The organism is Pantoea sp. ARC270 (assembly GCF_003236725.1).
Taxonomy (GTDB): domain Bacteria; phylum Pseudomonadota; class Gammaproteobacteria; order Enterobacterales; family Enterobacteriaceae; genus Pantoea; species Pantoea anthophila.
Window position 1 is genome coordinate 1 of the sequence record NZ_PUGA01000013.1, and the last position, 55,465, is coordinate 55,465.

Sequence of the window (55,465 nt, forward strand, 5' to 3'; positions counted from 1 at the left end):
TTATGACACAGTACACAAAAAATGATTTCGCTATTTCTCGTTTATGTTCGTTAACGATAAATTCACACCAACCCTACAATAAAGCTGGGCGACTCATGGAATGAGAACAAAAACTGATAAAATTTAACCTCGCTTCAGGAACCACTATTATGAGTCAGACAACTAACACGCTCAAAGGTCAGTGTATTGCCGAATTTCTGGGGACAGGCTTGATTATTTTCTTCGGCGCGGGCTGTGTGGCCGCACTGAAACTCGCCGGTGCCGCATTCGGTCAGTGGGAAATCTGCATCATCTGGGGGCTGGGCGTTTCCATGGCCGCCTACCTCACCGCAGGCATTTCGGGTGCGCACCTGAACCCGGCCATTACCGTGGCGCTCTGCCTGTTTGCTAATTTTGAAGGACGTAAAGTTCTGCCTTACATCATCTCACAGGTTGCCGGCGCCTTTTGTGCCGCAGCGCTGGTCTATGGCCTCTACTACAGCCTCTTTATTGACTATGAGCAGAGCCATCAGATGGTGCGCGGCACGGTTGAGAGTCTCGACCTGGCGGGCATCTTCTCAACCTATCCTAACCCGCACATCGGTGTCGGTCAGGCATTCCTGGTTGAGATGGTCATCACGGCGGTACTGATGGCGGTCATCATGGGTCTGACGGATGACGGTAACGGCATCCCACGCGGCCCACTGGCACCCCTGCTGATCGGCCTGCTGGTCGCGGTAATTGGTGGCGCAATGGGTCCGCTGACCGGCTTTGCCCTGAACCCGGCACGTGATTTCGGACCGAAGATTTTCGCATGGCTGGCAGGCTGGGGTAACGTTGCCTTCACCGGCGGTCGTGACATCCCTTACTTCCTCGTACCGATTTTTGGTCCGCTGGTCGGTGCCTGCCTGGGTGCCGTAGGTTATCGCGCACTGATTGGCCGCTATCTGCCAGGCACCGCGAAGGAACCTGCCAGTGTTCCTGCAGACAAACCGGTTGCACGCGCTCAGCAGCGTAAAGCGTAAGTTTCACCTTTTATCATCAGGACTGAATTTATGACTACCACAGATAAAAAATACATTGTCGCGCTCGATCAGGGCACAACCAGTTCACGCGCCGTGATCCTCGATCACGACGCCAACATCGTCGCCGTCTCGCAGCGTGAATTTACCCAGATCTACCCGAAAGCGGGCTGGGTTGAGCATGATCCGATGGATATCTGGGCCTCTCAAAGCTCCACGCTGGTTGAAGTGCTGGCACACGCCGATATTCGCTCCGATGAAATTGCCGCTATCGGTATCACCAATCAGCGTGAAACCGCTATCGTCTGGGACAAAGAGACCGGTAAGCCGGTCTATAACGCCATCGTCTGGCAGGATCCCCGCACCGCCGACTACTGTAACAAACTGAAGAAAGAGGGACTGGAAGAGTATATCCAGCACACCACCGGTCTGGTGATTAACCCCTACTTCTCCGGCACCAAAGTGAAGTGGATCCTCGATAACGTTGAAGGCGCGCGTGAGCGTGCGAAACGTGGCGAGCTGCTGTTCGGCACCGTTGATACCTGGCTGGTCTGGAAAATGACCCAGGGCCGCGTGCATATCACCGATTACACCAACGCCTCCCGTACCATGATGTTCAACATTCACAAGCTGGAGTGGGATCAGCGCCTGCTGGATATCCTGGATATCCCGCGTGAAATGCTGCCGGAAGTGAAATCGTCGTCTGAAGTCTATGGTCAGACCAACATCGGCGGTAAAGGCGGCACGCGTATTCCTATCGCCGGTATTGCCGGTGACCAGCAGGCGGCGCTCTATGGCCAGCTCTGCGTCCAGCCTGGCATGGCGAAAAATACCTACGGCACCGGCTGCTTTATGCTGATGAACACCGGTACTGAAGCGGTAACCTCAACGCATGGCCTGCTGACCACCATCGCCTGTGGCCCGCGTGGTGAAGTGAACTATGCGCTGGAAGGGGCGGTGTTCATCGGGGGTGCCTCGATTCAGTGGCTGCGCGATGAGATGAAGCTGATCAGCGATGCGGCTGACTCTGAATACTTTGCGATGAAAGTGAAAGATACCAACGGCGTCTACATGGTGCCGGCATTCACCGGTCTGGGCGCACCTTACTGGGACCCGTATGCCCGTGGCGCGATCTTCGGTCTGACGCGCGGTGCGAACGCTAACCACATCATCCGCGCCACGCTGGAGTCAATCGCTTATCAGACCCGCGACGTTCTGGAAGCGATGCAGAACGATGCGAACACCCGTCTGCAGGCGCTGCGTGTGGATGGGGGCGCGGTGGCCAACAACTTCCTGATGCAGTTCCAGTCTGACATCCTCGGCACCCGTGTTGAGCGTCCGGAAGTGCGTGAAGTCACGGCGCTGGGTTCAGCGTATCTGGCGGGTCTGGCCGTCGGCTTCTGGCAGGATCTGGATGAAGTCCGTGCAAAATCGGTGATTGAGCGTGAGTTCCGCCCAAGCCTGGAAACCACCGAACGTAACTTCCGCTATGCCGGCTGGAAAAAAGCCGTCGCCCGCGCGCAGGCGTGGGAAGAAGAAGAGTAATACCGGGGCCCGCGACCGTCTGTGTCGCGGGCCTTTTCCCCGCCCCACTCTCCCGCTGTGCTACACTGCCTGTCTGTTTTTTGTCAGGCAGAGACCATGAAACGAGAACTTGCCATTGAATTTTCCCGCGTAACCGAAGCTGCCGCTCTGGCGGGCTATCACTGGTTAGGGCGCGGCGACAAAAATGCGGCCGATGGCGCGGCTGTTCATGCCATGCGTCACGTCCTCAACTCCATTGAGATCGACGGCCAGATTGTGATTGGCGAAGGCGAAATCGACGAAGCCCCGATGCTCTATATCGGTGAAAAAGTCGGCACCGGTCGCGGCGACGCGGTCGATATTGCGGTCGATCCGATTGAAGGCACCCGCATGACGTCGCTGGGTCAGGCTAACGCGCTGGCCGTCATGGCCGTGGGCGACAAGGGCAGTTTTCTCCACGCACCCGATATGTACATGGAGAAGCTGATTGTGGGACCGGCCGCCCACGGGGCAATCGATCTCGACCTGCCGCTGGAAACCAACCTGCGTAATATCGCTATCGCGATGAACAAGCCGCTGTCGCAGTTAACCGTGTCGATACTGGCAAAACCCCGGCATGACGCGGTGATTGGTCAGCTGCAGCAGCTGGGTGTGCGGGTCTTCACCTTCCCGGATGGCGACGTGGCCGCCTCCATTCTGACCTGCATGCCGGACAGCGAAGTGGATGTGATGTATGGCATCGGTGGTGCGCCGGAAGGCGTAGTTTCTGCGGCCGTCATCCGGGCGCTGGACGGCGATATGCAGGGCCGGCTGCTGGCGCGTCATCACGTTAAGGGCGACAGCGCGGAAAACCGTCTGCTCGGCGAGCAGGAGCTGCAGCGCTGTGCAGAGATGGGGATTGAGGCGGGGAAAAAGCTGACGCTGAGTGAGATGGCGCGCAACGACAACGTGGTCTTTGCCGCCACCGGCATTACCAGTGGCGAGCTGCTGAAAGGCATTACGCGTCAGGGCAATATCGCCACCAGCGAAACCCTGCTGATTCGCGGTAAATCACGCACCATCCGCCGTATCCAGTCGATTCACTATCTTGACCGCAAGGATCCGGCGCTTCATCCATTTATCCTGTAACCGCCTGGTTGCCGCGCTCCGGCTGACGTGAGAGCGGCAACCAGCAGAGCAGCATCACCAGCGCCGTGAAGAACATCAGCATCCCCAGACTGAACTGGTCGCGCTGCGGCATCATCGCTGACAGCCACGCGACCAGACCCGAGCCCAGGTTCATCAGCCCGCCAATCAGCGCGCCCGCGCTACCCGCCAGCCAGGCATAAGGTTCCATAGCGCCAGAGGTTGCCAGCGGAAAGAGCATACCGGCACCAAAAAAGAAGAGCGCGGCCGGCACCAGCAGGGTCCAGATATTCATCACGCCGAACCACGCCGGGATCCACATCAGAATGCCCGCCAGCAGGCAGCTGTTCACGCCCCACCACATCAGGCTATGCCAGGAGCCCTGCTCGCGTCCGGCAAACCAGGCGCCAAAGAAGGCCGCCGGAATCGGCAGAATAAACAGGATACTGACTGTCAGGCTGTGCAGGCCCAGCACGCCGCCCAGTAATACACCGCAGCTCGACTCAAATACCGCAATTCCGGCGAGCGCGCCAATCAGCAGCACGATGTAGCGGACGAAATTTGCGTCGCTGAGCAGACGGGCGTAGCGTTTAAAGAAGGGCGTCACTTCTGCACTCTGCGGCCGGGTTTCCGGCAGCCAGCGCGCCATCGCGCCGGTGACCGTCAGGCAGAGCAGCAGCAGGAAGGCAAAGCAGGCATGCCAGCCAAAGAGCTGGGTCAGCAGCGCGCCAATCACCGGTGCCAGCAGCGGGCTGACCAGAATGCCCATATTCAGCAGGCTGTTAGCACGGCGCAGCGCGTGGCCCTCATAGAGATCGCGCGGCATGGTGCGGGCCATCACGCCAGCCACGCCGGTTCCCAGCCCCTGTACGGCACTGCCAAGCACCAGCATATCCAGCGAGGTCGCCATCAGCGCGGTCACTGCCCCGATCATAAAGATCAGCATGCCTGCCAGGATCACCGGGCGCCGCCCTACGCTGTCCGACAGCGGGCCGTAGATCAGTTGCGATCCGCCATAGGTCATCAGATAGGCCGCCATCACGCGCTGCAGCGCGCCATCCCGCACGTTCAGCGCATCGGCCATTACCGCCATGGCCGGAACATAAATGGTCTGCGCCATCTGACCCACGGCCACCAGCACAATGAGCATCACCAGCAGCGGGCGATTTTCCAGTTTCGTCATCATGGTTATACAAAATATCTTTCTGTGAAAGGAGGTTAAAACAGCGGTTCACCCGCCGAACGTCTTATTATGGCGGGCAAAATATCAGGATTAGGTGACAAAGCGAGAGGCAGACGAAAAGGTCCTGGCTTGCGCCTGTCAAGTTTATGCACCAGCCTGTAAAGGGAATGCAACAGTTTGTCGATTCGAGCCTTTGCGAGGGCGCAGGCTGGCAATAACGCCGGGCAGCCGCGAAAATAGTGACCTGCCTGAATCATCAACAACCAGGGAGTGAGTATGGCTGAGTGGGTCAATGCTGAAGTTAAGGAAGTCAAAAACTGGACGGATGCGCTGTTCAGTCTGCGGGTGACGGCACCGGTCGATCCCTTTATCGCCGGGCAATTTGCCAAACTGGCGCTGGAAATTGAGGGGGAACGCGTGCAGCGCGCTTACTCCTACGTCAACGCGCCGAAAGATGATCTGCTGGAGTTCTATCTGGTCACGGTGCCAGAGGGCAAGCTCAGCCCACATCTGCAGGCCCTTCAGTCAGGCGATCAGGTGATGGTCACCAAAGAAGCCGCGGGCTTCTTTGTGCTGGATGAGGTTCCGCCCTGCAGGACGCTGTGGATGCTGGCGACCGGCACCGCTATTGGTCCTTACCTGTCGATGCTGCAGCAGGGCGAAGGGCTGGAACGCTTTGAAAATATCGTGCTGGTGCATGCCGCGCGTTATGCGGCCGACCTGAGTTTTTTACCGCTGATGCAGCAGCTGCAGCAGCGTTATCAGGGTCAGCTACAGATTCAGACGGTGGTAAGTCGCGAAGAGATTGCCGGTTCGCTGACTGGCCGGGTGCCTGCGCTGATTGAGAATGGCGAGCTGGAGCGGGCCACCGGTCTGACACTGGATGCAGAGAGCAGCCATGTGATGCTGTGCGGTAACCCGCAGATGGTGCGTGATACTCAGCAACTCCTGAAAGAGACACGTGAGATGCGCAAACACCTTAAGCGTAAACCGGGACATATCACCAGCGAACATTACTGGTGAGCCGTTGAGCGGTATCGCACCGGCTGGGTCGCCGGGCCAAACCGGTTAGCGCCGGGGGAGCCGCGAAAAACGCCGAGGTCGAGCAGCAGACCCGCCAGTAAGACAAAGGGAATGGCGCGTCCCAGCAGCCAGGGCAGGATGCCCGCCAGCATGCTCCAGTTCCCCACCACCAGCAGCCAGGCCACGATCACCAGCAACCCCCAGTAGCCGGGACGATCGCGATCGTGCAGCCGTTTGACGATCACCGCGCTGGCAGGCCACAGCAGGCAGACCACGCCAAAGGCCGCCATCTGGGTATCGAGCCAGTCGTTAGCCGCCAGCACGAAGAGCAGTGTCGTTGTCAGCAGCCAGACCACCTGCCAGATCCAGAAATCACGTCGTCCCAGCCGGCCGCGCCAGGAAAAACACCATTGTTGTAACGTCATGCTTTATCATCCGGAAAAGAGAGCTGCCGCGCTTTTGACCTCGCGGATAAAAACCGTTTTAATTTGCGCCTGAGTTTACGGGACAGGATCGACAAAATGAAGAATTTGCCTGGCGCACTGCTGTTATCGTTTGCGCTGACGGTTCCGGTCTTTGCCGCCGATCCGCCACCGCAGGAGCGGACCGATGCGTTGCCTCCCGCCCCCTATCTGCTGGCGGGTGCGCCCACCTTTGATATGACTATCGGCCAGTTTCGCGAAAAGTATAATCTGGCCAATGCCGCGCTCATCCTGCCGGAGTATCGCGCTATTGATAATCGCGGTGACAAAAGCAACCTGACGCGGGCTGCCAGCAAAATCAATGAGACGCTCTACGCCTCTACGGCGCTGGAACCCGGCACCGGCAAAATCAAAACGTTGCAGATTACCTGGCTGCCGTTACCTGGCCCGGATCAGAGCGCCTCGCAGCAAAAGGCGCTGGCCTACATGACCGCCCTGCTGCGCTTCTTTGTGCCGGGATTAAGTGCCGAAGAGGGGCGTAAAAAGCTGGAGGCGTTGCTGAATGCTGGCAAGGATTCACCCTACTATGCGCAGGTCGACGGCGCGCTGCGATTTGTCGTCTCTGACAGCGGTGACAAGGGGCTGACCTTTGCGATTGAGCCGGTCAAACTGGCGCTCGCCAGCCCCTGACGATGTGGCCGAAAATGACGAAAAGCAAAGCCATCGCAACATTTGATCTCTATACTGTCTGGCAGACAACGCTGCCGGCTGGCAGCGATTTTTCATGTATCGCGTTATGCGGAGGATAGAATGCGACATCCACTGGTTATGGGTAACTGGAAGTTGAATGGCAGCAAGCAGATCACAGCTGAACTGATCGCCGGTCTGCGCAAGGAACTGTCTGGCGTTGACGGTTGTGGCGTTGCCATTGCACCGCCGGCACTCTATCTCGAGCAGGCAAAACACGCCCTCTCCGGTAGTCACATTGCACTGGGTGCACAGAACGCAGACGTTAACCTGTCTGGTGCCTTCACCGGTGAAGTTTCCGCAGAGATGCTGAAAGATATCGGCGCGAAATATATCATTATCGGCCACTCAGAACGTCGTACTTACCACAAAGAGAGCGACGAGTTTATCGCGAAGAAATTCGCGGTGCTGAAGTCAGTGGGTCTGGTTCCCGTGCTCTGCATCGGTGAAACCGAAGCAGAAAACGAAGCGGGTAAAACCGAAGAAGTCTGCGCTCGTCAGCTGGATGCCGTGCTGGAAACCCAGGGCGCTGAAGCGTTCAACGGTGCGGTCATCGCCTATGAGCCCGTCTGGGCTATCGGTACCGGTAAATCGGCGACCCCTGCGCAGGCTCAGGCCGTGCACAAATTCATCCGTGACCACATCGCGAAGAAAGATGCGGCAGTCGCGGAGCAGGTCATCATTCAGTACGGCGGCTCCGTTAACGACAAAAATGCGGCAGAGCTGTTCACCCAGCCTGACATCGATGGTGCGCTGGTTGGCGGTGCGTCACTGAAAGCTGATGCGTTTGCGGTCATCGTGAAAGCGGCGGCGGCGGCAAAAAGCGCCTAAGCGTTGATGCACAGATTAAAGGCGGCTTAAGCCGCCTTTTTTATGGGCGCAATCAGCTGGCAGCTATGATCCTGCACCTCCTCCGCCGACCCGCTATTCAGCAGCAGCCAGTTTCGCTCTACCGCCATCAGCACCAGTCGCCCGTCGCTTAACTGCGCCAGCGCCAGTCCATATTTCCCCATCTCTGTGCGCGCCTGTGGCCGCTCACTGGCCAGACGGATAAAGGGACTCTGCTGCGCCAGTTCGGCTGGCGTCAGGGCACGCAGCCAGTAGTGATGCTGACGCAGCGTGCTGCGCTGCCACTGGTCGTTAAGCTGCGGCGTCAGCGTATCGAGTTGCCGACGCACATCGGGGCGCAGGCAGGAGAGATGAATATGAAACTGGTTCTGGGTGCGGCCATACTCTGAATTAATCGCCAGCGACAGAACCCGGTCGTCAATCGGCGAGCCATGCCGCTGCGCGAGCAGATAGCGTTCATGCCAGGCAAAGGCAAAATAGTTGGGTGTGGCGGGCTGAAGTAAGCGCGGGCTTTCTATGCCCGTGATCCTGTCGAGCGGAATCAGCAGAAACTGCAATGGCCCATGGATATCTTTCAGCATGGCATAACGATGTGGCCGATCGACACGCTGACAGGGCGCAGGGTTGCCACTGCTCTGCTGGTGGGGCACACATTTCTCGCTGACGATCTGCCACAGCGCATCACTGTTCTTTTTAAAATGCAGTGCGGCCGCCAGCATCCCCGCAATGACCAGCACCAGCAGGATCGCCATCCCGCGGGCTGCATTACGGTGTATCGGCATAACAACGCTTCCTGAATGGCTTCGCAGCCTGCATCCTCGCCTGGCGGGAAAAGAATGTCACGGGGAATTCTGGCTGATAGCGCAGCAGGGGTGGAGAAGAGAGAGGTGTCGCGTAAGCGGTCAGCGCAGAGATGCGCTGACCGCCATGCCTTACGGTTTCATGACCTGGTCATAGCTGCCGCCATCGGCGAAGTGGGCTTTCTGAGCCTGTGTCCAGCCACCAAACTTGTCCTGAATAGTGAACAGTTTCACAGGCGCAAAGGTGCTGGAAAATTTCTTCGCAATCTCAGCATCACGCGGACGGTAGTAGTTCTGCGCGGCAATCGTCTGGCCTTCCGGCGAGTAAAGGTATTTCAGATAGGCGTCCGCAACCTTACGCGTACCCTTTTCGTCCACCACCTTATCGACTACCGACACGGTTGGTTCAGCCAGAATGGATTCGCTTGGGGTAACAATCTCGAACTTATCTTTGCCCAGCTTGTTCACCGCCAGATAGGCTTCGTTTTCCCAGGCGATAAGGACGTCACCAATGCCGCGCTCAACGAAGGTGTTGGTCGCGCCACGCGCACCGGAGTCCTGCACCTCAACGTTTTTAAACAGCGCTCTGACGTAAGCCAGCGCTTTAGCCTGATCGCCATTGTTGTGATCCAGCGCCCAGCCCCAGGCCGCCAGATAGTTCCAGCGTGCCCCGCCGGAGGTTTTCGGGTTAGGGGTGATGACAGAGACACCTGGTTTGATCAGGTCGCTCCAGTCATGAATGCCTTTGGGATTGCCTTTGCGTACCAGGAAGACAATGGTCGAGGTGTAAGGAGCGGAGTTATCCGGCAGACGCTGAAGCCAGTTTTTATCAATACGCCCGCGTTCTGCAATGGCATCGACATCGGATTGCAGCGCCAGCGTCACCACATCTGCCCGGATGCCGTTAATTACGGAGGTTGCCTGCTTGCCGGAGCCGCCATGGGACTGACGCACCACGACGTTATCGCCGGTTTCCTGTTTGTAGTGCGCACTGAACGCTTTGTTGTACTGTTCGTACAGCTCACGCGTTGGATCGTAGGACACGTTAAGCAGCTGAATGTCTTTTGCCAGAACGCTGGTTGAGGCCAGCAACAGGGTAACGCCGATACTCCACTTGTTCATTACGCACTCTCCCAATGTCGTTATGGGCGTAGCGTGACATAAACCAATACAGAGCTTAAAGAATTAAAAATAAGTGGTTATAACTGTGGGGAATATAGACTGGCGATGCAGGGGCGTGCGGTAACGTACACCCCTGCAGAGGGATCAGTAGAGTTTTTTCGCGGTGTCGAGCCAGTCGCGCTTAAATGGACGCTTCATGTTTTCAATCGCGTCGATGATGTCGTGATGCACCATCTTCTCATTCTGAATACCAACACAACGACCGCCGTAGCCCTGCATCAGCAGCTCAATGGAGTAAGCGCCCATGCGTGACGCCAGAATACGGTCATAGGCACAGGGCGCGCCACCACGCTGAATATGGCCCAGCACGGTGGAACGGGTTTCGCGTTTGGTTTCTGTTTCGATAAAGCGCGCCAGATCGTCGATATCGCAGATATGTTCGGTAATCGCCACGATAGCGTGCTTTTTCCCTTTGGCGATGCCCGCTTTGATTTCCGCGACCAGCTCTTCACGGGTATAAGGGAATTCCGGCAGCACGATGAACTCACAGCCACCCGCAATGGCCGCCGCCAGCGTCAGGTCGCCGCAGTAGCGGCCCATCACTTCAACGATGGAGATACGCTGATGCGACGAAGAGGTATCACGCAGGCGGTCAATGGCCTCCACCACGGTTTCCAGCGCCGTAAAGTAACCGATGGTGTAATCCGTTCCGGCAACGTCGTTGTCGATGGTGCCCGGTAAGCCGATGCAGGGGAAGCCCATTTCGGTCAGACGTTTCGCCCCCATGTAGGAGCCATCGCCGCCGATCACCACCAGCGCGTCAATGCCGCGCTTTTTCATGTTCTCAATGGCCACCTGGCGAATATCTTCATTACGGAATTCAGGAAAGCGCGCAGAGCCCAGGAAGGTGCCGCCGCGGTTGATCATGTCGGAGACGCTGTAGCGATCGAGATTGATCATGCGGTCTTCGTACAATCCCAGATAGCCATCATAGATCCCAAAAACTTCCAGTCCTTCACTCAGCGCGGAACGCACGACTCCACGAATAGCTGCGTTCATGCCTGGGGCGTCACCGCCGCTGGTTAATACACCAATTTTTTTGATCATGACAACCTCTGGATTTTTAAAACGAAGGGTTAATCCTGCCTGTCGATCGCTGCTGAACATCATTAAAGGCCAGCGCGACATGTGATGGCAGATAGTATATCAAAGGCTTGCTGCTGAATTGATTCAGGTCAGACAACTTTTCACTATTTTTTGCAGCAATGTTAGCGTTACGTCGTCCCTTACGTATCAAATTGATTCGTTTAGGTTAAAAACCTGGAGAATCCTCCTTCTCGAACGGTACCACAGAACAGGGGTCCTGATGGATAATTACGTCTGACCCGGGAAATGCGTCGCGTAACGCCCTCTCAACCTGATCGGCCACACGGTGCGCCTGCACCAGGGGCAGTTGGTCTTCCAGCTCCAGATGCAGCTGAATAAATTTTGTCGGGCCGGACTGGCGGGTACGCAGATCGTGTACCCCCTGCACCTGGGGCCAGTTCGTTGCCAGCGTCAGAATCTGCTGACGCTCCTCTTCCGGCAAGGCGCGATCCAGCAGGGACTGCACTGCGTCGTAGCCCATACGCAACGCGCTGTAGAGAATAAAAATGCCGATTCCCAGCGCGAACAGGGCATCTGCTCTTGCAAAACCATAGCTGCTCAGCACCAGCGCGATCAGAATCGCGCCATTCATAATGACATCGGACTGATAGTGCAGCATGTCAGCCCGAATGGCCTGACTGCGGGTTTTCCGCACCACCCAGCGCTGAAAGGCCACCAGTAACAGGGTTGAACTCAGCGCGACAACCGTCACCACAATCCCGACACCGGGAGCCCGCAGAACATCCGGCGACGCCAGATGTTGCAGGCCGGTCAGGAACAGAAACAGCGCCGAGCCTGAAATAAACATGCTCTGAGCCAGTGCCGCCAGCGATTCCGCTTTACCATGCCCGAACGTATGGTCTTCATCGGCGGGCTGCAGCGCATAACGCACCACCAGCAGATTCGTGAGTGACGCGGCAATATCGACCAGCGAGTCCACCAGCGAAGCGAGCAGACTCACCGAACCGGTGTACCACCAGGCAAAGATTTTCACGATCAACAGCACCGACGCGAGAAGGGTAGCGGCCAGCGCAGCACGCTTTACCAGTCGGCCATAAGAGGGTTGCATGCCGGATCCCCTGCACCCCATTATCAGATGAGGCGTATTCAGATGGAAGAAAGGCTGAAGTTTAACACCCTGAGGCGGGCAATGCTTAGCAGGAGGCGCAACGGAGAGAGGTTCTTTACAGCGGGGGCAACCGATAAAAACAAGCCCCGGCCTTAGAAAAGGACGGGGCAGCGTGTCATACACATCAGTGCCAGACCCTGAGTTTCAGGTCTGTTCAGGAAACGTTGCAGCTGTTACTTTTTGCCGCCTTTCTTACCGGCTTCTGATGCTTTTTCACGATCGTTTTTAAAGTTTCCGCCGCCGCTGTTCTGGCCGCCTTTTTTACCGGCTTCAGAGGCCTTTTGCGGATTATCTGCGAAATTACCTGAACCACCACGATGCTCTGCCATAATTTACTCCGTTAATAGATTCATTCGGGATTACATAATGTGGTTGTTGCTCCCTGAGACTTCGCGAAATCACTTCACTTCCCTGCAGTGACAGGATTAAGTGTAGATAAAGCCAGGGCGCTAGCAAGCGCAACGGTAAAATCCCTATCTTACTGAAAAATAGTATTTATTTTTCCGACCAGACGAATAAATATACTCTTTTCAACGGGTTAAAATATTTTTTCCCTGTTTTGCCCTGCCAGTGCGCTTAAACGCAATCAGAACCCCGGTCAGTTCATCTTTCAGCAACTAAAAGCCGGTAAAGGGCCAACAGGCGCTAACAAAACCGGGGTTTTGTTGTGCGGTGATGATTCGGGTCAAAACAGAAAAAGTGAAAAAAAGATAAAAAAAACCCCCGCCATCATGGCGGGGGAAGACAGGGATGTGTCTATGGCAAGGAAAACAGGGATACTATGTTACTGGTTACTGCTGGTACTACTCACTGCCTGCAGCGATGAGGCCGACTGCAAATTCGAAAACTGGCGCAGCTCGTTCAGCCGCCGCTGGTAGTTCTTCTGTAACGTGGCCTGCTGGGCCGGCGTTAACAGCTGAAACATCTGATTCTGTACGCGTGCCATCTCAACCTGCTGTTCAACCTGAACTCTGGCGATAATTTCCGCTCTGTTGCGGATGGCCGCTTCGTTAAACTGGTCTGCAGTCACTAACTCATGAAGTGCTGCGATATCGTCAATATGAACCACCGGGCGATCATGTCGGGCCTGTTGCATCAGGTCACGCATCTGCTGACGTTGCTCTTCAGTCAGCTCAATGCCATCGAACATGTGGCTTTGCGGATTTTGCGTCATACTGCCTGTCGGAAATCCGCCATGATGCATCTCGTCAATCGTCGTCGCATCTTTAGCACCTGCACTGGCGATACTCAGGGTCATCGCTGAGGCAAGGACGACGGCGGTTAATTTGCGCATCGTGTACTCCAGTTCGTTCCGTTTTGCGATTCAACGAGAGCCAGTGTACGGCGACAGCTGCAAACATCCGTCAGGGGGTGTAAAACTACGTAAAGCGATGGATAGGTGCGCCAGGAACACGGTATTTTGCCTGCGGAGGGCTACAAAAATGAATAAAATCCTGTTGGTAGATGACGACCGCGAATTAACTTCGCTTTTGAAAGAACTGTTAGAAATGGAAGGGTTTGAAGTGGTAGTGGCCAGCGATGGTGAACAAGCGCTGAACCTGCTCGACAACTCTATTGATCTGCTTTTACTGGATGTCATGATGCCGAAGAAAAACGGTATCGACACCCTGAAAGAACTGCGACAGCAACATCAGACTCCCGTCATCATGCTGACCGCGCGCGGCAGCGAGCTGGATCGCGTGCTGGGCCTCGAACTGGGTGCAGATGACTATCTGCCTAAGCCGTTTAACGATCGTGAACTGGTGGCCCGTATCCGCGCGATTCTGCGGCGTTCGAACTGGAGTGAACAGCAACAGCAACACGATAACAGCTCACCGACGCTGGAAGTGGACTGCCTGCGTCTCAATCCCGGTCGTCAGGAGGCCAGCTTTGATGATGTGACGCTGGATCTGACCGGCACGGAATTTACCCTGCTCTATCTGCTGGCGCAGCATCTGGGCCAGGTGGTCTCACGCGAACACCTGAGTCAGGAAGTGCTGGGCAAGCGTCTGACGCCGTTTGACCGCGCCATTGATATGCATATCTCCAATCTGCGTCGCAAGCTGCCTGAGCGCCGTGATGGTCATCCCTGGTTTAAAACGTTACGCGGCCGCGGCTATCTGATGGTTTCGGCATCATGATTGGCAGTCTGACCACCCGCATCTTCGCTATCTTCTGGTTAACCCTGGCGCTGGTGCTGATGCTGGTGCTCATGGTGCCCAAACTCGATTCACGTCAGATGACCTCGCTGCTGGAAAGTGAACAGCGGCAGGGCATCATGATTGAGCAGCACGTCGAAGCCGAGCTGTCACAGGATCCCCCTAACGATCTGATGTGGTGGCGTCGTCTGTTTCGTGCCGTCGAAAAATGGGCACCGCCGGGTCAGCGACTGCTGTTAGTCACCAGCGAAGGTCGTGTGATCGGCGCGCAACATAACGAAATGCAGGTGATCCGTAACTTTATCGGCCAGTCTGACAATGCCGATCATCCGCAGAAAAAGAAATATGGTCGGGTGGAGCTGGTCGGGCCTTTCTCCGTGCAGGATGGCGAAGACAACTACCAGCTTTACATGATCCGTCCCGCCAACAGCTCCCAGCTCGATTTTGTCAATCTGCTGTTTGACCGCCCGTTACTGCTGCTTATCGTGACGATGCTGATCAGCTCCCCGCTGCTGCTGTGGCTGGCCTGGAGCCTGGCGCGCCCGGCGCGTAAGCTGAAATATGCCGCCGATGAGGTGGCGAGCGGAAACCTGCGCCAGCACCCGGAACTGGAGTCAGGCCCGCAGGAGTTTCTGGCCGCCGGATCGAGCTTCAACCAGATGGTGAGTGCGCTGGAGCGGATGATGACCGGTCAGCAGCGCCTGCTATCGGACATCAGTCATGAACTTCGTACCCCGCTGACCCGCCTGCAACTGGCAACCGCGCTGCTGCGTCGTCGCCAGGGTGAAAGTAAAGAGCTGGGACGCATTGAGATGGAGGCGCAACGCCTTGATGGCATGATCAACGATCTGCTGGTGCTCTCGCGTACACAGCACAAGAATGCGCTGGTCAGCGAAGCGATGAAGGCCAATCAGTTGTGGAATGGGGTGCTGGAAGATGCCCGTTTCGAAGCTGAGCAGATGGGCAAGAAGATGGATATCCCCTATCCTCCGGGCCCGTGGCCACTCTATGGCAATCCGCACGCTCTGGAGAGTGCGCTCGAAAATATCGTGCGCAATGCGCTGCGCTATTCACACACCCACATCAGCGTCAGCTTCTCCGTCGATATTTCCGGTATCACGGTTCACGTCGATGATGATGGTCCTGGTGTAAGCCCGGAAGATCGGGAACAGATTTTCCGTCCCTTCTACCGGACCGATGAAGCGCGCGATCGCGAATCCGGCGGCACCGGGCTGGGTCTGGCCATTGTCGACACGGCCGTACAGCAGCATCGCGGCTGGGTGAAAGCCGATGACAGCCCACTGGGCGGTCTGAGACTGACTCTCTGGTTACCGCTCTACTCCTCCGGTCGGCAATAATTTGTTATGCTTCGGCCCCTGTCATCGGGGGCCTTAATGCTTAACATTGTCTTGTTTGAACCAGAAATTCCGCCGAATACCGGCAATATCATCCGCCTGTGCGCCAACAGTGGCTTTCAGCTTCACCTGATCCAGCCGCTTGGCTTCGCCTGGGATGACAAGCGCTTACGTCGCGCCGGGCTGGATTACCATGAATTTACGGCCATCAGATTCCATGCGGATTATGCGGCGTTTCTCGCCTCAGAGGCACCAGAGCGTCTGTTTGCGCTGACGACCAAAGGGACACCTGCACACAGTGCTGTGACGTATCAGGCGGGCGATTATCTGCTGTTCGGACCGGAGAGCCGTGGACTGCCGGCTGAGATCCTGGCGGCGTTACCGGCGCAGCAGAAAATCCGCATCCCGATGCGGGCAGAAAGCCGCAGCATGAACCTGTCGAACGCCGTTTCGGTGGTGGTGTATGAAGCGTGGCGCCAGCTGGATTATGCCGGCGCGCTGATTAAAGACTAGATACCGTCGCCGAACTGAAAACCCGCCAGGCTGCCGTTGAAGTGCTGATCCATATCCATTGATGGCTTATCGCTGCCTGGCTTGCCGACGATACGGGCGGGTACGCCTGCTGCCGTGGTGTGCGGCGGCACAGGCTGCAACACCACAGAACCGGCACCGATTTTCGCCCCCCGGCCCACTTCAATGTTGCCGAGCACTTTCGCACCGGCTCCAATCATGACCCCTTCACGGATTTTAGGATGACGGTCGCCGCTGGTTTTACCGGTACCGCCCAGCGTCACCGACTGCAGGATAGAGACATCGTTCTCTACTACGGCGGTTTCACCGATCACGATGCCTGTGGCGTGGTCGAGCATGATACCGTGACCGATGCTGGCAGCAGGGTGGATGTCGACTGCAAACGAGACGGAGATTTCATTCTGCAGATAAACCGCCAGCGCACGACGGCCCTCATTCCACAGCCAGTGGCCGATGCGGTACGCCTGCAGGGCGTGAAACCCTTTAAGGTAGAGCAGCGGGGTGGAGTATTTATCGACTGCCGGGTCGCGCTGACGCACCGCCTGAATATCGTAAGCCGCTGACAGTATCATCGACGGATCTTCACGGTAGGCTTCTTCAACGATTTCACGGATGGCGATGGCGGGCATAATCGGATTTGCCAGCTTGTTAGCCAGCATATAACTCAGTGCGCTACCGAGATTTTCATGCTTAAGCAATGTCGCGTGAAAGAAGCTGGCCAGCATCGGCTCACAATCAGCCAGGGCTCGCGCTTCTGCTTTGATATTATTCCAGACCAGTTCTAACTCATCAGACGACATTGCTGCTTTCTCCCGATAAAAAAAGCGCCTGAATGGGCGCTGCAGGTGATGATGCTACGCGTCCTGCGTTAGCCAGTGCTGTTTTCGTCCTTCCTTGTTCGTCCCAGCAGGCTCAATGCTGCATCTCTCGCCGGTTTTTCGCAATACAGCACCTGATAAATCTGCTCGGTAATCGGCATTTCCACACCAAATCTTGAAGCCAACGCTTTGACTTCTTTGGTGTTTCTGTAGCCCTCTACAACTTGTCCGATAATGCGTTGTGCGCTATCTACATCTTCGCCCTGGCCCAGCATCATGCCAAACCGGCGGTTGCGCGACTGATTGTCCGTGCAGGTCAGGACCAGATCGCCCAGGCCCGCCATCCCCATAAAGGTGGTGGGATCGGCACCCAAAGCAGCACCGAGCCGGCTCATCTCAGCCAGTCCACGGGTGATCAGTGCGGTTCGCGCGTTGGCGCCAAATCCGATACCGTCAGAGATCCCGGCTCCGATAGCAATCACGTTTTTCACCGCGCCGCCCAGCTGGACACCGACAAAATCGGGGTTGTTATAAACGCGGAAACTTTTACCGCAGTGCAGCTTCAGCTGGAGATCGTCAGCAAACTGCGCATCCGTTGCGGCCAGCGCGATAGCCGTCGGTAAGCCTGCGGCCAGCTCTTTGGCGAAGGTCGGCCCGGAGATCACGGCCAGCGGGATGGACTCGCCCAGAATCTCACGCGCCACATCCTGCAGCAGGCGCCCGGTCTCTTTTTCCAGCCCTTTGGTCGCCCAGACAATCCGCGAGTCAGACCGCAGATGCGGCTTAATCTGTTGCAGTACGTCGCCAAAGACATGACTCGGCACCACGATCAATATGTCGCGGCTGGCTGCAATGGCTTTTTGCAGGTCGGGTTCAGGAGAGAGGTTATCGGGAAACGGAACGTCAGGAAGGAAAGCCGTGTTGCAGCGGTCGGTCTGAAGCTGCGCCAGATGCGCCGGGTTATGTCCCCACAACAGTACCGGATGGCCATTACGGGCCAGCGTAATCGCCAGAGCGGTGCCGTAGGAACCGGCACCGATGACGCTAATCGAAGCGTGAGTGGTCATCAGGCATCCTGATGTTGTTGAGCACCTTCTTCACCCTGCTGCTGCTGCAGATAGTTCATGAACAGTGCATCAAAGTTGACCGGTGCCAGGTTCAGCTGCGGGAAGGTGCCACGTGATACCAGGCTGGTAATGCATTCACGGGCATACGGGAACAGGATGTTCGGGCAGTAAGCGCCCAGGCAATGTGCCATCTGCGTTCCTTCGATACCGCTGATGGTGAAGATACCGGCCTGCTGAACTTCACACAGGAAAGCGGTCTCTTCACCCACGTTGGCGGTTACAGTCACACGAAGTACCACTTCGTAAACATCGTCAGCCAGCTGAGAAGATGCAGTATCCAGATCCAGTTTGACGTCCGGTTCCCACTCTTTCTGGAAAACCTGCGGGGCATTAGGCGCTTCAAAAGAGATGTCTTTCGTGAAGACGCGCTGAATCTGGAATTGCATTTCGTTCGTGTTATGTTCTGACATGTGACCAAATCCTATGTATGAGATTGTCCGGCGTAAATTTACGCCTGCAGTAAGGGATCTAAACCTTCGCGATTATCGAGTGCGAATAAGTCATCGCAGCCGCCAATGTGCTGCGCATCAATAAAAATCTGAGGCACGGTGGTGCGGCCACTACGCTTGATCATCTCTTCGCGTTTCGCCATGTCTCCATCAATGGGGATCTCCTGGAACGACACGCCTTTTTGCGTTAACAGCGCTTTCGCCCGATGGCAGTAAGGACAGGTGGCCTTGGTGTACATTTCAACATTTGCCATGCTACGCACCTCTGTCAGGTTACAGGTTATTTACCGCGAACTAACGGCAGATTTTCGCCGCTCCAGCCGCTGATACCATCTTTCAGAACAAAGACCTGCGGGAAGCCAGCAGCACTCAGATGTGCAGCGGAATCAGCCGCGCTTTGTCCGGTTGCACATACCACAATTATGGGCTGCGCTTTGTGCTTTTCCAGTTCGTCTGCGTTGCCTTTTTTAATCTCAGCGGCTGCCACATTCAGCGCACCTGAAATATGCCCTCTGCGAAAATCGTCGCGCGAACGCACGTCGACAACCACCGCGTCCTCTTTGTTAATCAGGCGGGTCGCTTCACCGCGGCTGATCGTTTTTACCTTAGAGAACATTCCTTTAACGGTAGTCACAATCACCAGAATGAGTAAAACGACCCATGCGAGACTCAGGATGGGGTGATTGCTTGCAAACTGCATAATTTCTTGCATGAGGGGTAACGACTCCAGACCGGGCTAATAAGCTAAAACAAGGGTTCTGAGTATACCTGCGCCACTTCGCATGTACAGATGCTATGCGGCGAGAGTATCGATTTGTGCGCCATTTTCCAAAAAAAGTGGCTGAATAGCAAAAATGGCGTAAGGCTTAATCCATCTCATTGTGAAAGCGGACATAACTGGTAAAGCAAATGCCGGTGGGGAGCACTGGTAAGCGGCGATTCATCGTGGAATAATCATTGGCCTATGAAGGGAAAAACTACCGTTTTGTACACAAGGACCCGTTCCAGCGGCGAAAATCGGCCGTTGTTCACACCGTTGTCCACCCTCTCCCTCAGCCTGCTTTGCGCGGGAGCACTGTTGTTGCCAGCTGTGGCACAGAGTGCGGAAGACAGTAAATCTCAGCTGCAATCTATTCAGCAGAACATTGCTGAAAAAGAGAAAAGCGTTAAGGCGCAGAAAGTGCAGCGCAGCAAATTACTGGATCAGTTGCAGAGTCAGGAAAAAATCATCGCCCAGGCGAGCCGTCAGTTGCGCGAAACCCGCAACAGCCTCACCGCCCTGAATAACGATATTAAACAGCTCACCACCTCCATCGCCCGGCTTGAGAAGCAGCAAAGCCAGCAGGAAAGCCTGCTGTCGCAACAGCTTGATGCCGCATTTCGTCAGGGCCAGCACAACGGTATACAGCTGTTGATGGGCGGAGAAGAGAGCCAGCGCAGCGAGCGTATTCTGGCCTATTTTGGCTATCTGAACGCGGCGCGCCAGAAAAGTATCGCCTCACTGCAACAGACGCGTCAGGACCTGGATCAGCAACGCGCCACGCTGGAGCAGAAGCAACAGCAGCAGAAAGCACTATTAGCCCAGCAGCAGGGCCAGCAGCAGAAGCTGCAGCAGGCGAGCGACGCGCGCAGGAAAACCCTTACGTCGCTGGAAAGCGCGCTGGAAAAAGATCAGGCCGATCTGGTCGAGATGCGTCAGAACGAAAGCCGTCTGCAGGATAAGATCGCCCGGGCAGAACGGGAAGCGCGTGAGCGCGCGGCGCGCGAAGCTCGTGAGGCAGAAAAAGTGCGCCAGCGCCAGGCGCAGGCCAAAGCCAAAGGCTCCAGCTATCAGCCGACCCAGAGCGAACGCGAACTGGTTGCCCGTACCGGAGGACTCGGTCGCGCAGGCGGGCAGGCGTTGTGGCCGGTGCGCGGACGCATCGAACATCGCTTTGGTGAACAGCTGCAGGGTGAACTGCGCTGGAAAGGCCTGGTGATTGATGCGCGGGAAGGCACCGAGGTGAAAGCCATTGCCGACGGGCGGGTCCTGATGGCCGACTGGTTGCAGGGCTACGGTCTGGTCGTGGTGCTGGAGCACGGTAAAGGCGACATGAGCCTCTATGGCTATAACCAGAGTGCACTGGTGAGCGTGGGGACACAGGTGAAGGCAGGACAGCCTATCGCCCTGGTGGGCACCAGCGGGGGTCGCGGTACCCCGTCGCTCTATTTTGAAATCCGACGTCAGGGACAGGCCGTCAATCCACTCCCGTGGTTAGGAAAATAAGTTTTGCTGCAACGTCGAAAAATCTCCGTTTTGTTAAGCGCGCTGCTGTTCAGCTTCGCTGCCCAGGCAGGTAAACTGGCTATTGTTATCGACGATGTGGGTTACCGGCCTGCCGAAGAGAACAAAGTTCTGCAGATGCCCCAGGCGATTTCAGTGGCCGTATTGCCCAATGCGCCTCATGCACGGGAGATGGCGACTAAAGCCCATCAGGGTGGGCACGAAGTGCTGATCCATCTGCCGATGGCACCGCTCAGCAAACAGCCGCTGGAAAAAGATACGCTGACCCCGGAGATGAGCAGTGAAGAGGTCACCCGCATTATGCGCAATGCGGTCAACAACGTGCCTTACGCCGTGGGCCTGAACAACCACATGGGCAGCAGGATGACCTCAAGCCTTCCCGGTATGCAGAAGGTGATGCAGGCGCTGAATCACTATAACCTCTACTTCCTGGATAGCATGACCATCGCCAACAGTCAGGCGATTCCTGCCGCGCAGGGCACTCAGGTCAAAGTTCTGAAACGCCGGGTGTTCCTGGATGACAGTCAGGATATTAATGCTATCCGCCAGCAGTTCAGCCGGGCGGTGAAGCTGGCACAGCGCGACGGGTATGCCATTGCTATCGGTCATCCCCACCCCAACACCGTTCGGGTGCTGCAGCAGATGCTGCCCTCGCTGCCCGCAGACATTACGCTGGTTCGCCCCAGCCAGTTGCTGAACGAAACACGCCACAGCGGCTCACAGACGCCAGCGGTTCCGGCGAAACCGGCGAAGCCGCGCTTCCAGCCAGCAGAACTGTGTAAAGTGAAACAGCCGCTGGCGCCGGTTCCGGCGACCCGGGCGTTAACGGTGGTAGGCGAAAGCGTGAGTCACAGCCCGCTGTTTAGCACCCTGAAAAGTCTGTTCTGAATTTGCCATGAATGCTAAGTGCTAAGCTTAAAGTTCAATTGCAGGTAAAAATTACTATAATCCCGGTCGGGCGATAACATGCGGTGCGGGAATAGTAAGACGGATGACGATTAATAAACAAAAAATCCTGCTGCTGGATAACGGCAGAGAGTGGGGAGGCGGCACCAACAGTATGCTGGAGCTGCTGAAACGTATCGATCGTCAGAAATTTGATATTACCTGCTGCTTCTATCACAACTACAGCCGTGGCAATGACGAAACCATTGAGGCCACGCTCAATGCGCTGGCCATTCCGGTCTTTTTCATCCCGCAGATCAGGCAGCCGCGCTGGGCAAAATTTGTCAAAGAAGCCGTGCGGGCGCTGCTGTTTTTTAATAAAAAGCTGAAGAAGCGGGCTATCGATGAGATCGATACACGCTGGCGCATCATGCCCAACGCCAGCAAAATTAACTCCCTGCTCCAGCTGGGAAAATTCGACACGCTCTACATGAATAACCAGCCCAGCACCAATGTGGAGGGCTATCTGGCCGCGCGCAGCCTGGATGTGGCGGTGGTGCAGCATTGCCGTATCGACCCGGTGCTGGAACCACGACTGGTCAGCATGGTGAACCAGGACTGCCAGGCGATTATTGCCGTGTCGCAGGGGGTAAATAAGACGCTGATCAGCCACGGTGTTGATGCGGAACGCTGTTTTACCGTTAACAATGCGATCGACATCCACCAGCCTTTACCTGACCGCCTCGACGTTCGCCAGCGTTTTAAACTCTCCCCGACCACCTTTGTGTTTGGCACCATCGGCTCACTGATATTACGTAAATCCAATCATCACATTCTGCAGGCGCTGGGCCGTTTCAAACGGGCTCATCCCGACGCAGACTGGCGGATGGTGATTGTCGGTGCCGGCCCGGAACTCCAGCACCTGCTGCAACTCGCAACGGCGGAGAATATCCAGCAGCATGTGGTCTTTACGGGCTTTCAGAACAATGCGCTGGATTACCTCACCGCCTTTGATACGTTTATTCTTGCCTCACGCAGTGAGGGCTTACCTCGGGTCGTGCTGGAGGCGATGCTGGTGAATACCGCCGTCATCGGTTCCCGTGTGGTCGGTACTGCCGAATTGATCAGTCATGACGAAACCGGGTTGCTGTTCGATTATGGCAACGTGGTGCAGCTGACCCAGCACTTAACCGCGCTGTGGCAGGATGCCGGCTTACGTCAGCGCCTGATCAATGCGGCAGCGAAACGCGTTCGTGAACAGTACGCCATTGAAACCTACATCAGCGGCGTTGAAAATATTCTGCAAAGTGTCGCTAATAAGAAACCTCATGCTTAATTTTTTAAATCCCCGTTATCGCCATATCCGGGCGAGCCATAACCTGCCTTATTCGCTAAAAGAAGTTCAGGGCTCGGTACCGGTTACCTCTGTTGTGATCCCCTGCACGGGCGCGGACTATATCGAAGAGGCGCTGCTCAGTGCCGATTTTGCGGCGCGCTTTGCCACGCAGGCAGAGGAGATTGTGATTGTCAGCGATCAGCCTGCCAACGCCTTTGGCAGCCTGCCCGCTAAAACCCGCGTGGCCACGCTGGATGTACCGCAGCGCGAAGAGCACTATCGCTACAAGCAGATCTATCGCAGTCGTTTAATCAAACTGCAGGCCCCGTTGCAGGCAAAAGGCGACGGCATTCTGATGATCGATTCCGACCTCAATCTGCTAAAGATGCCGGAGATCATGATGAAACCCGGCCATCTCTACTCCAGCTTTCGTCAGGGGAAAATGATTGCCAAGCTGGCTGATGCGCCGCAGGAGGCGATTCCTGCCTACTACCCGCACAGTATCCGGCCTTATCTGGTGGATCACGTTAACGGTGCCTATCTGGCGGCGACCCGTGAGGTCTGGCAGCGTATTTCACCGCTGTGGCTGACGCTGTTCAATGACACCTGGCATCTGATGAACGACAGTCAGCCGCCGACCGATCAGCTGCCGCTCGCGGTGCTGCTGGATATGCTGGACATTAAAACTGTCAATCTGGGCGAATGGGCTAACTGGCCGGTCTCCAAGAAAATCGGCGGTCAGTCTGCGGTGATCCCGGCGGAAGTGGTCGGCGCACACGGCGGCTTTCCGCTGTCGGAATGGCAAAAATATCTGGCCGATCCGCAACAGCCGCTCCACTTTAAAGGTCAGGATTACACGCGCAAGGTGCGCTATCTGACCGACGAAGAGAAGAAGCAACGCTGATTATCCGGCCGCTGCGGCGGCCGGTGTGTTAATCCCAACTCAGTATTACCTTTCCCGAGCGTCCTGAACGCATCTCATCAAAGCCCTGCTGGAAGTCGTCAATCCCATAGCGATGCGTAATGACCGGCGTTAAGTCGAGACCGGACTGGATCAGCGCCGCCATTTTGTACCAGGTTTCAAACATCTCCCGGCCATAAATGCCCTTGATAAAGAGCCCCTTGAAGATCACCTGATTCCAGTCGATAGCCATCTCACCCGGCGGAATACCCAGCAGGGCAATCCGCCCGCCGTGATTCATTACGTCGAGCAGCGCGCGAAACGCAGGAGGCGCACCGGACATCTCCAGTCCGACATCAAATCCTTCCGTCATCCCCAGCGAATGCATGACGTCGCGCAGATTTTCATGGGCCACATTGACCGCGCGGGTGACGCCCATTTTTCGCGCCAGCGCCAGTCGGTAGTCATTGATGTCGGTGATTACGATGTTACGCGCGCCGACATGGCGGCAGACCGCCGCGGCCATGATGCCGATAGGCCCCGCGCCGGAGATCAGCACATCCTCGCCAACCAGATCGAACGACAGCGCGGTATGCACGGCATTACCAAACGGGTCAAAGATCGCGGCCAGCTCATCGGAAATGTTGTCGGGAATTCTGAAGGCGTTAAAGGCCGGGATGACCAGATATTCCGCAAAGCAGCCCTGACGGTTAACCCCCACGCCCATGCTGTTCCGGCACAGATGCGTTCGCCCGGCGCGGCAGTTGCGGCAATGCCCGCAGGTGATATGCCCCTCTCCCGACACCCGATCGCCAGGCGTAAAGCCCTTTACCTCCTGGCCTATAGCCACCACTTCACCCACATATTCATGACCGACAATCATCGGCACCGGAATGGTTTTGCGCGACCAGTCATCCCAGTTGTAGATGTGGACATCGGTACCGCAGATAGCGGTTTTACGGATTTTAATCAGCAGGTCGTTGTGGCCCGGCTCAGGAATCGGCGCATCAGTCACCATCCAGATGCCCGCTTCCCTCTTCAGTTTGGCGAGTGCTTTCATAACGGACTCCTCAGGCGATGACGCCCAGCTGTTTGCCGATACGGGTAAAGGCGGCCACCGCACGTTCCAGCTGCTGCTGGGTATGTGCCGCAGAGATTTGCGTGCGAATGCGTGCCTGCCCTTTTGGCACGACCGGATAGAAGAAGCCGGTAACGTAGATGCCTTCCTGTTGCAGCAGGTGGGCAAACTGCTGAGCGACGCTGGCCTCACCCAGCATCACCGGAATAATGGCGTGATCGGCCCCGGCCAGCGTAAAGCCCGCTGCGGTCATCTGCTGCCGGAAAAAACGGGCGTTATCCCGGAGACGCTGACGCAGCCCATCGCCTTCACTGAGCAGATCCAGCACCCGCAGCGAGGCGGCCACAATCGCCGGGGCCAGCGAGTTGGAGAAGAGATAGGGACGGGAACGCTGGCGCAGCCACTCCACCACTTCCGCTTTTGCTGCGGTGTAGCCACCGGAGGCGCCGCCCAGCGCTTTGCCCAGCGTGCCGGTAATGATGTCAACCCGACCCATCACGTCACAATATTCATGGGTGCCACGTCCGCCATTCCCGACAACACCCACCGCGTGGGAATCATCCACCATCACCAGTGCAGAGAACTCCGCGGCCAGGTCGCAGATGGCGGACAGATTGGCGATGACCCCATCCATGGAGAAGACGCCATCGGTGGCGATCAGGATATGGCGTGCACCTTTATCGCGCGCCTGCTGCAGGCAATCCCGCAGCGCCGTCATGTCGTTGTTCGCGTAACGGTAGCGCTGTGCTTTGCAGAGCCGGATGCCGTCGATGATGGAGGCGTGATTCAGCGCATCGGAAATAATGGCATCCTCTGCATCCAGCAGCGTTTCAAACAGGCCGCCGTTGGCGTCAAAGCAGGAGGAGTAGAGAATGGCATCTTCCATACCGAGAAACGTGGCCAGCCGCTTTTCCAGCTGCTTATGGCTGTCCTGCGTGCCACAGATAAAGCGCACCGACGCCATGCCAAAGCCGTGCGAATCCATCCCCGCCTTCGCGGCCTGAATCAGTGCCGGATGATTGGCCAGCCCCAGATAGTTGTTGGCGCAAAAGTTAATCACTGCCGGACCGTGACCTACCGCTATCTCTGTCTGCTGGGCAGAAGTGAGGATCCGCTCCTGTTTAAACAGCCCTTCCTGACGTGCATCATCCAGTTGCTGACGAAGTTGTTGATAAAATTGCGCAGGCATCATTGCTCTCCTCAGATGGCAAAAACCTGGCATATCTTACTGAACAGGGCGCTTATTAACGATAAAACGCCCAACAGAATGTCATTTTTGCAGCATAGTTCACGCCTCGAGGTGGCAGCCCTGTGGTGTTACAGAGTCATCTGGCTGTCTGCACCCTGATGAAATGTTATGATGTGAGGTATTCGTGTGTGAAACCTCCTGTTTCACCCCACAACATTGAAGGTAACAACATGATTATCGTAACTGGCGGCGCAGGAATGATTGGCAGCAACATCGTCAAAGCGCTGAACGATCGCGGTCACACCGACATTCTGGTGGTGGATAATCTGAAGGATGGCACTAAGTTTGCCAATTTAGTCGACCTGGATATCGTCGATTACATGGACAAAGAAGAGTTTCTGATGAGCGTGATCGCGGGCGACGATTTAGGCCCGATTGAAGCGGTATTCCATCAGGGTGCCTGCTCCTCCACGACCGAGTGGGATGGCAAATACATGATGGAGAACAACTATCAGTATTCCAAAGAGCTGCTGCACTACTGCCTGGAGCGCGAGATCCCGTTCCTTTACGCCTCTTCTGCAGCGACCTACGGCGGCCGCAATGAAAACTTCATCGAAGAGCGTCAGTATGAGCAGCCGCTGAATGTGTATGGCTACTCCAAAATGCTGTTTGACCACTACGTTCGTCAGATGCTGCCGGAAGCGAACTCGCCGGTGTGTGGCTTCCGCTACTTCAACGTCTATGGGCCGCGTGAAGGCCACAAAGGCAGCATGGCAAGCGTGGCGTTTCATCTGAACACCCAGATCAGCAACGATGAAAATCCAAAACTGTTTGAAGGCAGTGACGGCTTCAAACGCGATTTCATCCACGTTGATGATGTGGCAGCCGTAAACCTGTGGTGCTGGGAAAACGGCGTCTCCGGGATCTACAACTGTGGCACAGGCCGCGCCGAATCGTTCCAGGAAGTGGCCGACGCCGTGCTGAAGTTTCATCAGAAAGGGCAGATTGAGTACATCCCGTTCCCGGAAAAACTCAAAGGCCGTTATCAGGCTTACACCCAGGCCGATCTCACGAAGCTGCGTGCCGCGGGCTATGACAAGCCGTTTAAAACGGTGGCGCAGGGCGTCGCTGACTATATGGTCTGGCTGAATCGCAACGCATAAAGGAAGCTGCTCCGGCGATGAAAATTCTGGTAATCGGCCCGTCGTGGGTCGGCGATATGATGATGTCGCAAAGTCTCTATCGCACCCTCAAGGCCGAACATCCCGATGCGGTGATAGACGTGATGGCACCGGCATGGTGTCGTCCCCTGCTGTCACGCATGCCGGAGGTCAGCCAGGCGCTGGCCATGCCCCTGGGCCATGGCGCGCTGGAACTCGGCGAGCGTCGCCGGCTGGGCAAGGCACTGCGCGACAGCCATTATGACCGGGCCTACGTGCTGCCTAACTCCTTTAAGTCGGCGCTGGTTCCCTTCTTTGCCGGCATCCCACGCCGCGTCGGCTGGCGCGGGGAGATGCGCTATGGCCTGCTGAACGATCTGCGGGTGCTGGATAAAGCCGCGTTCCCGCTGATGGTTGAGCGCTACGTAGCGCTGGGCTACGACACGCCTGTCGCCTCGGCGGCGCAGCTACCGCAGCCGCTCCTGTGGCCCAAGTTGCAGGTTGAAGAGCAGGAGATGCTGGAAACGGCCGCACAGTTTCAGCTCACCGCAACGCGTCCAATCATCGGTTTTTGTCCGGGCGCGGAATTTGGCCCGGCCAAACGCTGGCCCCACTACCACTACGCCGCCCTGGCCCGTCAGCTGATCGCTGAAGGCTTTCAGATCCTGCTGTTTGGCTCCGCCAAAGATCGCCCGACCGGTGAAGAGATCATCGCGGCACTGCCGGAAGAGAGTCGCAGCCACTGCCGCAATCTGGCCGGTGAAACCCAGCTGGAGCAGGCGGTCATCCTGCTGGCGCAATGCCGCGCCGTGGTCAGTAACGACTCCGGCCTGATGCACATCGCCGCCGCGCTGGATCGTCCGCTGGTGGCACTCTATGGACCCAGTAGCCCTGACTTTACGCCACCGCTGGCCCGCCAGGCGCGCATTATTCGCCTGATTACCGGCTATCACAAAGTGCGTAAGGGCGATGCCGAACAGGGATATCACCAGAGCCTGATTGATATTCAGCCTGAGCGCGTTCTTCAGACGCTGAATGAGCTCCTTGCGCCGCAGGAGGTGCCATGCACGTCCTGATTGTTAAAACGTCCTCAATGGGGGATGTGCTGCATTCGCTGCCGGCTCTGACCGATGCGATGCATGCCATTCCCGGCATCCGTTTTGACTGGGTAGTGGAAGAGAATTTCGCCCAGATCCCTGGCTGGCACCCTGCTGTGGATCAGGTGTTACCGGTCGCGATTCGCCGCTGGCGCAAACACTGGTTTGGCAGTCAGCAGCGTGAAGAGCGCGTGCAGTTTAAGCGCGCGTTACAGTCGCGCGAGTACGATATCGTGATTGATGCCCAGGGGCTGATCAAAAGCGCCGCGCTGGTGACCCGTTTATCCAAAGGGGTAAAGCACGGGCAGGATAGCCGCAGCGCGCGTGAACCTTTTGCCAGCTGGTGGTATGACGTCCGCCATGAGATCAGCAAACGCCAGCACGCCGTTGAGCGGACGCGCGAGCTGTTCGCCAAAAGCCTGGGCTATGAAAAGCTGCAAACCCAGGGTGACTACGCGATTGCCGGGCATTTCCTGCATCATCTGCCCGCAGATGCGCATCACTATCTGGTCTTTCTGCATGCCACAACGCGTGACAACAAGCACTGGCCGGAATCCCACTGGCGACAGCTGATTGAGCAGATGCAGCCCAGCGGATTGCGGGTGAAGCTGCCCTGGGGTGCCGAACATGAGCATCAGCGTGCGCTGCGCCTGGCTGAAGGTTTTGAGCATGTCGAGGTGCTGCCTAAGCTGACGCTGGAAGCGATCGCGCGACAGCTGGCAGGTGCACGCGCGGTGGTCTCTGTGGATACCGGATTAAGCCATCTGACCGCCGCACTGGATCGTCCTAATCTCACGCTGTATGGCCCGACCGATCCGGGTCTGATTGGCGGCTACGGGCAGAACCAACAGGCGCTGAGCGCCCCGAATCACAATCTGGCGGAGCTGACGGCTGACGCCGTGGCAGAGAAACTGCAGGCCGTTATCGGGAAAAATGCGCCATGAACTATGTGCTGATCTATCTGCTGCTGCTGCCTTTCCGCACCCTGATGCGGCTCTTTTACCGGCCCACCGGCCGCAGTCTGGTGATTCAGACGGCGAAGATCGGGGATTTTATTAACATCACCCCGATGCTGCGCGCCCTGGGTCAGTCTGAACTGCTGATCAGCAAATCGGTAGAGCCGCTGGCGCGTCACGATGACACGGTCAGCCGCTATTTTCTGATTGAAGAGGCGAAGCGCAGCTTTTTTGCCAAACTCAGACTCGCGTTCACGCTGATGAACCGTTATGACCATGTTTATCTGGTTCAGCCCAACAGCGTTAATCTCTTTTTCGCGGCGCTGTGCAACGCACCGAACAAACAGTTTCTGCGCACCTATGTGCGTAAATCCTATCATGCGATCTTCTATCGCAGCGCCAGTGGCATCGTCGACCACGCGAAAACGGATTTGACGCTCGACAGCTATCTGAAGCTGATTAATCGGGACTATCGTTACACCGATTTTCCCAAGCACGCCACGTCACCGCTCTGGCAGCCGCCTGCGCCTCCCGCCGCGCTGCTGCATCCGCGCAGCGGGATTAAAATCGGCATCAGCATTTCTGCCGGGAATCGGGCCAAAACCATTCCTGCCGCCATCTGGCAGCAGCTGATGGCGTCGCTGGCTGAGCTGCCCTGTACCTTTTATGTCTTTGGTCCACCAGCCGAGCAGCCGTGGCTGGATGAATTACTGAGTCTGACCGGCCCGCAGGAGAATATTGTCAGCCTGATTGGCGCGCTGAAGCTGGAAGAGGTGCCATGGGCCATCTCGCAGATGGATTTTTATATTTCATCAGATTCCGGTAATGCTTATATTGCTGACGCCCGACAGATACCGGTCATTATGCTCTATGGCCCCTGTGAGATCAGGGAACAGCGCCCGGTTAATAATGTCCTGTTTATCGGACCAGACAATATCGCCGCATCGACCTTTGTTTTTGCCACGCGATTTAAGTTTGATCAGCCTGCTGAAAAATTATTCGGGCTGGATGCCGACAAACTGACTAGAATACAAACGTTTATTACTCATAATCTGGAATAGTGAAGCGTAATGGCAATTACCCCTCTTGCTGATGCCGTTCAGCAAAGTCAGCTGCTGGTCAACACGCTTGCGGATGCGGATGATAATCCGGTTCACGTTGCGTTTGGCATCAACCACGCTTACGCGCGTGGTCTGGGTATTACGTTGTTTTCACTTCTCAGCCATCATCCCGACACCGCTTTCCACGCCCATATTTTCTCTGACTCGCTGCAGGAAGAGGATGTGGAAAAGCTGCGCTCAATGGCGTCGGGCTATCGTCTGGCCATCACCCTGCATATTTTTAACAGTGCCTGGGTCGATCAGTTGCCGGCGGTCGGGCGCTATCCCAAAAGTATCCATTACCGCTTTCTGATCCCTGAAACGGTGGCGCGCTACAGCGATCGGGTAATCTACATCGATGCGGACACGCTGGTCGTCGGCGATTACTCCCCCCTGTTCACGCTGGATATCACGGACTATACGCTGGCAGCCTGCAACGACACCCCGCGTGCGCGTCATAACCAGTGCGCGCGACTCGGGCTGCAGCGCCATGACTATTTCAACTCCGGCTTTATGCTGATCAATATTCCACGCTGGCTCGCCAGACAGACTACCGCGCGGATCACTGAGGTTCTGGTAACCCGGGGCGCAGCCTTCGGTTTTCCCGACCAGGATGCGCTGAATATTGTGCTGGAGGATGAGGTGCTGATCCTGCCGGATCGCTACAACCACATCTACGACATCATCGCGAACAAGGTCTGGGACCACTCCCGCGTGCCCGCTGACACCGTGATGATTCACTACACCGGTAAGTGTAAGCCCTGGCATGCCTGGGCCGGCAGCGACCTGTCCCTGCTCTACTACAGCTATTACCAGCGCTCGCCCTGGGCTTCTCAGCCGCTTGATTTACCCAGACATTATAAAGAGATGAAGCGCTTTGCCCGCATCAAGTGGCATCAGAAGCAGTATGCAGAAAGCGTAAGCTGGATGATGCATTACGTCAGGCTCAAATTTTTTTAGTCAGCGCTCTCCACCTGTCAAACCGCTCCGGGCGCGGTGACTGCCGCGCCATCTTTTCCCTCTGACCCCACCGCTGTCTGCCAGATCCTTTTGAAAATGCTGCTGATAAACCCCAGGCACACTATGCTGTTTACCGGCGCGGCCACGTTGCGTAAAAAAGAGGCAGATAGTGCATTATTACGCGCGCGCGTGGTTTTTCGTGAAGCAGGGAGGCGACACCGTTTTATAATCGTGGATTAATGTATGCCATTCTGCTGATTTGGAAATGATTTATGACGAGGCAACGCCCTTTGACAGTGAACAGAATGCTGGTGCAGATATTGTCATGAGTACTTCTCCTCTGCTGAGTATCATTACCCCGATGTACAATGCGGGCAGCATGTTTGATGAGTTCATGCAGGCACTGCTGGCGCAGACGCTGACCTCGCTGGAGATCATCATCGTCGATGATGGTTCTACTGACGGCTCAGGCGAGCGCGCTGACCACTATGCAGAACATCACTCCCACATTCGCGTGATTCATCAGGAAAATGGCGGCGTGTCGCGTGCCCGTAACGCCGGGCTGGCGATAGCGCGCGGCAAATATGTCACCTTTCCGGATGCGGATGACACCATGCAGCCCGGAATGTACCAGACGCTGGTGACGCTGGCGGAAACGGACAATCTGGATGCGGCACAGTGCAACGCCGAATGGTTTTTCAAACACAGCCAGCGGGTAAAACCCCTGATACCACTGGATCGCCTGCGCAGCACGCCGGTGCTGAGCGGCGCTGACTGGCTCAATACCGCGCTGAAAACCCGCCGCTATATGCATGTGGTCTGGCTGGGCATCTACCGCCGGTCGCTAATCGAGCAGCACCAGTTGCAGTTCGAGCCGGGCCTGCATCATCAGGATATTCCCTGGACCACCGAGTTTATGCTGCTGGCAAAACGCGTGCGTTACACCGATGCGGTGCTCTACCGCTACTATATGCATGACGCGTCGATCAGTAACCGCAAACGCACCGGCGAGCGCAACGTCGAATATCAGCGCCACTACCTGAAGATTGCGCGGCTGCTGGAAGAGATTAATATCCGCTATCGTGACCGCGTGCGGATCTACCCGTCGTTTCACGCTCAGGTGACGCATGAAGCGCTCAGTGTCTGCCATAGCGTGAGACGTGAGCCTGATGCTCGCGCACGCCAGGCGATCATCGCCGATCTGTTCGCGACCCGGACACACCGGCGCATGTTACGCAACGCCCGCGGCATTAAGCAGTGGTATCAGTTGCTGCTGTGGCTGGGACGGCTCTATCGCTGGCGCGATAAATAACCCCTGAGGCTGGCTTTATCCTAAAAAGCGTTTGCCCTACAATCGGTTCACTGAAATCTGAGAACCTTTGTTTATGGCCAGCCTGACTCCAGCAAACATCTCTCCAAAACGTATTTTACTGATTAAGCTGCGCCATCATGGCGACATGCTGCTCACCACGCCCGCCATCAATGCGCTGCATGCGCGTTATCCGCAGGCCAGTATCGACGTGTTGCTCTATCAGGAGACACGCCCGATGCTGGAAGCGCATCCGGCTATCCGCCATCTGCACGTCATCGACCGGAAATGGAAGCAGGAGGGCACCTGGCGCAAGCTGGGCCATGAACGGGCATTAATCCGTGCCGTCCGTGACGCCCATTATGACCTGGTGATTAATCTGGCAGACCAGTGGCGTGCGGCGCTGATCACCCGGCTCTCCGCTGCGCCGCTGCGCATTGGTTTCGCCTTTAAAAAACGCGATAACGTCCTGTGGCGCTGGTGTCACAACCGGCTGGTCCCGACGCATAACCACAGCAGACTGCATACCGTTGAGCAGAACATGTCTGCGCTGGCCCCGCTCGGTATCAGCAGCGACAATGCGCGCGTTTCGATGCACTACAGTGACGCTGACCAGCAGATCGTGCTGACCCGCCTGTCAGAACATCAGGTGACTACCCCCTATATCGTGGTTCAGCCTACCTCACGCTGGGGCTTTAAATGCTGGGAAGAGGAGAGCGTGGCCGCCACGGTCGATGAGCTGGCACGGGCTGGACGGAAGGTGGTGCTGACCGCCGGGCCGGACAAACAGGAGCTGGCGATGATCAACCGCATCCGCGCGCTGTGCGCCTCGCCGGATGTCGTGTCGCTGGCGGGTCAGTTTACGCTGCCGCAGCTGGCGGCGCTTATCGATCACGCCACGCTGTTTATCGGGGTCGATTCCGCGCCGATGCACATGGCGGCGGCGCTGGAAACGCCCTGTATCGCCCTGTTTGGCCCGACCAAGCTGCAGCACTGGCGGCCATGGGGGAACAACAACCATGTCATCTGGGCGGGGGATTATGGTCCACTGCCCTCACCCGATTCTATCGACACCCGAACGGATCAGCGTTATCTGTCAGCCATTCCGGTGAAGGATGTGGTCGCGGCGGCGAGGAGCTTCCTGAATGAGTAAGTTAAGGCTGGCGATTGTCCGGCAGAAATACCGGCCGGATGGCGGTGCTGAGCGTTTTATCTCCCGTGCGCTGGAAGCCCTGGGCAGCGAACAGCTCGATCTCAACATCATTACCCGCAGCTGGCAGGGCACACCCAATCCGGACTGGCATCTCCATATCTGTAATCCTGCAAAGCTGGGCAGGGTTTCCCGCGAGCGCGGCTTTGCCCGTGCCGCACGCGCCTGCTGGGAGCGTGAAAAATTCGATATTGTGCAGAGTCATGAACGCATCGCTGGCTGTGACATCTTTCGCGCGGGTGATGGCGTGCATCGCGTCTGGCTGGAGCAGCGCGCCCGCATCGTCTCACCGTGGCAACGACTGAGCGCAACCCTCAGTCCCTATCATCGCTACGTTCTGCAGGCGGAAGCGGAGATGTTTGATTCGCCGACGCTGAAAGCGGTGATCTGCAATTCTGAGATGGTTAAGCGCGATATCCTGCGCTGTTTCTCACTCGACGCCGGAAAAATCCACGTCATCCATAACGCTATCGATGCCCGTCGTTTTCAGCCCGCCACGGAAGCGACCCGCCATGCGACCCGCCAGCAGCTGGGGCTGCCGGATGCGGCCACCGTACTGATTTACGTCGGTTCCGGCTTTGAGCGCAAAGGGCTGAAAGCAGCGATTCAGGCGCTGGCCGCCAGTGACCGTTACCTGATTGTGGTGGGTCAGGATAAACAGCTGCAGCGTTATCAGCAGCTGGCTAACCAGCTGAACTGCCTGGATCGCCTGCGCTTTGTTGGCGTACAGCAGGATGTGCAGCCGTTTTATCACGCGGCGGACGGCCTGCTGCTGCCCACGCTCTACGATCCTTTTCCTAACGTGGTGCTGGAGGCGATGGCCTGCGGCCTGCCGGTTATTACCAGCACCGGCTGCGGGGGTGCTGAGTTTATTACCGCCGGTAAGGAGGGCTTCGTCTGTGATGCGCTGGATATCAACGGATTAAATCAGGCCGTTTGCGCCATTCCGCCGCTGACGGAAGATTCACGCATGGGTGATGCGGCCCGGCGTAAAGTTGAACCCTATGGCCCGCAACGGCTGGCACAGGCGCTGACTTCGCTTTATCAACAGGTATTGAGTACCAACTGACAATCCGGGATGAGTGCATGCGGGGTTTCTGATAACATGCCGCCATCTGATTTTAACCTGTTTTTAGACGCGAACCTGCTGTAACGGTAACTATGACGACCATTTACACCGCATTGCTCTACTTTATTCAGCCACTGATTTGGCTGCGCCTGTGGCTGCGCGGTCGTAAAGCACCGGCGTATCGCAAACGCTGGGCGGAGCGCTATGGCTATTGCGTTGGCAAAGTGAAGCCCGACGGCATTGTGCTGCATTCGGTTTCCGTGGGGGAAACCCTGGCCGCGGTGCCGCTGGTGCGCGCGCTGCGTCATCGTTACCCGACCCTGCCGATTACCGTCACGACCATGACGCCAACCGGCTCTGAGCGTGCACAGTCAGCCTTTGGCAAAGATGTGCACCACGTCTATCTGCCTTACGATCTGCCCGGATCGATTAATCGTTTTCTGGACACGGTCAACCCCCGGCTGGTGATCATCATGGAAACCGAGCTGTGGCCGAACATCATCCGCATTCTGCATCAGCGTAACATTCCGCTGGTGATCGCCAACGCGCGTCTCTCAGCCCGATCCGCCAAAGGCTATCGCAAGCTGGGTAAATTCATGCGCAGGCTGTTGCAGAGCATCACGCTGATAGCAGCACAGAACAGTGAAGATGGCGACCGCTTCCTGGAGCTTGGCCTGAAACGCTCTCAGCTGGCGATCACCGGCAGCCTGAAGTTTGATATTTCTGTCACGCCAGAGCTGGCCGCCAGAGCCGTCACGCTGCGTCGCCAGTGGGCGCCACGCCGTCCGGTCTGGATTGCCACCAGCACTCACGAAGGCGAAGAGGCCATTGTGCTGGATGCCCACCGCCGCCTGCTGCAGACGTTCCCTGATCTGCTGCTGATTCTGGTTCCGCGTCATCCTGAGCGCTTTAACGATGCGCGTGAACTGACCCAGTCGCGCGGCTTTAGCTTTATTCTGCGCAGCAGCGGCGAGATCCCCTCGGGCTCCACCCAGGTGGTCATCGGCGACTCGATGGGCGAACTGATGCTGCTTTATGGCATTGCCGATCTGGCGTTTGTCGGCGGCAGCCTGGTGGAGCGCGGCGGACACAATCCGCTGGAGCCTGCAGCGCACGCGATTCCGGTTCTGATGGGGCCACATATCTGGAACTTTAAAGATATCTGCGGCAAATTGCAGGAAGGCCAGGGACTGATTACTGTCACCGACGTGTTCTCGCTGGAAAAAGAGGTCACCAACCTGTTGCAGGATGATGACTATCGTCGTTATTACGGCCGTCATGCCGTGGACGTGCTGCACCAGAACCAGGGTGCGTTACAGCGTCTGCTCCAGTTACTTGAACCGCATTTACCTCCACGGGCTCACTGATGTCAGCACGCCAGCGTCTTTCAGTCGTTATGATCGCCAAAAATGAAGCGGAACTGCTGCCAGACTGTCTGGCTTCAGTCAGCTGGGCGGATGAGATTATCGTGCTGGATTCAGGCAGTCACGATAACAGTGCCGATATTGCCACGCAGGCTGGCGCGAAGGTCTACCACAGCGATGACTGGCAGGGGTATGGCATCCAGCGCCAGCGCGCGCAGCACTATGCCACCGGCGATATGATTCTGATGATCGATGCCGATGAGCGCGTCACACCGGAACTGCGCACGGCGATTGAGCAGGTGCTTATCGCGCCGCCGGGCCGCACGATTTACAGCCTGGGCCGCAGCAATCTGTTTCTGGGGCGCTTTATGCGCCACAGCGGCTGGTACCCTGACCGCGTGATGCGGCTCTATCCGCGCACCTTCCGCTACAATGATAATCTGGTGCATGAATCGCTGCAGCGTGACGGGGCACCGGTGGTGGCGTTACCCGGCGATTTACAGCATCTGACCTGCCGCGATCTGATCGCTTTTCAGCGTAAGCAACTGGCCTATGCCGAAGCCTGGGCCACGGAGCGCCACCAGCGTGGTAAGCGTTGCGGTCTGTTCTCGCTGTTCAGTCATACGCTGGGCGCGTTTGTGAAAACGCTGCTGCTGCGCGCCGGTTTTCTCGACGGAAAGCAGGGCTGGATACTGGCGGTGGTCAACGCACAATATACCTTTAACAAATATGCCGCCCTCTGGGCGCTGAATCAGGCTGCGAAAAAAGGGCAGGTATGAGCACGAAAGCCATCTATCCCGGAACATTTGATCCTGTCACGCTTGGGCATCTCGACATCGTGACGCGGGCCGCACAGATGTTTGATCAGGTTATTCTGGCCGTTGCCGCCAGCCCCAGCAAAAAGCCGCTGTTCAGTCTGGAGGAGCGCGTGGCGCTGGCGAGTGAAATGGTGGCCCATCTGCCCAACGTTAAGGTGGTGGGATTCAGCGACCTGATGGCCAATTTTGCGCGAGACCAGCAGGCGAATGTGCTGGTTCGCGGATTGCGTGCGGTGTCAGACTTTGAGTATGAAATGCAGCTGGCGCAGATGAATCGTCACCTGCTGCCGACGCTGGAGAGCGTTTTCCTGATGCCGTCTGAGGGCTTCTCGTTTATCTCCTCTTCGCTGGTCAAAGAGGTGGCGCGTCACGGCGGTGATGTCTCCGCCTTCCTGTCCGCGCCCGTCCATCAGGCATTGCTGGCTAAGCTGGCTTAGTGCTGGCAGCGGGGGCACCAGTAGGTGCTGCGCTGCCCATGCCTGCCGCTGATAATGGGTGTCCCGCAGGCCCGGCAGGGCTCACCTGCCCGGCCATAGACCTGCAGCTGCTGCGCAAAATAGCCCGGTTTACCGTCGCTCTGTAAGAAGTCCCGCAGCGTGGTTCCGCCCTGCTCAATGGAACGTAACAGCACCGCCTTGATGGTGTTGACCAGCAGCTCTGCTTCCGCCTGCGACAGACTGGCGGCGGCACGATCGGGCAGGATCCCGGCGGTAAAGAGTGACTCGCTGGCGTAGATGTTGCCCACCCCCACCACGACTTTATTATCCATCAGCCACTGCTTAATCACCGTTCGCTTGCCGCGTGACTTCTCAAACAGGTAAGCCGCGTCAAACTGGTCGCTCAGTGGCTCCGGTCCCAGATGCGCCAGCACGCTGCTGCCTGCCAGTTCGCTGCTCCAGAGCCAGGCACCAAAACGCCGCGGATCGGTGTAACGCAGCACTTTGCCGTTGCTCATCACCAAATCAACATGGTCATGCTTCTCCGCAGGCCGCTCTTCCGGCAGCACGCGCAGGCTGCCGGACATGCCCAGGTGGATAATGATCCAGCCATGCGGCAGCTCCAGCAGCAGATATTTCGCCCGGCGCTGCACGCTGAGCACCGGCTGATCGCTCAGCGCATGGATCTCCTGTGAAACAGGCCAGCGCAGACGGGAATTACGCACCACGGCGTGAAGGATGGTTTCACCCACCAAATGCGGCTCAATACCGCGGCGGCTGGTTTCAACCTCTGGCAACTCTGGCATACCCTCTCCTCAGCGTTTTACACAAACAAAAAACCCGGCCGGAGCCGGGTTTTTAGCAGAACACTAAAATTACTTAATTTTAGCTTCTTTGTAGATCACATGCTGACGTACAACCGGATCGAACTTTTTCAGTTCCAGTTTCTCTGGTTTAGTACGTTTGTTCTTCGTGGTGGTATAGAAGTGACCTGTACCAGCAGAGGAAACCAGCTTGATCTTCTCACGAATACCTTTAGCCATGATTCAGTTCCTTAGTACTCTTAGTACTTCTCACCACGGGCACGCATGTCGGCTAACACCGTATCAATGCCCTTTTTATCAATAATACGCATACCTTTTACAGATACACGCAGAGTAACGAAGCGCTTCTCGCTCTCAACCCAAAAACGGTGTGAGTGCAGGTTCGGAAGGAAACGGCGTTTCGTCGCGTTCATTGCGTGGGAACGGTTGTTACCGGTCACCGGACGCTTTCCAGTTACCTGGCAGACTCGTGACATGTCTATTCTCCAAAAATCAAATCAGCTCGAGCTTTAAAAATTAGGTTTTGGCCGCCTCGTCAGGCTTGCAGCCCGCCAGGCGAGTTCCATGGAACCCGCTAAGCTGGCCTAACCGCCAAACCCGAGATTCTCAAAGGTGGCGTAGTATACGCCGCTCAGCCCAAGTGCTCAAGTCCCGAACAGATAAAGATCCCGAATGATCGGGCAAAAAGCCGCCACCTGGCGCGAATTTTCCCGCTATCAGAGCCATCCCCGCTCAGCAAAGGAGACATATTCGCCATGACCTATCACCAGATGATCGAGCAGGCGGATGTCGAGAAGCTGACAGGCTTCGCTGACTTTATGGGTCACCTGGCGGTCAGCCCGGCTCGGTTCCGCCATGCCCGACGGATGGTTATGCGCCAGAATCAGCGCGGCGGCGTTGAGCTTCAGCGCCTCCCGGACGATCTCGCGTGGGTGCACTTCCACACTGTTAATCGACCCCGAGAACATTTTTTGTGCCCGCAGCACCCGGTGCTGATTATCCAGAAAGAGGGCCATAAAGATCTCGCGCTCCTGATGGGCTAATAAACTTTGCAGATACTGGCGGGTGATCTGGGGATTTTCCATCACGCTTTCGCGCGCCAGCTTGCTGGCGAAGAAACGCTTCGCCAGTTCGGCAATCGCGTGCAGCTGGGCCAGTTTGGCATCACCAACGCCTTTTATGTTACTGAAAGCCGCCTTGCCCGATGTCATCAGCTGATAAAGCGAGCCAAACTCCTGCAGCATCTGTCCGGCCAGCTCAATGACGTTCTGCCCCGGCGAGCCGGTGCGGAGAAAAATGGCCAGCAGTTCGGTATCGCTGAGGGCATGCGCGCCCAGCTTCTGCAGTTTTTCCCGTGGTCCACTGTTTTTCATGTCTGCTCTCCCTGAGATCAACCCCAGCATGACCCAGCCATGCCCGGGGTGCCATCAGCGCAGCCACAATCTTCGGGGCGGCTCGCAAACGCAGTCCGTGAAAAGGCGCATCCGCACTTTTGTGATAAAGTCCGTGCATTCGCCGCCCCGTGCGGCAGAGAGCTTAGTGAGGCCAACATCATGATGGGATTAGCCGGCAAAAAAATTCTTCTTGGCGTAAGCGGCGGCATTGCTGCTTATAAAACTCCGGAGCTGGTGCGCCGCCTGCGCGATCGCGGTGCCGATGTCCGCGTCATGATGACGCAGGGCGCGAAGGCGTTTATTACGCCGCTCAGCCTGCAGGCCGTCTCCGGCTATCCGGTGTTTGACGATCTGCTCGACCCGGCGGCGGAAGCCGCGATGGGTCACATTGAGCTGGCAAAGTGGGCCGACCTGATTGTACTGGCACCGGCGACGGCTGATCTGATAGCCCGTATTACCGCCGGTATGGCAAACGATCTGGTGACCACCGCCGTGTTAGCGACCGCCTCGCCCGTGGCTGTGGTACCCGCCATGAATCAGCAGATGTATCGCGCGGCGGTGACGCAGCACAACCTGGAGCAGTTACAGGCGCGTGGCGTGCTGATCTGGGGGCCGGACAGCGGCAGCCAGGCCTGCGGCGATGTCGGCCCCGGCCGGATGCTCGATCCGCTGGCGATTGTGGACCATGCGGTCACATGGGCCACCCCCGTCAACGATCTGCAACATCTCAACATTATGATTACCGCCGGTCCGACCCGTGAGGCGCTGGACCCGGTGCGCTACATCACCAACCACAGCTCCGGAAAAATGGGGTTTGCGATTGCCGCCGCCGCCGCCCGACGCGGCGCAACGGTCACGCTGGTCAGCGGTCCGGTCACGTTGTCTGCCCCTGCCGGCGTACGGCGCATAGATGTCACCAGTGCGCTGGAGATGCAGGCCGCCGTGATGGGTGAGATAGATAAACAACATATTTTCATTGCAAGCGCAGCCGTGGCAGACTACCGGGCAGCCGATATTGCGGCCGATAAAATCAAGAAACAGGGCGGCGATGATACCGTCACGCTGAACCTGATAAAGAATCCCGACATTGTTGCCGGCGTCGCCGCACTTCAGGAAAACCGGCCATTCGTCGTTGGATTTGCTGCTGAAACACAGAATGTGGAAGAATACGCCCGGCAAAAACGGGTGCGCAAGAATCTGGATCTGATCTGCGCTAACAACGTCGCTCAAACCGGACAGGGGTTTAATAGCGACACCAATGCTCTTCACCTTTTTTGGCAGGATGGAGAAAAGCGCTTACCGCTCAGCGATAAGTCTCTCCTTGGCCAACAATTAATAGACGAGATTGTCAGCCGTTATGATGAAAAAAATAGACGTTAAAATCCTCGATGCGCGCGTCGGCAAAGAATTTCCGCTGCCGACCTACGCCACGTCAGGTTCCGCTGGGTTAGATTTACGCGCCTGTATTGATGATGTTCTCGACATCGCACCGGGCACCACGACGCTGGTTCCGACCGGTCTGGCGATTCATATTGCCGATCCCGATCTGGCTGCGGTCATCCTGCCGCGCTCCGGCCTTGGCCATAAGCATGGCATCGTGCTGGGCAACCTGGTCGGTCTGATTGACTCCGACTATCAGGGGCAGCTGATGGTTTCCGTCTGGAACCGCGGTCAGGAAAGCTTCTCACTGCAGCCTGGCGACCGCATGGCGCAACTGGTCTTCGTTCCGGTAGTGCAGGCGCAATTTAATCTGGTAGAAGAGTTTGACGCCAGCCTGCGCGGCGAAGGCGGCTTCGGCCACTCAGGCCGCCAGTAACCCGTATTACCGACTTTCACTTACGCCCGTTATTTTTCCTCATCGCCATGAGACGCGTTCTTGTGGCAGATGCGTAGGTGTTGCCTGTTTCAGGTGAATTTCAGGGGTTTTTAAGGTCATGGCAGAAAAAAAAGTCGTGAAGCGAAATCGTCGTGAAGAGATTTTGCAGGCGCTGGCGCAGATGCTGCAGTCCGGTGATGGCAGTCAGCGTATTACCACAGCCAAACTGGCAGCCAACGTGGGCGTATCCGAAGCGGCGCTCTATCGTCACTTTCCCAGTAAAACACGGATGTTCGACAGTCTGATCGAGTTTATCGAAGACAGTCTCATTACCCGCATCAATCTGATCCTCAAAGATGAAAAAGAGACCATGACGCGCCTGCGTCTGATCGTGCAATTGATTCTGGGTTTTGGTGAGCGTAATCCGGGACTGACGCGCATTCTGACCGGTCATGCGCTGATGTTTGAGCAGGACCGGCTGCAGGGACGTATCAACCAGCTGTTTGAGCGGATTGAAGTGCAGCTGCGACAGGTCATGCGTGAGCGTAAAATGCGTGAGGGTGAAACCTTTCAGGCTGATGAAGCACTGCTGGCGAGTCAGCTGCTGGCCTTCTGTGAAGGCTTACTGTCGCGCTATGTCCGCTCGGAGTTTCGCTTCAGTCCTACCGCAGACTTCGATAGCCGCTGGCCACTTATCGCGGCCCAGCTGGTCTGAACAAAGGCGGGCATTACGCCCGCCCGGGTTAAATCCCGTACGCCTGCTGATAGGCACGCACCTGAGCCAGGTGATCGGCCATCTCCGGCTTCTCTTCCAGCCACGTAATCAGGTCTGCCAGCGTAATAATCGCCGTCACCTTACAGCCATAATCACGTTCCACTTCCTGAATGGCTGACATGTCACCACGGCCACGCTCCTGACGATCAAGCGAAACCAGCACGCCCGCCAGCGTAGCGTTGTGCGCGCCAATGATATCCATCGACTCACGAATCGCCGTACCTGCGGTGATCACGTCATCAACCAGCATCACTTTGCCCTGCAGCGGGCTGCCCACCAGCAGGCCGCCTTCGCCGTGATCTTTGGCTTCTTTGCGGTTGAAGCAGTAAGGCACGTCGCGGTCATGATGATCCGCCAGCGCCACCGCGGTAGTGGTCGCAATCGGAATACCTTTGTAGGCCGGGCCAAAGAGCAGATCGAAATCGACAGCGCCATCCACCAGCGCCTGCGCGTAGAAGCGTCCCAGCAGCGCTAAATCCCGTCCGCTGTTAAACAGACCGGCGTTAAAGAAATAGGGACTTTTACGTCCGGACTTTAAAGTGAACTCACCGAACTTCAGCACCTGTTTGTTCAGGGCGAATTCAATAAACTGACGCTGCCAGGCTTTCATTTCTCACTCCTCAAATAAAGAAAAGGCGACTCTGTGGTCGCCTGTTACATCAACTGTTCAGTGCCGCTTTCTGCGCCTGAATTAACTCCTCAATTCCGCCGCGTGCCAGCGCCAGTAGTGCCAGCAGCTCTTCATGGCTGAACGGCTCGCCTTCGGCGGTGCCCTGAACCTCAATCATGCGGCCATCTTCCATCATCACGACGTTCATGTCGGTTTCTGCGGCTGAATCTTCCACATACTCCAGATCGCACAGCGCTTCGCCCGCCACGATCCCTACGGAAATAGCGGCGACCATGCCTTTCATCGGATTGGCTTTCAGCTTGCCGCTGGCGACCAGTTTGTTCAGCGCGTCGGCCAGCGCCACACAGGCACCGGTGATGGACGCGGTGCGGGTGCCGCCATCGGCCTGGATCACGTCACAGTCGAGTGTAATCGTGAATTCTCCCAGCGCTTTCAGATCGACGGCGGCGCGCAGTGAGCGGGCAATCAGACGCTGAATTTCCAGCGTGCGACCACCCTGCTTGCCTTTTGCGGCCTCACGCGCCATGCGGCTGTGGGTCGAACGCGGCAGCATGCCATATTCAGCTGTTATCCAGCCCTGGCCCTGCCCTTTAAGGAAACGCGGAACCCCTTCGTCTACGGAGGCAGTGCAAAGCACTTTCGTTTCGCCGAACTCCACCAGAACGGAACCCTCTGCGTGTTTGGTGTAATTGCGGGTCAATGTGACTGGACGCACCTGCTGTGCGCGACGGCCTGCTGGACGCATGGGTTATCTCCGGCTTGCTAATGATTGGCTGCGCATTATACGGACTTCCATGCCCGCTGTCTCTTGCGCTGGTCGGGCGCAGGCTCCAGATGAAATTCCGCGCCAGCTGTGGCTAAATGCGCGTTCCTTTCACTCTGATTAAAAAGACATATGGCCGCCATTCTTCATTTCCTGCTGGCGCTGGTGGTGATTTTCGCCCTTGCGCTGCTGGTCAGTCATGACCGTAAACAGATTCGCCTGCGCTTTATTATTCAACTGATTGTGGTGGAAGCCGCGCTGGGTTGGTTCTTCCTTCACTCTGCCGGAGGGCTGGCGCTGGTCAGTTCGTTCGCCGGCTTCTTTGAGACATTGCTGGGCTTCGCTGCACAGGGCACGGAGTTCGTGTTTGGCGGCATGAGCAAACAGGGGCTGGCCTTTATTTTCCTCGGCGTGCTCTGCCCGATTGTCTTTATTTCCGCGCTGATCGGCATATTGCAGCACTGGCGTATCCTGCCGCTGCTGATCCGTATTTTCGGGACGCTGCTGTCGAAAATTAACGGCATGGGTAAGCTGGAATCGTTCAATGCCGTCAGCACGCTGATTCTCGGTCAGTCGGAAAACTTTATCGCCTACAAAGGGATCCTCGGTGATATCCCGCCGCGCCGGATGTACACCATGGCGGCGACCGCAATGTCTACCGTGTCGCTGTCGATTGTCGGCGCCTACATGTCGATGATCGAAGCAAAGTATGTGGTTGCCGCACTGCTGCTTAACATGTTCAGCACCTTTATTATCCTGTCGATCATCAACCCGATGAAACAGCAGGATGAGCAGCCTATAGCCCTGGAAAAACTGCATGAAGAGCAAAGTTTCTTCGAGATGCTCGGCGAGTACATCCTGGCGGGTTTCAAAGTGGCCATGATCATCCTGGCCATGCTGATTGGCTTTATCGCCCTGATTGCCGCCGTTAACGCGCTGTTCGCGGCGCTGTTCGGGTACAGCTTCCAGCAGCTGCTCGGCTATCTGTTCTATCCGCTGGCCTGGCTGATTGGCATTCCCAAAGCCGATGCCCTGCAGGCGGCCAGCATTATGGCAACCAAGCTGGTGGCAAATGAGTTTGTGGCGATGATCGAGCTGCAGAAGGTAGCGGCAGGTATGAGCGCACGCGGACTGGGGATTCTGTCGGTCTTCCTGGTCTCCTTCGCTAACTTCGCCTCAATCGGCATCGTGGCGGGAGCAATAAAAGGCCTGAACGAGACGCAGGGTAATGTGGTGTCCCGCTTTGGCTGGAAGCTGGTTTACGGCTCTACGCTGGTCAGCCTCCTTTCTGCGGCTTTTGCCGGTCTGTTTATCTGATGATGCAGGGGCGGTGGCTCTGCCGCCCCTTCCCCCTAGAACCCGACACAGACGGGCGCATCCACCCGCATGACCGACTCCTGATGAAAGCGTTTTTTATAGAGGCTGCGTAGCGCCTCAATATCATGGTTGATGGTGGGATCGATGCCGTGTATCAGCAGCAGCGCTTTACTGTTCTCTCTTGCCAGCTTCCCGTTTTCCCCCAGCCACTGACCTTTTGCGTCATAGACCGACAGGCCCGCTTTGAAGCGTGGCGTGACCTCATTGTCCACGAAGTTCATCCAGTCGAGTGAGCTGACCGTACCGCCATCGGGCTTGCTCAGTCCAAACCACAAGGTGGTCTGCATCATCATGTCGCCACCCGCGCAGATCGGTTGCGGTTTAGTGGGTGCCGGATGGCGAGTCTGGCAACCTGACAGCAGCAGCGCCAGCATAACGGGAAGAGCAATCACGCGAGACATCGATCAGTAATCCTCACACAGGGGGTCAGTGGTCATCATAAGTGGCTGTCACTGAAGGCGTAAAGCGTTCGTTATTGCCCTGTGAGACGCTTATGCCTGTTATGCCGTGGCTCGCCTCGCTATACTTCACCCATCTTTCCGTAAAAGAGTGCCACTTATGATCCGCAGTATGACCGCTTATGCCCGCAGCGAAGCCAAAGGCGAATGGGGCAGCGCCGCCTGGGAGCTGCGTTCCGTGAACCAGCGTTATCTGGAAACCTACATTCGCCTGCCGGAACAGTTTCGCGGGCTGGAGCCGGTTATCCGCGAGCGCATTCGCCAGCGTCTGACGCGCGGGAAAATCGAGTGCAACCTGCGTTATGACGCCGATCCCAGCGCACAGGGCGAGCTGATGCTGAACGAAACGCTGGCAAAACAGCTGGTTCAGGCCGCTAACTGGGTCAAAATGCAGAGCGATGAAGGTGCGATTAATCCGCTGGATATTCTGCGCTGGCCTGGCGTGATGTCTGCCCAGGAGCAGGATCTGGATGCCATCAACACGCAGTTATTGCAGGCGCTGGACAATGCGCTGGATAACTTCGTTGCGGCTCGCGAAAGCGAAGGCACCGCGCTGAAAGCGATGATTGAACAGCGTCTGGAAGGCGTTTCACAGGAAGTCAGTAAGGTTCGCGCACAGATGCCTGAAGTGATCAAATGGCAGCGCGAGCGCCTCGTCGCTAAGCTGGAAGATGCGGAAGTCCAGCTGGAAAATAATCGCCTTGAGCAGGAGCTGGTGATGATGGCGCAGCGTGTTGACGTCGCTGAAGAGCTGGATCGTCTGGATGCGCACGTTAAAGAGACTTACAACATCCTGAAAAAGAAAGAGGCCGTGGGCCGTCGTCTCGATTTCATGATGCAGGAGTTTAATCGCGAATCAAACACGCTGGCGTCAAAATCGATTAACGCCGATATCACCGCTTCAGCCATTGAGCTGAAAGTGCTGATCGAGCAGATGCGTGAGCAGATTCAGAATATCGAATAATTTCCACTCCCATCCATGAATATCCATAAGCCCATGTTAAATGGGCTTTTAAATAGGTCCTGAGTTCCGGTTAATTCAGCAGGAAAAACCGAATCAAAATGAAAAGTGAGACACACACCACTTCACTTTCTCAATTATGCCGTTTAACATTGCAGGGATCGGTTCTATCTTTAGAGTGGTAGCTTTATGAACTGAACTGTAATAAACAAGGGTTCAGTTTTTACAGATGTATCGATTCTGAAAGTTTTAATTATATTAAAATAGAGTACGAAATATTGATATCACAAGGAGGTTATCATGTCAGTATTAACGTTGCCTGCTACGATCTATCAAACAAAGCATAAGTTTAACGATTATAGTACTGATGATATGAAGTGTGGTGATCTTACTGAGAAGCAACTCAGAGGCGATTTGGGTCTGGATGATGTTTCTGAAGTGGTTGATCCCTGGACTGGAAAAGAAGTATCAATCTTCAACTCATTCCGGGATACCCGTCAAAAATCCAGAGCAGAAATGGCTGAACTTCTTTTCAATGAGTTTCTTCGTGTTTCTATGCCTGCATATTATCTTGGACAGCACCAAATATTCAACAATCTCGTAAAGCATCTTTATCACGGCAATGGAAAAAGCTATTCCAGCCCCTTTCTGGATAGGGCATATGAGAGTTTAATATTGAATGATAAATCCTCTTCATCTTCACCTCTTTCAATTATCCAGTCAATCCTGGATAAGTTTGCCAATGATTCAAAAAATGGCTTATCTGATGATGCTAAAAATGCATTAACTGTGGGAATAAGTAAATCAAGACTTCCCAGATTCAACAGATGGGCTGATAGCTTTAATGGTTTAGGCATGTCAATACATGATATATATGCTACGAATATACAACTCACACAACTGGATATAACTGATAGTGGTTATGTAGCTAAAGTAACTTTTACAGGACAAGATCATTTTGGTCTCGACAAAACTGATATCACAAGTATGAAGTTTCATTATATAAGAGCATTTCGTATCTGGTTTGTACTTCAACGATGGGAAAAATTAGCCTACAAACCCTTTTTTACAAATATGAAAGCAGTATTAGAAATTAGTGGCCGGAGGAATCGATGAGAACCAGAAAAATTTTATTCTCCATATTTTTATTAATCGTACTTTCTTTTTTTTACTTAATGTTTTTTAGCTCTCCTAAAATTATCGCTATTCACGGCTCGGGTGTTAACAGAGAACTGTTAGCTGAAAACATCCCTTTCACTGATAGTAATAAAATAAAATGGTGGGATAACAATGGTGTTAAAACCATCTCTTCGCCTGAAACTTACAATGTTTCAATCTGGAACTTTAACGGTAAGTATCAAAAGCTTGCCCCTAAGAACTCTGGCTTATTTCCAGATCATGATATTGATTACTTGTTTTGCTTCGATGACATGAAGACAAAAGAAAATTGTATAGACAAATCAAACTGGCTCATGGACATTACTAAAACTAAGGATGGCTACACTTACTATCGTTTTGATGGTGAATCTTACTATCGAAAACCTTCTGGTGAACTCATCAAGGGTGAACGATTTACGACCACCATTAGAGCCTTAAGATGACCAGATAGTCACTGCAAAAAATGGAGGGGTTAATTGAGGAGTGAAACTTTAACTATCCATATAAAATCAAATTAAGTAATTGAAAATTAAGGATATTTAAATATTAATCAACGTTCAGATTCTTAATGTCACGTAAGCCTTTATTCGATGGAAAGTGAGTAAGCGTCAGCGATGGCAGCTTACTCACTTTTTGTACAAGGTGGGCTGAGATGTAGTGGCATACAGAAGGATCGTGCTGCTTAAGTGCCGCGGGATTTCGTAAAGATAGATAAATAATCATTTCCGGACTGTTCCTGAACGGTCATTTGTCACGTTTTTCCTTTCAGAACCACATTTTCTAATGCACTGAATTAAAGAGACTTTTCCATAAAATCCTCTTCTGAACACCCTCAATGCGCTCGCTCCATGAAACTGGTCAATCCTGTGGAGTCAGTAGTTTCCCTTTCTTTGAAGGCACTTTTTGATAAAGTGCTGGTCGAAATCAGTACAGCTGTAGCGCCTGGAGACTTTATGGAAGTGTTCTTTATGCGATGCATCCATTTATCTCATGAAGGTTTTAATGAAAAACACCGGAAAATTTAGCAGCTCGCTGCTGCATCCGCGTTATTGGTTTACCTGGTTTGGTCTTAGTGTGCTGTGGCTCATCGTCCAGCTTCCCTACCCTCTTCTTATGCGTCTGGGTGCCGGTGCAGGCAGGATCTCCCGTCATTTCCTGCAGCGTCGCGAGCGCATCACTCGCCGGAATATTGAACTCTGCTTTCCGGGCATCAGTGAAGAAAAAACAGAGGCGATGATCGCCGGCAATTTTGCCTCACTGGGCATGGCACTGGCAGAAACCGGTATAGCCTGGTTCTGGTCGGATCGTGCCGTAAGGCGTCTGTTTAATGTCACCGGGATGGCAAATCTTCATGCGGCGCAGAACGAAAAGCGTGGTGTGATGCTGATTGGCGTGCACTTTATGTCGCTGGAACTGGGCGGTCGCATCAGCGGTCTCTGCCAGCCGATGATGGCGATGTATCGCCCGCATAACAATCAGGCAATGGAGTATGTACAGACCCGGGGTCGGATGCGCTCAAACAAAGCGATGATCGACCGTCGCGACCTGCGCGGTATGGTGCATGCGCTTAAACAGGGTGAATCAGTCTGGTTTGCACCGGATCAGGATTACGGCCCTAAAGGCAGCACCTTTGCACCACTGTTTGCGGTAGAAAAAGCCGCCACCACCAACGGGACGTTTGTCCTGTCGCGTCTGGCGAAGCCAGCGATGGTGCCGATTATGCTGATCCGTAATCCCGATAATTATGGCTACCACCTGATCATTGAACCGATGCTGGAAAATTACCCGCATACGGATGAGGCAGCGGCCGCGGCTTATATGAATAAAGTCATTGAGAATCAGATCCTGCGTGCGCCTGAGCAGTATCTCTGGCTGCATCGTCGCTTCAAAACCCGGCCACCGGGTGAAGCATCGCTCTACGTCTGAGTTAACGGATAAAGCAGGCCACGCGCCTGCTTTATTTTTTCAGCCTCTCCTTCCTGCAGTCTGACTTTCGCGCCTTCTTCCGTTTGCCTGCCGGGCTTTGCTTAACACATTCCTGCCATACCTGCTGTCCGGCCTCACGCGGCGAGTGGGCAGACTGGTATCAGATCGTTAATTCAGCAATCATAAACACCCTTATTACCTCAAGGCCGGACCTTCATATGGATATCAACGATAAACAGCAGTGGCAGCGTCCGCTGATTGATGACCGCCTCACCCCCTATATTGAAGTGGATGCAGCGCGACTGGAGCAGAACCTGCAGCAGATGCAGCAAAAAGCACAGGCGGCAGGCGTTGCACTTCGCCCTCATATCAAAACGCATAAAAGCGTCTGGATTGCTCAGCAGCAGCTTGCGCTCGGCGCACAGGGCGTCACCGTTTCTAAACCCAGCGAAGGCATCACCTTCATTCAGGGTGGCATTCGCGATCTGCTGTTAGCCTATCCGGTGGTGCAACCACAGAGCGTGGCAGAATTACTGCGTCTCGCCGTGCAGCACCAGGCGAAAGTCACACTGATTGCGGACAGACTGCAGGGTGTGGAGGCGATAGCTGCGGCCTGGCAGCAGCAACCGCAATGCGAACTGGCGGTGGCGATTAAAGTTGATGTCGGTTTACACCGGATTGGCGTCAATCCTGAGAGCGATGCAGCTGTGGAGATAGCGCAGGCGTTGCGGGACAAAGGGTTACGTTTTGCCGGACTGGTGTCGCATGCCGGTCACGCTTATGGTGCCGGTCATGTCGCGGCCATCGCTGAGATTGCCCGACAGGAAATGGCCCTGATGCAGCGACTGCAGTTAAAGTTGCAGGCTGCCGGGTTTGGCGACTGCCCTGTTTCTGTCGGCTCAACCCCGACCGCGCTGGCGGCAGATATTGCGCCCGGCACCAGGGAAATCCGGCCCGGCAATTATGCCCTGCTGGACCTGACCGCCTGCCGTCTCGGTTTAAGCCACGTCGATCAGCTGGCAATGAGCGTGATTACCCGTGTGGTCGCGGTGAACGATCACTTTGTGATTGTGGATGCAGGATCAAAAATGCTGAGTTCGGATAAAGGGCCGCACGGCACCAATGCCAGCGGCTTTGGCATTGCCGTGGATGAAGCAGGTCAGACCTATGAGGTTACAAAACTATCGGAAGAACATGGGTTCCTGCTTTATCAGCATCATCGCCCTGAAGTCGGCACGCTGCTGCGCATTTTCCCCAATCACAGTTGCGCCGTAATGGCCCAGTCAGATGGCTTTGTTCTGCGTCACGCCACCGGCCAGAGTGAAGACCAGGCGGTGTCTGCGCGTGGTAACTTTATCTGAAGCCGTTGCAGACAGCGCCTTACGCTGTCTGCGCCCTGTACGAAACCCTGCCAGCACCACACTTCTGTCGTTACAACGTTTTAACATACCGGTGGCCGTGCTTTAATGCTTTTTTGCTTCTCCCCCGGAGGTTATATGCTCTCCTCGCGCACGCTGAGCCTGACGATTCCGCGCCACTGGTTAGATCTCTATGAAACCATCTGGAAGCCCGAATTTTTTCCTAAGTGGGCTTCCGGCCTGACGCACAGCGCGTTAGAACCTGATGGCAATCGCTGGCGTGCTAAAGGCCCGCAGGGAAATGTGAAGCTCCGTTTCTCGCCCCATAATCCGTTTGGTGTGATGGATCACTGGATTGATAGCGGCTCTGGCAGAGAGATCTACGTGCCTATGCGCGTGATAGCGAATGAACAGGGCGCCGAAGTGATGGTGACGGTCTATCGCCAGCCATTTACCTCTGATGAGAAATTTAAGCAGGATATTGAATGGGTTAGCAACGATCTGGAAAAACTCAATCATTTGCTGACTCAGTAAATCAATAACTTAGCGCGATTTCTTTCTGTAGTTATGGCTGGCCGGTAATGAAAAAAAACAGAAAAATTTGCGCGGATAAAGCATAAAGCACTTATCTGATTGGTGACCGCGCCTTCACCATTAGTAACAACCCTGCTTAAGCTTCCCTTCCAGGAAAATTCCTGGAAAAACCCTGTCAGAAGCAGGGATTCCCCGGGATTTCAGGGCTTTTAATACCTCCTGCATGTTTTGATTGTTTCCTGCACACATTAATCCTTAATCGGCGTTTATTATGCCACCACTGAGGATTTAATATTTATCATGCACAAAGTGAAACCATTTATTTCTGCGGCCCCGTTATCAGACTTTTCTTATGGTGTTAAATTAAATAAAACAATGTATAAATCATTTCACACACAGCAATACCCATAATGATAAAGCAGTAAAAAGTCATGGACCGCTCAGCGAATCTTTAAATGAAAGCGTTGAGTTTGCCGCAAGGATGCTGGCAGGAGAATATAAAACAACAACAGGATTTATTCGTGATCTGGCGGAATTCTTTGTGATAGCAGGGAATTCCGCCATGACACGAAACAGGGACTTTACCAGGGATACTTTCCAGGATTATTTAAAGCAGCACATAATAACAGGGCAAGCCTGATAAATTTTTCCAGGACTCCGCTCAGAAAGAATTGCACTCATTAACGGTGTCACAGCAATCATCTCTTGCCGTTGCACAAAGACAACATTCTCACAGAGTCGCCGGACTCTAACGAGTATATTATGGCAATACGCGAAAGCAGTCTTAATAGCGCAAAATGGTCTCTGCTCTCTTCCATTAAAATTATTGGCATCGGCGTTCTGCAGCTTTCGTTGCTGGCGCAGATTCTGCAGGCAAACGAACTTAACCTGCTGGCGATCGCCGTGATTGCTCTGCTGGCTATCGATACGCTGGCCGATCGGGGCTTCTCAAACTCACTGATCCGCCGCTGCATGCTCTCGATTAATGATCTGTCCATCCTTTACTGGGGGAATGTCCTGGTGGGTGTGGCAATATTTGGCCTGCTCTTTTCTGGCAGCCATCTGCTCAGTAACCTGTTTGATCAGCCCGAGCTGGCATTAATGCTGCAGATGGTCTCCGTGGTCTTTATTATTATTCCACAGGGCCAGCATTATCGTGCGATATTACAGCGCGAAAAACAGTACACCCGTATCGCCTTTGCGGAAACATCGTCAGTACTGGCCGGACTGGGCGTGACCTTATTTACCGTCTGGCTGACACCTTCCGTATTATGTGCAATCTGGGGTTATCTGGCGATGGCGTCTATTCGCATGCTGATTTACTGCTACTACGGTCGTTCATGGTTCCAGCCAGAATATCGTTTTAGCCTGAATGCCTTTGCTAAAATTCGTGCAAGAAACAAATAATATAATAAGTCTGTAAGGTGGGCTCTGAGCATCCGAAACGATGCGTTGGCGTGCTGTTAACCAGCACGCCTTTCTTTTTTATTGCGCCGGATATCTTTTCCCTCTGACCGGTTATTTCCTCTATCCTCACCTCTGCTTATTCCTTCCTGTCCGGATGAATCTTCGCCGGGTAGCGAAAAAGCCTTTGCGGTCACGACGTCCCCCGTTCTGCGTAAGCGCAATCCGGACAGAAACATGCCCCGGATCTCTGCGCCTTCATCTCAGATTTTCTCATGCGTTCAGCTCAGTCCGCTCGTCAGAGAGCCTTTATATGCTGACGCCATCGCTGGCTGGTATAAACTGCGCTCATCCCGGACGCCGCTCGCCAGAAAATCTCAGTCGCTGGCGCTAAGGTAATGCCGTAGCCTTGTCGCCGTCTCACTGGAGCCTGCTATGTTACTGACTGTTCTCTACATCATTGGTATTACCGCCGAAGCCATGACCGGCGCGCTGGCGGCCGGTCGCCGCAAAATGGATCTGTTCGGCGTCATTATTATCGCCTCGGTGACCGCCATAGGCGGCGGGTCAGTGCGCGATATTCTGCTCGGTCACTATCCGCTGGGATGGGTAAAGCACCCTGAATACATCATGATCGTTGCGGCAGCAGCGGTGGTGACGACATTCGTGGCTCCCCTGATGACACACCTGCGCAAAGTGTTTCTGGTGCTGGATGCGCTGGGCCTGGTGGTCTTCTCCATCATTGGCGCACAGGTTGCGCTGGATTCCGGACATGCCATGATTATTGCCGCCATCAGCGCGGTGATTACGGGTGTCTTCGGCGGCGTATTGCGCGACATGTTCTGCAATCGCATTCCGCTGGTGTTTCAGAAAGAGCTCTACGCCGGTATCGCCTTCGCCTCGGGCTGGATGTATATCCTGCTGCTGAAAACAACCCTGGCGCATGAAGCCGTCATCATCATTACTCTGCTGTTCGGATTCTTTGCGCGCTTACTGGCGCTGCGCTTCCGTCTCGGTTTGCCCATTTTCAACTATCCCCATCCCGAGCATTGAGGAAGCGGGGATGTTCTGCTGCTGCAGGAACGCGATCACGGCCTGCAGCCGGGCATCATGAAACTGCGCAACGAGGCGCCGGGCCAGTGCTGCGCCCACACCCGGCAGGGTCTGCCAGGCCATCACATCCCGCTGCGTTAAGCTTTCCCACTGCCTGTCGGGCAGCGTGTTCAGCGCCTTGCGTGGCAGTGAAACGCCGGACGCCGCCACCCAGCGGCGAAGCGGCTGCTGGCGGGTGAGATTAAAGCGGTGCCAGATCGCCTTTGCCCGTTCCGGAGAGAGGCCTGTTGCGGCGGCGATCTGTTCCGGTGTTAACGTCAGCCAGCCAAAGAGGTGCGTCATTGCGCCGCTTTCCAGTAAGCGCAGCCAGGTGCTGCGCTCTACGCCCGGAATATTCAGCACCGCTTTCTGGCTGAGCCAGCGTAATTTTGCCAGCAGCTGTTTCTGACATGCGGCACTGAAGGTGAAACAGCTCAGCGGCGTGTAGCGCGCCGCATCGGGAGGCTGAGGGTAGTGCCGTTCTGCCACGCGCCAGATCACCCGCTCCAGCCGGGGAATACCCTGGCCCGCCAGGCTCAGCGTAATCAGATCGCCTGCAACGATGTCCATCTCCTGCCAGCGACGCAGCGATCCGACGCTGACCCGTCTGACGGTCTTATCATCCAGCTGAACCGGCTGCAGATTGAGAACCGCCGCGATTTTACCGGTCCGGCCGATGGGGAAATCGACCGAGAGCACTTCCGCGCTCACTTCAGGAGGATCATATTTCCAGGCAACGGCCCAGCTCCCCTCGCCCGGCAGCCAGTTTTTACCCGCAGGTCGCCGGGCCTGATGTACCACCACACCGTCAGTCACAAAAGGCAGCGCAGCATGGAACCAGCGCGTTCGCCAGGCGGCGACATCCTCTTCGTCGTTTACCCGGTGACTCCATTTTTCCGCCACACCCAGTCCCCAGCGGCTGAGTTGCTGCAGGCGTTCCGTCATTGCGGCGGGACCATCGGGCCAGGCCCAGATAAAGATATTGAGCGACTTCCGCAGCGGAGCCCGCGTTTTGCTCATCATGGCACCCGCCACCTGCGCGCGCGCATTCCTGCCGCCATCCGTTGCCTGCTGATGACCGGTCATCGACAGGAAGAGCTCACCCTGCAGCACCACCTCGTCAAGGCGGGTGTCGATATGCTGTGGGATCGCCGGAATCTCAGCGGCTTTACTCAGCCACTCTTCACCGCGTAAGCCATCGCCGCGACTCAACAGGGAAACCAGCCGGCCCTGGCGATAAACCAGCGAAACAGCAATGCCATCGACTTTCGGCTGTACCCAGAGATCGTGCCGTCCCTGCATCCAGTAGGCCAGAGCCAGCTTGTCCCGCA

Annotated in this window: 60 protein-coding genes (1 of these 60 cut by a window edge); 37 read left to right on the forward strand and 23 right to left on the reverse strand. The window is 55.7% G+C overall.

What is annotated here, in order from left to right; genetic code table 11:
* Positions 1-149: 149 nt before the first annotated feature.
* The 3 genes from CKF42_RS08355 (at position 150) to glpX (ending at position 3,653) form a co-directional block, all read left to right on the forward strand.
* Complete coding sequence (locus tag CKF42_RS08355; protein WP_009088034.1) at positions 150-1,004, forward strand: MIP/aquaporin family protein; 855 nt, start codon at positions 150-152, stop codon at positions 1,002-1,004.
* Between the two features lie 30 nt (positions 1,005-1,034).
* Positions 1,035-2,546, forward strand: a complete 1,512-nt coding sequence (glpK, locus tag CKF42_RS08360) for a glycerol kinase GlpK (protein ID WP_009088036.1) — start codon at positions 1,035-1,037, stop codon at positions 2,544-2,546.
* 96 nt (positions 2,547-2,642) lie between these two features.
* A complete protein-coding gene (gene glpX, locus CKF42_RS08365) occupies positions 2,643-3,653 on the forward strand; it encodes a class II fructose-bisphosphatase (protein WP_111207964.1) in 1,011 nt (336 codons plus the stop codon).
* On the opposite strand, the gene emrD is transcribed toward glpX, so the two are convergent.
* Positions 3,643-4,836: a multidrug efflux MFS transporter EmrD gene (gene emrD / locus CKF42_RS08370; protein WP_084690423.1), complete on the reverse strand. Its 1,194-nt coding sequence runs from the start codon at positions 4,834-4,836 to the stop codon at positions 3,643-3,645. The genes glpX and emrD overlap by 11 nt on opposite strands.
* A gap of 273 nt (positions 4,837-5,109) precedes the next feature.
* On the opposite strand from emrD, the gene fpr reads away from it, so the two are divergent.
* Positions 5,110-5,856, forward strand: a complete 747-nt coding sequence (fpr, locus tag CKF42_RS08375; protein WP_111207965.1) for a ferredoxin--NADP(+) reductase — start codon at positions 5,110-5,112, stop codon at positions 5,854-5,856.
* Here the strand turns inward: fpr and CKF42_RS08380 are convergent.
* Positions 5,847-6,281 (reverse strand): DUF805 domain-containing protein, encoded by a 435-nt coding sequence (locus CKF42_RS08380; RefSeq protein WP_111207966.1) that lies wholly within the window; start codon positions 6,279-6,281, stop codon positions 5,847-5,849. The two genes, fpr and CKF42_RS08380, sit on opposite strands and share 10 nt — an antisense overlap.
* 96 nt (positions 6,282-6,377) lie before the next feature.
* Between CKF42_RS08380 and CKF42_RS08385 the strand changes: the two genes are divergently transcribed.
* Positions 6,378-6,968, forward strand: a complete 591-nt coding sequence (locus tag CKF42_RS08385) for a DUF1454 family protein (protein WP_009088047.1) — start codon at positions 6,378-6,380, stop codon at positions 6,966-6,968.
* A 120-nt stretch (positions 6,969-7,088) separates the two neighbouring features.
* On the forward strand, positions 7,089-7,856 hold the full coding sequence (tpiA, locus tag CKF42_RS08390; RefSeq protein ID WP_009088051.1) for a triose-phosphate isomerase: 768 nt from the start codon (positions 7,089-7,091) through the stop codon (positions 7,854-7,856).
* A 26-nt stretch (positions 7,857-7,882) separates the two neighbouring features.
* Here the strand turns inward: tpiA and CKF42_RS08395 are convergent, their stop codons facing one another.
* The 6 genes from CKF42_RS08395 to cpxP form a co-directional block, all read right to left on the reverse strand.
* A complete protein-coding gene (locus CKF42_RS08395) occupies positions 7,883-8,656 on the reverse strand; it encodes a CDP-diacylglycerol diphosphatase (RefSeq protein ID WP_111207967.1) in 774 nt (257 codons plus the stop codon).
* A gap of 150 nt (positions 8,657-8,806) precedes the next feature.
* On the reverse strand, positions 8,807-9,796 hold the full coding sequence (locus CKF42_RS08400; RefSeq protein WP_009088055.1) for a sulfate ABC transporter substrate-binding protein: 990 nt from the start codon (positions 9,794-9,796) through the stop codon (positions 8,807-8,809).
* Positions 9,797-9,940: 144 nt separating this feature from the next.
* The gene (pfkA, locus tag CKF42_RS08405; protein ID WP_009088057.1) at positions 9,941-10,903 is read right to left on the reverse strand and encodes a 6-phosphofructokinase; all 963 of its coding nucleotides are present in this window, start codon (positions 10,901-10,903) and stop codon (positions 9,941-9,943) included.
* A gap of 205 nt (positions 10,904-11,108) precedes the next feature.
* Positions 11,109-12,011, reverse strand: a complete 903-nt coding sequence (fieF, locus tag CKF42_RS08410; protein ID WP_009088059.1) for a CDF family cation-efflux transporter FieF — start codon at positions 12,009-12,011, stop codon at positions 11,109-11,111.
* 233 nt (positions 12,012-12,244) lie between these two features.
* Positions 12,245-12,400, reverse strand: a complete 156-nt coding sequence (locus CKF42_RS08415; RefSeq protein WP_003851267.1) for a general stress protein — start codon at positions 12,398-12,400, stop codon at positions 12,245-12,247.
* A gap of 455 nt (positions 12,401-12,855) precedes the next feature.
* Complete coding sequence (gene cpxP, locus CKF42_RS08420; protein WP_046100843.1) at positions 12,856-13,365, reverse strand: cell-envelope stress modulator CpxP; 510 nt, start codon at positions 13,363-13,365, stop codon at positions 12,856-12,858.
* 148 nt (positions 13,366-13,513) lie between these two features.
* Here cpxP and cpxR point away from each other — a divergent pair, with 148 nt between their 5' ends.
* From cpxR to trmL, 3 genes are read left to right on the forward strand one after another with little or no spacing between them, the layout of a single operon-like run.
* Positions 13,514-14,212, forward strand: coding sequence for an envelope stress response regulator transcription factor CpxR (gene cpxR / locus CKF42_RS08425; RefSeq protein ID WP_009088062.1), 699 nt, complete (start codon positions 13,514-13,516; stop codon positions 14,210-14,212).
* Positions 14,209-15,588 carry an envelope stress sensor histidine kinase CpxA gene (cpxA, locus tag CKF42_RS08430; protein ID WP_009088064.1) on the forward strand — a complete coding sequence of 460 codons (1,380 nt, stop codon included), beginning with the start codon at positions 14,209-14,211 and terminating at the stop codon, positions 15,586-15,588. Before cpxR ends, cpxA begins: the two co-directional genes overlap by 4 nt.
* A gap of 36 nt (positions 15,589-15,624) precedes the next feature.
* Positions 15,625-16,098, forward strand: coding sequence for a tRNA (uridine(34)/cytosine(34)/5-carboxymethylaminomethyluridine(34)-2'-O)-methyltransferase TrmL (gene trmL / locus CKF42_RS08435; RefSeq protein WP_009088065.1), 474 nt, complete (start codon positions 15,625-15,627; stop codon positions 16,096-16,098).
* Here trmL and cysE read toward each other — a convergent pair.
* The 5 genes from cysE to CKF42_RS08460 form a co-directional block, all read right to left on the reverse strand.
* Positions 16,095-16,916, reverse strand: coding sequence for a serine O-acetyltransferase (gene cysE / locus CKF42_RS08440; protein WP_009088067.1), 822 nt, complete (start codon positions 16,914-16,916; stop codon positions 16,095-16,097). The genes trmL and cysE overlap by 4 nt on opposite strands.
* A gap of 68 nt (positions 16,917-16,984) precedes the next feature.
* The gene (gpsA, locus tag CKF42_RS08445) at positions 16,985-18,001 is read right to left on the reverse strand and encodes an NAD(P)H-dependent glycerol-3-phosphate dehydrogenase (RefSeq protein WP_009088068.1); all 1,017 of its coding nucleotides are present in this window, start codon (positions 17,999-18,001) and stop codon (positions 16,985-16,987) included.
* On the reverse strand, positions 18,001-18,471 hold the full coding sequence (gene secB, locus CKF42_RS08450) for a protein-export chaperone SecB (RefSeq protein ID WP_009088070.1): 471 nt from the start codon (positions 18,469-18,471) through the stop codon (positions 18,001-18,003). Before secB ends, gpsA begins: the two co-directional genes overlap by 1 nt.
* A 38-nt stretch (positions 18,472-18,509) precedes the next feature.
* Positions 18,510-18,764, reverse strand: a complete 255-nt coding sequence (gene grxC, locus CKF42_RS08455; protein WP_008926942.1) for a glutaredoxin 3 — start codon at positions 18,762-18,764, stop codon at positions 18,510-18,512.
* Positions 18,765-18,790: 26 nt separating this feature from the next.
* Positions 18,791-19,222, reverse strand: a complete 432-nt coding sequence (locus CKF42_RS08460; protein WP_009088074.1) for a rhodanese-like domain-containing protein — start codon at positions 19,220-19,222, stop codon at positions 18,791-18,793.
* 252 nt (positions 19,223-19,474) lie between these two features.
* Here CKF42_RS08460 and envC point away from each other — a divergent pair, with 252 nt between their 5' ends.
* The 4 genes from envC (at position 19,475) to CKF42_RS08480 (ending at position 23,919) form a co-directional block, all read left to right on the forward strand.
* Positions 19,475-20,776, forward strand: a complete 1,302-nt coding sequence (gene envC / locus CKF42_RS08465) for a murein hydrolase activator EnvC (protein ID WP_111207968.1) — start codon at positions 19,475-19,477, stop codon at positions 20,774-20,776.
* A 3-nt stretch (positions 20,777-20,779) separates the two neighbouring features.
* The gene (locus CKF42_RS08470; RefSeq protein ID WP_111207969.1) at positions 20,780-21,682 is read left to right on the forward strand and encodes a divergent polysaccharide deacetylase family protein; all 903 of its coding nucleotides are present in this window, start codon (positions 20,780-20,782) and stop codon (positions 21,680-21,682) included.
* A 103-nt stretch (positions 21,683-21,785) separates the two neighbouring features.
* The gene (locus CKF42_RS08475; protein WP_058957366.1) at positions 21,786-23,015 is read left to right on the forward strand and encodes a glycosyltransferase; all 1,230 of its coding nucleotides are present in this window, start codon (positions 21,786-21,788) and stop codon (positions 23,013-23,015) included.
* A complete protein-coding gene (locus tag CKF42_RS08480; RefSeq protein ID WP_111207970.1) occupies positions 23,008-23,919 on the forward strand; it encodes a hypothetical protein in 912 nt (303 codons plus the stop codon). Before CKF42_RS08475 ends, CKF42_RS08480 begins: the two co-directional genes overlap by 8 nt.
* Before the next feature lie 28 nt (positions 23,920-23,947).
* Here CKF42_RS08480 and tdh read toward each other — a convergent pair whose 3' ends face one another.
* Together tdh and CKF42_RS08490 are read right to left on the reverse strand one after the other, a co-directional pair.
* Positions 23,948-24,976: an L-threonine 3-dehydrogenase gene (gene tdh, locus CKF42_RS08485; RefSeq protein WP_111207971.1), complete on the reverse strand. Its 1,029-nt coding sequence runs from the start codon at positions 24,974-24,976 to the stop codon at positions 23,948-23,950.
* A 10-nt stretch (positions 24,977-24,986) separates the two neighbouring features.
* Positions 24,987-26,183 (reverse strand): glycine C-acetyltransferase, encoded by a 1,197-nt coding sequence (locus CKF42_RS08490; RefSeq protein ID WP_111207972.1) that lies wholly within the window; start codon positions 26,181-26,183, stop codon positions 24,987-24,989.
* 230 nt (positions 26,184-26,413) lie between these two features.
* On the opposite strand from CKF42_RS08490, the gene rfaD reads away from it, so the two are divergent.
* The 11 genes from rfaD (at position 26,414) to coaD (ending at position 37,663) form a co-directional block, all read left to right on the forward strand.
* Complete coding sequence (gene rfaD / locus CKF42_RS08495; RefSeq protein WP_009088090.1) at positions 26,414-27,346, forward strand: ADP-glyceromanno-heptose 6-epimerase; 933 nt, start codon at positions 26,414-26,416, stop codon at positions 27,344-27,346.
* Between the two features lie 17 nt (positions 27,347-27,363).
* Entirely contained in the window at positions 27,364-28,419 is a 1,056-nt protein-coding gene (gene rfaF, locus CKF42_RS08500; protein ID WP_111207973.1) for an ADP-heptose--LPS heptosyltransferase RfaF, read from the forward strand.
* Positions 28,407-29,384 carry a lipopolysaccharide heptosyltransferase RfaC gene (gene rfaC / locus CKF42_RS08505; RefSeq protein ID WP_111207974.1) on the forward strand — a complete coding sequence of 326 codons (978 nt, stop codon included), beginning with the start codon at positions 28,407-28,409 and terminating at the stop codon, positions 29,382-29,384. Before rfaF ends, rfaC begins: the two co-directional genes overlap by 13 nt.
* Positions 29,381-30,457 (forward strand): glycosyltransferase family 9 protein, encoded by a 1,077-nt coding sequence (locus tag CKF42_RS08510; RefSeq protein WP_009088095.1) that lies wholly within the window; start codon positions 29,381-29,383, stop codon positions 30,455-30,457. The genes rfaC and CKF42_RS08510 overlap by 4 nt, the downstream gene beginning before the upstream one ends.
* Before the next feature lie 9 nt (positions 30,458-30,466).
* Complete coding sequence (locus tag CKF42_RS08515; RefSeq protein ID WP_111207975.1) at positions 30,467-31,456, forward strand: glycosyltransferase family 8 protein; 990 nt, start codon at positions 30,467-30,469, stop codon at positions 31,454-31,456.
* Positions 31,457-31,781: 325 nt separating this feature from the next.
* The gene (locus tag CKF42_RS08520; RefSeq protein ID WP_223812786.1) at positions 31,782-32,768 is read left to right on the forward strand and encodes a glycosyltransferase; all 987 of its coding nucleotides are present in this window, start codon (positions 31,782-31,784) and stop codon (positions 32,766-32,768) included.
* Between the two features lie 73 nt (positions 32,769-32,841).
* Positions 32,842-33,918, forward strand: a complete 1,077-nt coding sequence (gene rfaQ, locus CKF42_RS08525) for a putative lipopolysaccharide heptosyltransferase III (RefSeq protein ID WP_111207977.1) — start codon at positions 32,842-32,844, stop codon at positions 33,916-33,918.
* On the forward strand, positions 33,911-35,044 hold the full coding sequence (locus CKF42_RS08530; RefSeq protein ID WP_111207978.1) for a glycosyltransferase family 4 protein: 1,134 nt from the start codon (positions 33,911-33,913) through the stop codon (positions 35,042-35,044). Before rfaQ ends, CKF42_RS08530 begins: the two co-directional genes overlap by 8 nt.
* Positions 35,045-35,136: 92 nt before the next feature.
* A complete protein-coding gene (gene waaA, locus CKF42_RS08535; protein WP_009088102.1) occupies positions 35,137-36,411 on the forward strand; it encodes a lipid IV(A) 3-deoxy-D-manno-octulosonic acid transferase in 1,275 nt (424 codons plus the stop codon).
* Positions 36,411-37,187: a glycosyltransferase family 2 protein gene (locus CKF42_RS08540; protein ID WP_111207979.1), complete on the forward strand. Its 777-nt coding sequence runs from the start codon at positions 36,411-36,413 to the stop codon at positions 37,185-37,187. The genes waaA and CKF42_RS08540 overlap by 1 nt, the downstream gene beginning before the upstream one ends.
* Complete coding sequence (gene coaD, locus CKF42_RS08545; protein WP_046100859.1) at positions 37,184-37,663, forward strand: pantetheine-phosphate adenylyltransferase; 480 nt, start codon at positions 37,184-37,186, stop codon at positions 37,661-37,663. Before CKF42_RS08540 ends, coaD begins: the two co-directional genes overlap by 4 nt.
* Here coaD and mutM read toward each other — a convergent pair.
* The 4 genes from mutM to radC all read right to left on the reverse strand — a co-directional run bounded on the left by mutM (position 37,660) and on the right by radC (position 39,860).
* Positions 37,660-38,469 carry a bifunctional DNA-formamidopyrimidine glycosylase/DNA-(apurinic or apyrimidinic site) lyase gene (gene mutM, locus CKF42_RS08550; RefSeq protein WP_111207980.1) on the reverse strand — a complete coding sequence of 270 codons (810 nt, stop codon included), beginning with the start codon at positions 38,467-38,469 and terminating at the stop codon, positions 37,660-37,662. The genes coaD and mutM overlap by 4 nt on opposite strands.
* Before the next feature lie 69 nt (positions 38,470-38,538).
* Positions 38,539-38,706 (reverse strand): 50S ribosomal protein L33, encoded by a 168-nt coding sequence (gene rpmG, locus CKF42_RS08555; protein ID WP_001051798.1) that lies wholly within the window; start codon positions 38,704-38,706, stop codon positions 38,539-38,541.
* Between the two features lie 20 nt (positions 38,707-38,726).
* The gene (gene rpmB, locus CKF42_RS08560) at positions 38,727-38,963 is read right to left on the reverse strand and encodes a 50S ribosomal protein L28 (RefSeq protein WP_006121249.1); all 237 of its coding nucleotides are present in this window, start codon (positions 38,961-38,963) and stop codon (positions 38,727-38,729) included.
* 240 nt (positions 38,964-39,203) lie between these two features.
* Positions 39,204-39,860 carry a DNA repair protein RadC gene (radC, locus tag CKF42_RS08565; RefSeq protein ID WP_009088110.1) on the reverse strand — a complete coding sequence of 219 codons (657 nt, stop codon included), beginning with the start codon at positions 39,858-39,860 and terminating at the stop codon, positions 39,204-39,206.
* 180 nt (positions 39,861-40,040) lie between these two features.
* Here radC and coaBC point away from each other — a divergent pair, with 180 nt between their 5' ends.
* From coaBC to slmA, 3 genes are all read left to right on the forward strand, one after another.
* On the forward strand, positions 40,041-41,261 hold the full coding sequence (coaBC, locus tag CKF42_RS08570) for a bifunctional phosphopantothenoylcysteine decarboxylase/phosphopantothenate--cysteine ligase CoaBC (protein ID WP_033736105.1): 1,221 nt from the start codon (positions 40,041-40,043) through the stop codon (positions 41,259-41,261).
* The gene (dut, locus tag CKF42_RS08575; protein WP_146239925.1) at positions 41,239-41,697 is read left to right on the forward strand and encodes a dUTP diphosphatase; all 459 of its coding nucleotides are present in this window, start codon (positions 41,239-41,241) and stop codon (positions 41,695-41,697) included. Before coaBC ends, dut begins: the two co-directional genes overlap by 23 nt.
* 118 nt (positions 41,698-41,815) lie before the next feature.
* Entirely contained in the window at positions 41,816-42,412 is a 597-nt protein-coding gene (slmA, locus tag CKF42_RS08580; protein WP_111207982.1) for a nucleoid occlusion factor SlmA, read from the forward strand.
* A gap of 28 nt (positions 42,413-42,440) precedes the next feature.
* Here the strand turns inward: slmA and pyrE are convergent, their stop codons facing one another.
* Together pyrE and rph are read right to left on the reverse strand one after the other, a co-directional pair.
* Positions 42,441-43,082, reverse strand: coding sequence for an orotate phosphoribosyltransferase (gene pyrE, locus CKF42_RS08585; RefSeq protein WP_009088114.1), 642 nt, complete (start codon positions 43,080-43,082; stop codon positions 42,441-42,443).
* Positions 43,083-43,131: 49 nt separating this feature from the next.
* On the reverse strand, positions 43,132-43,848 hold the full coding sequence (gene rph / locus CKF42_RS08590; protein ID WP_009088115.1) for a ribonuclease PH: 717 nt from the start codon (positions 43,846-43,848) through the stop codon (positions 43,132-43,134).
* Between the two features lie 150 nt (positions 43,849-43,998).
* Here rph and CKF42_RS08595 point away from each other — a divergent pair, with 150 nt between their 5' ends.
* Positions 43,999-45,183, forward strand: a complete 1,185-nt coding sequence (locus CKF42_RS08595) for a NupC/NupG family nucleoside CNT transporter (protein WP_046100862.1) — start codon at positions 43,999-44,001, stop codon at positions 45,181-45,183.
* 35 nt (positions 45,184-45,218) lie between these two features.
* Here the strand turns inward: CKF42_RS08595 and CKF42_RS08600 are convergent, their stop codons facing one another.
* A complete protein-coding gene (locus tag CKF42_RS08600) occupies positions 45,219-45,644 on the reverse strand; it encodes a DUF3574 domain-containing protein (RefSeq protein ID WP_111207983.1) in 426 nt (141 codons plus the stop codon).
* Positions 45,645-45,801: 157 nt separating this feature from the next.
* On the opposite strand from CKF42_RS08600, the gene CKF42_RS08605 reads away from it, so the two are divergent.
* The 9 genes from CKF42_RS08605 to CKF42_RS08640 all read left to right on the forward strand — a co-directional run bounded on the left by CKF42_RS08605 (position 45,802) and on the right by CKF42_RS08640 (position 54,095).
* On the forward strand, positions 45,802-46,665 hold the full coding sequence (locus CKF42_RS08605) for a YicC/YloC family endoribonuclease (RefSeq protein WP_009088118.1): 864 nt from the start codon (positions 45,802-45,804) through the stop codon (positions 46,663-46,665).
* 297 nt (positions 46,666-46,962) lie between these two features.
* Entirely contained in the window at positions 46,963-47,778 is an 816-nt protein-coding gene (locus CKF42_RS08610) for a DUF3289 family protein (protein WP_111207984.1), read from the forward strand.
* Positions 47,775-48,263, forward strand: coding sequence for a DUF943 family protein (locus tag CKF42_RS08615; RefSeq protein ID WP_111207985.1), 489 nt, complete (start codon positions 47,775-47,777; stop codon positions 48,261-48,263). Before CKF42_RS08610 ends, CKF42_RS08615 begins: the two co-directional genes overlap by 4 nt.
* Positions 48,264-48,668: 405 nt before the next feature.
* Positions 48,669-48,845: a hypothetical protein gene (locus tag CKF42_RS21175; RefSeq protein WP_158000249.1), complete on the forward strand. Its 177-nt coding sequence runs from the start codon at positions 48,669-48,671 to the stop codon at positions 48,843-48,845.
* Positions 48,823-49,746 (forward strand): kdo(2)-lipid IV(A) palmitoleoyltransferase, encoded by a 924-nt coding sequence (lpxP, locus tag CKF42_RS08620; protein WP_046100868.1) that lies wholly within the window; start codon positions 48,823-48,825, stop codon positions 49,744-49,746. The genes CKF42_RS21175 and lpxP overlap by 23 nt, the downstream gene beginning before the upstream one ends.
* A gap of 218 nt (positions 49,747-49,964) precedes the next feature.
* Positions 49,965-51,107 (forward strand): alanine racemase, encoded by a 1,143-nt coding sequence (locus CKF42_RS08625; protein ID WP_111207986.1) that lies wholly within the window; start codon positions 49,965-49,967, stop codon positions 51,105-51,107.
* A 135-nt stretch (positions 51,108-51,242) separates the two neighbouring features.
* On the forward strand, positions 51,243-51,638 hold the full coding sequence (locus tag CKF42_RS08630; protein WP_009088126.1) for a hypothetical protein: 396 nt from the start codon (positions 51,243-51,245) through the stop codon (positions 51,636-51,638).
* Positions 51,639-52,400: 762 nt separating this feature from the next.
* Positions 52,401-53,045 carry an oligosaccharide flippase family protein gene (locus CKF42_RS08635; RefSeq protein WP_111207998.1) on the forward strand — a complete coding sequence of 215 codons (645 nt, stop codon included), beginning with the start codon at positions 52,401-52,403 and terminating at the stop codon, positions 53,043-53,045.
* A 432-nt stretch (positions 53,046-53,477) separates the two neighbouring features.
* The gene (locus CKF42_RS08640) at positions 53,478-54,095 is read left to right on the forward strand and encodes a trimeric intracellular cation channel family protein (RefSeq protein ID WP_009088129.1); all 618 of its coding nucleotides are present in this window, start codon (positions 53,478-53,480) and stop codon (positions 54,093-54,095) included.
* On the opposite strand, the gene ligB is transcribed toward CKF42_RS08640, so the two are convergent.
* Positions 54,033-55,465, reverse strand: the 3' portion of a protein-coding gene (gene ligB / locus CKF42_RS08645) for an NAD-dependent DNA ligase LigB (protein WP_111207987.1). Its footprint extends 319 nt past the window's final position; the window shows 1,433 of its 1,752 coding nt (coding positions 320-1,752); the start codon falls outside the window, past its right edge — the gene reads right to left on this strand; it ends in the stop codon at positions 54,033-54,035. The two genes, CKF42_RS08640 and ligB, sit on opposite strands and share 63 nt — an antisense overlap.

Bases quoted from the DNA above. Each gene is read 5' to 3' on its own strand.
- coaBC (WP_033736105.1), top strand. From the start codon at position 40,041: ATGATGGGATTAGCCGGCAAAAAAATTCTTCTTGGCGTAAGCGGCGGC.
- trmL (WP_009088065.1), top strand. From the start codon at position 15,625: ATGCTTAACATTGTCTTGTTTGAACCAGAAATTCCGCCGAATACCGGC.
- mutM (WP_111207980.1), bottom strand. From the start codon at position 38,469: ATGCCAGAGTTGCCAGAGGTTGAAACCAGCCGCCGCGGTATTGAGCCG.
- cpxA (WP_009088064.1), top strand. From the start codon at position 14,209: ATGATTGGCAGTCTGACCACCCGCATCTTCGCTATCTTCTGGTTAACC.
- fieF (WP_009088059.1), bottom strand. From the start codon at position 12,011: ATGCAACCCTCTTATGGCCGACTGGTAAAGCGTGCTGCGCTGGCCGCT.
- CKF42_RS08400 (WP_009088055.1), bottom strand. From the start codon at position 9,796: ATGAACAAGTGGAGTATCGGCGTTACCCTGTTGCTGGCCTCAACCAGC.
- CKF42_RS08380 (WP_111207966.1), bottom strand. From the start codon at position 6,281: ATGACGTTACAACAATGGTGTTTTTCCTGGCGCGGCCGGCTGGGACGA.
- CKF42_RS08625 (WP_111207986.1), top strand. From the start codon at position 49,965: ATGGATATCAACGATAAACAGCAGTGGCAGCGTCCGCTGATTGATGAC.
- rfaQ (WP_111207977.1), top strand. From the start codon at position 32,842: ATGGCCAGCCTGACTCCAGCAAACATCTCTCCAAAACGTATTTTACTG.
- CKF42_RS08460 (WP_009088074.1), bottom strand. From the start codon at position 19,222: ATGCAAGAAATTATGCAGTTTGCAAGCAATCACCCCATCCTGAGTCTC.
- rfaF (WP_111207973.1), top strand. From the start codon at position 27,364: ATGAAAATTCTGGTAATCGGCCCGTCGTGGGTCGGCGATATGATGATG.
- tpiA (WP_009088051.1), top strand. From the start codon at position 7,089: ATGCGACATCCACTGGTTATGGGTAACTGGAAGTTGAATGGCAGCAAG.
- CKF42_RS08385 (WP_009088047.1), top strand. From the start codon at position 6,378: ATGAAGAATTTGCCTGGCGCACTGCTGTTATCGTTTGCGCTGACGGTT.
- radC (WP_009088110.1), bottom strand. From the start codon at position 39,860: ATGAAAAACAGTGGACCACGGGAAAAACTGCAGAAGCTGGGCGCGCAT.
- coaD (WP_046100859.1), top strand. From the start codon at position 37,184: ATGAGCACGAAAGCCATCTATCCCGGAACATTTGATCCTGTCACGCTT.
- CKF42_RS08510 (WP_009088095.1), top strand. From the start codon at position 29,381: ATGAACTATGTGCTGATCTATCTGCTGCTGCTGCCTTTCCGCACCCTG.
- cpxP (WP_046100843.1), bottom strand. From the start codon at position 13,365: ATGCGCAAATTAACCGCCGTCGTCCTTGCCTCAGCGATGACCCTGAGT.
- glpK (WP_009088036.1), top strand. From the start codon at position 1,035: ATGACTACCACAGATAAAAAATACATTGTCGCGCTCGATCAGGGCACA.
- rfaC (WP_111207974.1), top strand. From the start codon at position 28,407: ATGCACGTCCTGATTGTTAAAACGTCCTCAATGGGGGATGTGCTGCAT.
- grxC (WP_008926942.1), bottom strand. From the start codon at position 18,764: ATGGCAAATGTTGAAATGTACACCAAGGCCACCTGTCCTTACTGCCAT.
- fpr (WP_111207965.1), top strand. From the start codon at position 5,110: ATGGCTGAGTGGGTCAATGCTGAAGTTAAGGAAGTCAAAAACTGGACG.
- cpxR (WP_009088062.1), top strand. From the start codon at position 13,514: ATGAATAAAATCCTGTTGGTAGATGACGACCGCGAATTAACTTCGCTT.
- CKF42_RS08475 (WP_058957366.1), top strand. From the start codon at position 21,786: ATGACGATTAATAAACAAAAAATCCTGCTGCTGGATAACGGCAGAGAG.
- slmA (WP_111207982.1), top strand. From the start codon at position 41,816: ATGGCAGAAAAAAAAGTCGTGAAGCGAAATCGTCGTGAAGAGATTTTG.
- CKF42_RS08520 (WP_223812786.1), top strand. From the start codon at position 31,782: ATGAGTACTTCTCCTCTGCTGAGTATCATTACCCCGATGTACAATGCG.
- CKF42_RS08515 (WP_111207975.1), top strand. From the start codon at position 30,467: ATGGCAATTACCCCTCTTGCTGATGCCGTTCAGCAAAGTCAGCTGCTG.
- CKF42_RS08355 (WP_009088034.1), top strand. From the start codon at position 150: ATGAGTCAGACAACTAACACGCTCAAAGGTCAGTGTATTGCCGAATTT.
- CKF42_RS08395 (WP_111207967.1), bottom strand. From the start codon at position 8,656: ATGCCGATACACCGTAATGCAGCCCGCGGGATGGCGATCCTGCTGGTG.
- rpmB (WP_006121249.1), bottom strand. From the start codon at position 38,963: ATGTCACGAGTCTGCCAGGTAACTGGAAAGCGTCCGGTGACCGGTAAC.
- envC (WP_111207968.1), top strand. From the start codon at position 19,475: ATGAAGGGAAAAACTACCGTTTTGTACACAAGGACCCGTTCCAGCGGC.
- CKF42_RS08610 (WP_111207984.1), top strand. From the start codon at position 46,963: ATGTCAGTATTAACGTTGCCTGCTACGATCTATCAAACAAAGCATAAG.
- tdh (WP_111207971.1), bottom strand. From the start codon at position 24,976: ATGAAAGCACTCGCCAAACTGAAGAGGGAAGCGGGCATCTGGATGGTG.
- CKF42_RS21175 (WP_158000249.1), top strand. From the start codon at position 48,669: ATGAAACTGGTCAATCCTGTGGAGTCAGTAGTTTCCCTTTCTTTGAAG.
- CKF42_RS08640 (WP_009088129.1), top strand. From the start codon at position 53,478: ATGTTACTGACTGTTCTCTACATCATTGGTATTACCGCCGAAGCCATG.
- pfkA (WP_009088057.1), bottom strand. From the start codon at position 10,903: ATGATCAAAAAAATTGGTGTATTAACCAGCGGCGGTGACGCCCCAGGC.
- emrD (WP_084690423.1), bottom strand. From the start codon at position 4,836: ATGATGACGAAACTGGAAAATCGCCCGCTGCTGGTGATGCTCATTGTG.
- CKF42_RS08595 (WP_046100862.1), top strand. From the start codon at position 43,999: ATGGCCGCCATTCTTCATTTCCTGCTGGCGCTGGTGGTGATTTTCGCC.
- dut (WP_146239925.1), top strand. From the start codon at position 41,239: ATGATGAAAAAAATAGACGTTAAAATCCTCGATGCGCGCGTCGGCAAA.
- gpsA (WP_009088068.1), bottom strand. From the start codon at position 18,001: ATGACCACTCACGCTTCGATTAGCGTCATCGGTGCCGGTTCCTACGGC.
- CKF42_RS08540 (WP_111207979.1), top strand. From the start codon at position 36,411: ATGTCAGCACGCCAGCGTCTTTCAGTCGTTATGATCGCCAAAAATGAA.
- CKF42_RS08635 (WP_111207998.1), top strand. From the start codon at position 52,401: ATGGCAATACGCGAAAGCAGTCTTAATAGCGCAAAATGGTCTCTGCTC.
- secB (WP_009088070.1), bottom strand. From the start codon at position 18,471: ATGTCAGAACATAACACGAACGAAATGCAATTCCAGATTCAGCGCGTC.
- CKF42_RS08530 (WP_111207978.1), top strand. From the start codon at position 33,911: ATGAGTAAGTTAAGGCTGGCGATTGTCCGGCAGAAATACCGGCCGGAT.
- CKF42_RS08480 (WP_111207970.1), top strand. From the start codon at position 23,008: ATGCTTAATTTTTTAAATCCCCGTTATCGCCATATCCGGGCGAGCCAT.
- CKF42_RS08600 (WP_111207983.1), bottom strand. From the start codon at position 45,644: ATGTCTCGCGTGATTGCTCTTCCCGTTATGCTGGCGCTGCTGCTGTCA.
- cysE (WP_009088067.1), bottom strand. From the start codon at position 16,916: ATGTCGTCTGATGAGTTAGAACTGGTCTGGAATAATATCAAAGCAGAA.
- rph (WP_009088115.1), bottom strand. From the start codon at position 43,848: ATGCGTCCAGCAGGCCGTCGCGCACAGCAGGTGCGTCCAGTCACATTG.
- CKF42_RS08630 (WP_009088126.1), top strand. From the start codon at position 51,243: ATGCTCTCCTCGCGCACGCTGAGCCTGACGATTCCGCGCCACTGGTTA.
- pyrE (WP_009088114.1), bottom strand. From the start codon at position 43,082: ATGAAAGCCTGGCAGCGTCAGTTTATTGAATTCGCCCTGAACAAACAG.
- CKF42_RS08605 (WP_009088118.1), top strand. From the start codon at position 45,802: ATGATCCGCAGTATGACCGCTTATGCCCGCAGCGAAGCCAAAGGCGAA.
- glpX (WP_111207964.1), top strand. From the start codon at position 2,643: ATGAAACGAGAACTTGCCATTGAATTTTCCCGCGTAACCGAAGCTGCC.
- rpmG (WP_001051798.1), bottom strand. From the start codon at position 38,706: ATGGCTAAAGGTATTCGTGAGAAGATCAAGCTGGTTTCCTCTGCTGGT.
- CKF42_RS08615 (WP_111207985.1), top strand. From the start codon at position 47,775: ATGAGAACCAGAAAAATTTTATTCTCCATATTTTTATTAATCGTACTT.
- waaA (WP_009088102.1), top strand. From the start codon at position 35,137: ATGACGACCATTTACACCGCATTGCTCTACTTTATTCAGCCACTGATT.
- CKF42_RS08490 (WP_111207972.1), bottom strand. From the start codon at position 26,183: ATGCCTGCGCAATTTTATCAACAACTTCGTCAGCAACTGGATGATGCA.
- CKF42_RS08415 (WP_003851267.1), bottom strand. From the start codon at position 12,400: ATGGCAGAGCATCGTGGTGGTTCAGGTAATTTCGCAGATAATCCGCAA.
- rfaD (WP_009088090.1), top strand. From the start codon at position 26,414: ATGATTATCGTAACTGGCGGCGCAGGAATGATTGGCAGCAACATCGTC.
- lpxP (WP_046100868.1), top strand. From the start codon at position 48,823: ATGAAAAACACCGGAAAATTTAGCAGCTCGCTGCTGCATCCGCGTTAT.